Annotated in this window: 58 protein-coding genes (1 of these 58 cut by a window edge); 20 read left to right on the plus strand and 38 right to left on the minus strand. The window is 54.3% G+C overall.

Features of this window, described 5'->3' with window-relative positions; translation table 11 throughout:
• Positions 1-52: 52 nt before the first annotated feature.
• The 6 genes from MDG893_RS05345 to MDG893_RS05370 all read right to left on the minus strand — a co-directional run bounded on the left by MDG893_RS05345 (position 53) and on the right by MDG893_RS05370 (position 6,998).
• Entirely contained in the window at positions 53-1,006 is a 954-nt protein-coding gene (locus MDG893_RS05345; protein ID WP_007152711.1) for an adenosine deaminase, read from the minus strand.
• A gap of 41 nt (positions 1,007-1,047) precedes the next feature.
• Positions 1,048-1,503, minus strand: coding sequence for a CopD family protein (locus MDG893_RS05350; RefSeq protein ID WP_007152712.1), 456 nt, complete (start codon positions 1,501-1,503; stop codon positions 1,048-1,050).
• A 106-nt stretch (positions 1,504-1,609) separates the two neighbouring features.
• Positions 1,610-2,893 (minus strand): SO2930 family diheme c-type cytochrome, encoded by a 1,284-nt coding sequence (locus MDG893_RS05355; protein WP_007152713.1) that lies wholly within the window; start codon positions 2,891-2,893, stop codon positions 1,610-1,612.
• Between the two features lie 13 nt (positions 2,894-2,906).
• Entirely contained in the window at positions 2,907-4,493 is a 1,587-nt protein-coding gene (locus MDG893_RS05360; protein ID WP_007152714.1) for a parallel beta-helix domain-containing protein, read from the minus strand.
• 223 nt (positions 4,494-4,716) lie between these two features.
• Positions 4,717-5,769, minus strand: a complete 1,053-nt coding sequence (locus tag MDG893_RS05365; protein ID WP_007152715.1) for a helix-turn-helix domain-containing protein — start codon at positions 5,767-5,769, stop codon at positions 4,717-4,719.
• Positions 5,770-5,855: 86 nt separating this feature from the next.
• On the minus strand, positions 5,856-6,998 hold the full coding sequence (locus MDG893_RS05370) for an iron-containing alcohol dehydrogenase (RefSeq protein WP_040474320.1): 1,143 nt from the start codon (positions 6,996-6,998) through the stop codon (positions 5,856-5,858).
• Positions 6,999-7,221: 223 nt separating this feature from the next.
• Here MDG893_RS05370 and phnD point away from each other — a divergent pair, with 223 nt between their 5' ends.
• From phnD to MDG893_RS05400, 6 genes are read left to right on the plus strand one after another with little or no spacing between them, the layout of a single operon-like run.
• Positions 7,222-8,214: a phosphate/phosphite/phosphonate ABC transporter substrate-binding protein gene (gene phnD / locus MDG893_RS05375; RefSeq protein ID WP_007152717.1), complete on the plus strand. Its 993-nt coding sequence runs from the start codon at positions 7,222-7,224 to the stop codon at positions 8,212-8,214.
• Between the two features lie 52 nt (positions 8,215-8,266).
• Complete coding sequence (phnC, locus tag MDG893_RS05380) at positions 8,267-9,061, plus strand: phosphonate ABC transporter ATP-binding protein (RefSeq protein ID WP_040474321.1); 795 nt, start codon at positions 8,267-8,269, stop codon at positions 9,059-9,061.
• Positions 9,058-9,876 (plus strand): phosphonate ABC transporter, permease protein PhnE, encoded by an 819-nt coding sequence (gene phnE / locus MDG893_RS05385; protein WP_007152719.1) that lies wholly within the window; start codon positions 9,058-9,060, stop codon positions 9,874-9,876. Before phnC ends, phnE (MDG893_RS05385) begins: the two co-directional genes overlap by 4 nt.
• A complete protein-coding gene (phnE, locus tag MDG893_RS05390; RefSeq protein ID WP_007152720.1) occupies positions 9,870-10,679 on the plus strand; it encodes a phosphonate ABC transporter, permease protein PhnE in 810 nt (269 codons plus the stop codon). Before phnE (MDG893_RS05385) ends, phnE (MDG893_RS05390) begins: the two co-directional genes overlap by 7 nt.
• Positions 10,680-10,695: 16 nt before the next feature.
• The gene (locus MDG893_RS05395; protein ID WP_007152721.1) at positions 10,696-11,505 is read left to right on the plus strand and encodes an HAD-IIB family hydrolase; all 810 of its coding nucleotides are present in this window, start codon (positions 10,696-10,698) and stop codon (positions 11,503-11,505) included.
• 14 nt (positions 11,506-11,519) lie between these two features.
• Positions 11,520-12,302, plus strand: a complete 783-nt coding sequence (locus MDG893_RS05400) for a DeoR/GlpR family DNA-binding transcription regulator (protein WP_228301504.1) — start codon at positions 11,520-11,522, stop codon at positions 12,300-12,302.
• 43 nt (positions 12,303-12,345) lie between these two features.
• Here MDG893_RS05400 and MDG893_RS05405 read toward each other — a convergent pair whose 3' ends face one another.
• The gene (locus tag MDG893_RS05405) at positions 12,346-12,795 is read right to left on the minus strand and encodes a hypothetical protein (RefSeq protein WP_007152723.1); all 450 of its coding nucleotides are present in this window, start codon (positions 12,793-12,795) and stop codon (positions 12,346-12,348) included.
• A 178-nt stretch (positions 12,796-12,973) separates the two neighbouring features.
• Positions 12,974-13,756: a helix-turn-helix domain-containing protein gene (locus MDG893_RS05410; RefSeq protein WP_083797664.1), complete on the minus strand. Its 783-nt coding sequence runs from the start codon at positions 13,754-13,756 to the stop codon at positions 12,974-12,976.
• Positions 13,757-13,907: 151 nt separating this feature from the next.
• Here MDG893_RS05410 and MDG893_RS05415 point away from each other — a divergent pair, with 151 nt between their 5' ends.
• Positions 13,908-14,315 (plus strand): hypothetical protein, encoded by a 408-nt coding sequence (locus tag MDG893_RS05415; protein ID WP_007152725.1) that lies wholly within the window; start codon positions 13,908-13,910, stop codon positions 14,313-14,315.
• Positions 14,316-14,361: 46 nt separating this feature from the next.
• Here the strand turns inward: MDG893_RS05415 and MDG893_RS05420 are convergent, their stop codons facing one another.
• The 11 genes from MDG893_RS05420 to bufA2 form a co-directional block, all read right to left on the minus strand.
• Complete coding sequence (locus tag MDG893_RS05420; RefSeq protein WP_007152726.1) at positions 14,362-14,847, minus strand: hypothetical protein; 486 nt, start codon at positions 14,845-14,847, stop codon at positions 14,362-14,364.
• A gap of 8 nt (positions 14,848-14,855) precedes the next feature.
• On the minus strand, positions 14,856-15,236 hold the full coding sequence (locus tag MDG893_RS05425) for a DUF6152 family protein (RefSeq protein ID WP_007152727.1): 381 nt from the start codon (positions 15,234-15,236) through the stop codon (positions 14,856-14,858).
• 51 nt (positions 15,237-15,287) lie between these two features.
• On the minus strand, positions 15,288-16,220 hold the full coding sequence (locus tag MDG893_RS05430) for a DUF4124 domain-containing protein (protein ID WP_040474322.1): 933 nt from the start codon (positions 16,218-16,220) through the stop codon (positions 15,288-15,290).
• Positions 16,221-16,265: 45 nt separating this feature from the next.
• Positions 16,266-16,421, minus strand: coding sequence for a hypothetical protein (locus MDG893_RS21040; RefSeq protein WP_007152729.1), 156 nt, complete (start codon positions 16,419-16,421; stop codon positions 16,266-16,268).
• Between the two features lie 84 nt (positions 16,422-16,505).
• Positions 16,506-17,033: a DoxX family protein gene (locus tag MDG893_RS05435; protein WP_007152730.1), complete on the minus strand. Its 528-nt coding sequence runs from the start codon at positions 17,031-17,033 to the stop codon at positions 16,506-16,508.
• Positions 17,017-17,802: an HvfC/BufC N-terminal domain-containing protein gene (locus MDG893_RS05440; protein WP_007152731.1), complete on the minus strand. Its 786-nt coding sequence runs from the start codon at positions 17,800-17,802 to the stop codon at positions 17,017-17,019. The genes MDG893_RS05435 and MDG893_RS05440 overlap by 17 nt, the downstream gene beginning before the upstream one ends.
• Complete coding sequence (bufB, locus tag MDG893_RS05445) at positions 17,795-18,634, minus strand: MNIO family bufferin maturase (RefSeq protein WP_007152732.1); 840 nt, start codon at positions 18,632-18,634, stop codon at positions 17,795-17,797. The genes MDG893_RS05440 and bufB (MDG893_RS05445) overlap by 8 nt, the downstream gene beginning before the upstream one ends.
• Positions 18,635-18,636: 2 nt before the next feature.
• A complete protein-coding gene (locus MDG893_RS05450; protein ID WP_007152733.1) occupies positions 18,637-18,972 on the minus strand; it encodes a BufA1 family periplasmic bufferin-type metallophore in 336 nt (111 codons plus the stop codon).
• 58 nt (positions 18,973-19,030) lie between these two features.
• A complete protein-coding gene (locus MDG893_RS05455; protein WP_007152734.1) occupies positions 19,031-19,834 on the minus strand; it encodes an HvfC/BufC N-terminal domain-containing protein in 804 nt (267 codons plus the stop codon).
• A complete protein-coding gene (gene bufB, locus MDG893_RS05460; RefSeq protein WP_007152735.1) occupies positions 19,831-20,727 on the minus strand; it encodes an MNIO family bufferin maturase in 897 nt (298 codons plus the stop codon). The genes MDG893_RS05455 and bufB (MDG893_RS05460) overlap by 4 nt, the downstream gene beginning before the upstream one ends.
• Positions 20,728-20,801: 74 nt before the next feature.
• Positions 20,802-21,086, minus strand: coding sequence for a BufA2 family periplasmic bufferin-type metallophore (gene bufA2, locus MDG893_RS05465; protein WP_040474347.1), 285 nt, complete (start codon positions 21,084-21,086; stop codon positions 20,802-20,804).
• 313 nt (positions 21,087-21,399) lie between these two features.
• On the opposite strand from bufA2, the gene MDG893_RS05470 reads away from it, so the two are divergent.
• A complete protein-coding gene (locus MDG893_RS05470) occupies positions 21,400-22,977 on the plus strand; it encodes a hypothetical protein (RefSeq protein ID WP_007152737.1) in 1,578 nt (525 codons plus the stop codon).
• A gap of 80 nt (positions 22,978-23,057) precedes the next feature.
• Here the strand turns inward: MDG893_RS05470 and MDG893_RS05475 are convergent, their stop codons facing one another.
• Complete coding sequence (locus tag MDG893_RS05475; RefSeq protein WP_007152738.1) at positions 23,058-24,206, minus strand: mechanosensitive ion channel family protein; 1,149 nt, start codon at positions 24,204-24,206, stop codon at positions 23,058-23,060.
• Between the two features lie 221 nt (positions 24,207-24,427).
• Between MDG893_RS05475 and MDG893_RS05480 the strand changes: the two genes are divergently transcribed.
• From MDG893_RS05480 to MDG893_RS05495, 4 genes are all read left to right on the plus strand, one after another.
• Entirely contained in the window at positions 24,428-26,419 is a 1,992-nt protein-coding gene (locus MDG893_RS05480; RefSeq protein ID WP_007152739.1) for a hypothetical protein, read from the plus strand.
• Between the two features lie 206 nt (positions 26,420-26,625).
• Positions 26,626-27,498, plus strand: coding sequence for an SDR family NAD(P)-dependent oxidoreductase (locus MDG893_RS05485; protein ID WP_007152740.1), 873 nt, complete (start codon positions 26,626-26,628; stop codon positions 27,496-27,498).
• Positions 27,491-28,417, plus strand: coding sequence for a hypothetical protein (locus tag MDG893_RS05490; protein WP_007152741.1), 927 nt, complete (start codon positions 27,491-27,493; stop codon positions 28,415-28,417). The genes MDG893_RS05485 and MDG893_RS05490 overlap by 8 nt, the downstream gene beginning before the upstream one ends.
• Before the next feature lie 4 nt (positions 28,418-28,421).
• Positions 28,422-29,900, plus strand: coding sequence for a flavin-containing monooxygenase (locus tag MDG893_RS05495; RefSeq protein WP_007152742.1), 1,479 nt, complete (start codon positions 28,422-28,424; stop codon positions 29,898-29,900).
• 90 nt (positions 29,901-29,990) lie between these two features.
• On the opposite strand, the gene MDG893_RS05500 is transcribed toward MDG893_RS05495, so the two are convergent.
• Positions 29,991-30,470: an FKBP-type peptidyl-prolyl cis-trans isomerase gene (locus tag MDG893_RS05500; RefSeq protein ID WP_007152743.1), complete on the minus strand. Its 480-nt coding sequence runs from the start codon at positions 30,468-30,470 to the stop codon at positions 29,991-29,993.
• A 216-nt stretch (positions 30,471-30,686) separates the two neighbouring features.
• Between MDG893_RS05500 and MDG893_RS05505 the strand changes: the two genes are divergently transcribed.
• Entirely contained in the window at positions 30,687-33,098 is a 2,412-nt protein-coding gene (locus tag MDG893_RS05505) for a response regulator (protein ID WP_083797666.1), read from the plus strand.
• Positions 33,099-33,204: 106 nt separating this feature from the next.
• Here MDG893_RS05505 and radD read toward each other — a convergent pair whose 3' ends face one another.
• The 4 genes from radD to MDG893_RS05530 form a co-directional block, all read right to left on the minus strand.
• Positions 33,205-34,995: a DNA repair helicase RadD gene (gene radD, locus MDG893_RS05510; protein ID WP_007152745.1), complete on the minus strand. Its 1,791-nt coding sequence runs from the start codon at positions 34,993-34,995 to the stop codon at positions 33,205-33,207.
• 1 nt (position 34,996) lies between these two features.
• A complete protein-coding gene (locus MDG893_RS05515) occupies positions 34,997-35,413 on the minus strand; it encodes a helix-turn-helix domain-containing protein (protein WP_007152746.1) in 417 nt (138 codons plus the stop codon).
• A gap of 5 nt (positions 35,414-35,418) precedes the next feature.
• Positions 35,419-35,730: a type II toxin-antitoxin system HigB family toxin gene (locus MDG893_RS05520; protein ID WP_007152747.1), complete on the minus strand. Its 312-nt coding sequence runs from the start codon at positions 35,728-35,730 to the stop codon at positions 35,419-35,421.
• A gap of 369 nt (positions 35,731-36,099) precedes the next feature.
• Positions 36,100-36,552, minus strand: a complete 453-nt coding sequence (locus MDG893_RS05530) for a hypothetical protein (protein WP_157132775.1) — start codon at positions 36,550-36,552, stop codon at positions 36,100-36,102.
• A 246-nt stretch (positions 36,553-36,798) separates the two neighbouring features.
• Here MDG893_RS05530 and MDG893_RS05535 point away from each other — a divergent pair, with 246 nt between their 5' ends.
• Positions 36,799-37,359 carry a hypothetical protein gene (locus MDG893_RS05535; RefSeq protein WP_007152750.1) on the plus strand — a complete coding sequence of 187 codons (561 nt, stop codon included), beginning with the start codon at positions 36,799-36,801 and terminating at the stop codon, positions 37,357-37,359.
• A 32-nt stretch (positions 37,360-37,391) separates the two neighbouring features.
• On the opposite strand, the gene MDG893_RS05540 is transcribed toward MDG893_RS05535, so the two are convergent.
• Complete coding sequence (locus MDG893_RS05540; RefSeq protein WP_007152751.1) at positions 37,392-38,444, minus strand: nuclease-related domain-containing protein; 1,053 nt, start codon at positions 38,442-38,444, stop codon at positions 37,392-37,394.
• 486 nt (positions 38,445-38,930) lie between these two features.
• Here MDG893_RS05540 and MDG893_RS05545 point away from each other — a divergent pair, with 486 nt between their 5' ends.
• Positions 38,931-39,377 carry a DUF3010 family protein gene (locus MDG893_RS05545; protein WP_007152752.1) on the plus strand — a complete coding sequence of 149 codons (447 nt, stop codon included), beginning with the start codon at positions 38,931-38,933 and terminating at the stop codon, positions 39,375-39,377.
• A gap of 42 nt (positions 39,378-39,419) precedes the next feature.
• Here MDG893_RS05545 and MDG893_RS05550 read toward each other — a convergent pair whose 3' ends face one another.
• The 10 genes from MDG893_RS05550 to MDG893_RS05595 all read right to left on the minus strand — a co-directional run bounded on the left by MDG893_RS05550 (position 39,420) and on the right by MDG893_RS05595 (position 50,963).
• Positions 39,420-40,688: a dicarboxylate/amino acid:cation symporter gene (locus tag MDG893_RS05550; protein WP_007152753.1), complete on the minus strand. Its 1,269-nt coding sequence runs from the start codon at positions 40,686-40,688 to the stop codon at positions 39,420-39,422.
• Positions 40,689-40,979: 291 nt separating this feature from the next.
• On the minus strand, positions 40,980-41,603 hold the full coding sequence (locus MDG893_RS05555; RefSeq protein ID WP_007152754.1) for a hypothetical protein: 624 nt from the start codon (positions 41,601-41,603) through the stop codon (positions 40,980-40,982).
• Positions 41,604-41,665: 62 nt separating this feature from the next.
• Positions 41,666-42,052, minus strand: coding sequence for a hypothetical protein (locus MDG893_RS05560; RefSeq protein ID WP_040474324.1), 387 nt, complete (start codon positions 42,050-42,052; stop codon positions 41,666-41,668).
• Positions 42,042-43,544, minus strand: coding sequence for a type VI secretion system PAAR protein (locus tag MDG893_RS20640; protein WP_040474325.1), 1,503 nt, complete (start codon positions 43,542-43,544; stop codon positions 42,042-42,044). The genes MDG893_RS05560 and MDG893_RS20640 overlap by 11 nt, the downstream gene beginning before the upstream one ends.
• A 457-nt stretch (positions 43,545-44,001) precedes the next feature.
• Positions 44,002-45,489 (minus strand): hypothetical protein, encoded by a 1,488-nt coding sequence (locus MDG893_RS05570; protein WP_167319387.1) that lies wholly within the window; start codon positions 45,487-45,489, stop codon positions 44,002-44,004.
• Between the two features lie 802 nt (positions 45,490-46,291).
• Positions 46,292-47,077, minus strand: a complete 786-nt coding sequence (locus tag MDG893_RS05575; protein WP_157132769.1) for a hypothetical protein — start codon at positions 47,075-47,077, stop codon at positions 46,292-46,294.
• Between the two features lie 136 nt (positions 47,078-47,213).
• Positions 47,214-47,957 (minus strand): glutathione S-transferase, encoded by a 744-nt coding sequence (locus MDG893_RS05580; RefSeq protein ID WP_050776470.1) that lies wholly within the window; start codon positions 47,955-47,957, stop codon positions 47,214-47,216.
• 181 nt (positions 47,958-48,138) lie between these two features.
• Positions 48,139-49,116, minus strand: a complete 978-nt coding sequence (locus MDG893_RS05585) for a 5'-nucleotidase (RefSeq protein WP_007152759.1) — start codon at positions 49,114-49,116, stop codon at positions 48,139-48,141.
• Between the two features lie 75 nt (positions 49,117-49,191).
• Positions 49,192-49,647, minus strand: coding sequence for a metallophosphoesterase family protein (locus tag MDG893_RS05590; RefSeq protein ID WP_007152760.1), 456 nt, complete (start codon positions 49,645-49,647; stop codon positions 49,192-49,194).
• Positions 49,648-49,766: 119 nt separating this feature from the next.
• Positions 49,767-50,963 carry a tetratricopeptide repeat protein gene (locus MDG893_RS05595; RefSeq protein WP_007152761.1) on the minus strand — a complete coding sequence of 399 codons (1,197 nt, stop codon included), beginning with the start codon at positions 50,961-50,963 and terminating at the stop codon, positions 49,767-49,769.
• A gap of 530 nt (positions 50,964-51,493) precedes the next feature.
• Between MDG893_RS05595 and MDG893_RS05600 the strand changes: the two genes are divergently transcribed.
• Positions 51,494-51,997, plus strand: a complete 504-nt coding sequence (locus MDG893_RS05600; RefSeq protein ID WP_007152762.1) for a hypothetical protein — start codon at positions 51,494-51,496, stop codon at positions 51,995-51,997.
• A complete protein-coding gene (locus MDG893_RS05605; RefSeq protein WP_007152763.1) occupies positions 51,998-52,318 on the plus strand; it encodes a hypothetical protein in 321 nt (106 codons plus the stop codon).
• Between the two features lie 167 nt (positions 52,319-52,485).
• Here MDG893_RS05605 and MDG893_RS05610 read toward each other — a convergent pair whose 3' ends face one another.
• The gene (locus tag MDG893_RS05610) at positions 52,486-52,797 is read right to left on the minus strand and encodes a helix-turn-helix domain-containing protein (protein WP_007152764.1); all 312 of its coding nucleotides are present in this window, start codon (positions 52,795-52,797) and stop codon (positions 52,486-52,488) included.
• A 14-nt stretch (positions 52,798-52,811) separates the two neighbouring features.
• Positions 52,812-53,165, minus strand: a complete 354-nt coding sequence (locus MDG893_RS05615; protein ID WP_007152765.1) for a type II toxin-antitoxin system RelE/ParE family toxin — start codon at positions 53,163-53,165, stop codon at positions 52,812-52,814.
• Positions 53,166-53,346: 181 nt separating this feature from the next.
• On the opposite strand from MDG893_RS05615, the gene MDG893_RS05620 reads away from it, so the two are divergent.
• From MDG893_RS05620 to MDG893_RS05630, 3 genes are all read left to right on the plus strand, one after another.
• The gene (locus MDG893_RS05620; protein WP_040474327.1) at positions 53,347-54,699 is read left to right on the plus strand and encodes a hypothetical protein; all 1,353 of its coding nucleotides are present in this window, start codon (positions 53,347-53,349) and stop codon (positions 54,697-54,699) included.
• 319 nt (positions 54,700-55,018) lie between these two features.
• Positions 55,019-55,981, plus strand: coding sequence for an ImmA/IrrE family metallo-endopeptidase (locus tag MDG893_RS05625; RefSeq protein WP_007152767.1), 963 nt, complete (start codon positions 55,019-55,021; stop codon positions 55,979-55,981).
• 414 nt (positions 55,982-56,395) lie between these two features.
• Positions 56,396-57,306: the start of an NACHT domain-containing protein gene (locus MDG893_RS05630; RefSeq protein WP_007152768.1), read on the plus strand. The gene runs 1,837 nt beyond the window's last position; the window shows 911 of its 2,748 coding nt (coding positions 1-911); it begins with the start codon at positions 56,396-56,398; its stop codon lies off the right edge, out of view.

Consider the following 57,306-nt stretch of genomic DNA (forward strand, 5'->3'; position numbering starts at 1 on the left):
GACAGATTTTCGCATCTTGCCGAATATCGATACTGCCTTGTACAAGCAGCATCTACGGAGCTAGCCGAGCGTCCATACTGTTCTGCGCCAGCCGGCGGGCCTGCTCTTCGGTCATCCCCAGGCCATCACGCAGAGCCACGAAGTTTTCCAGCACATAACCGTCGAAATAGGACGGGTCGTCCGAGTTCACGGTAACCTTCAACCCCTGCTCCAACAGGTCCAGAATGTTGTGGTGGGTCATGTCCTGAAACACACGCAGCTTGATGTTCGACAACGGGCAAACCGTTAACGGGATCTGCTCATCCGCCAGTCGGTCCAACAATTTCGGGTCTTCCGCGGCACGGACCCCATGGTCAATACGGTTTACCTTGAGCAGATCCAGGGCCTGCCAGATGTACTCAGGCGGCCCCTCTTCACCGGCATGGGCAACCGCCAGGAAGCCCTCAGCCCTCGCTTTGGCGAACACCCGCTCAAACTTGCTGGGTGGATGGCCCTGTTCAGCACTGTCCAGCCCTACCGCAAAAAACTGATCACGAAATGGCATCGCCTGTTCAAGTGTCCGGAAGGCGTCATCTTCAGACAGGTGCCGCAGGAAACTGAGAATCAGCCCACCGGTAATGCCCAACTGCTCGCGCCCATCGCGCATGGCACCGCTGATGCCGTTGATGGCCACTTCAAAGGGAATGCCGCGCTCGGTATGGGTTTGCGGATCGTAGAAAGGTTCAACGTGGACAACGCCCTGCGCCTGACACTTCTGCAGATACGCCCAGGTGAGGTCGTAGAAATCCTGCTCCGTACGCAGCACATTGGCACCCTGGTAATACAGATCCAGGAATTGCTGCAGGTTATTGAAGGAATAGGCCTGCCGAAGCACGTCGACATCGCTCCACGGCAATTCAATGCCATTGCGCCGAGCCAGTGCAAACATCAGTTCAGGCTCAAGCGCCCCTTCCAGGTGTAGGTGTAACTCCGCTTTGGGGAGGGCTTTCAGCCAGGCTTCGTTCATAACAGTCTCCGGGATGAGGCGTTATCAGCTACCAGATCGGCCTAAAGATACCGACCACCGGCACCTATCACCACTGTGATCAGCCCGAGAATCAGGTTGATGCCTACCAGTTTGCGGATCTGCCCCACCCGGCGTCCACCTTCCTGTGGGTCCTGATCGGCAACAGCCTGCTTCAACCGCCGGAAGGGGGCAAAATAGACGTGAAAAAAGAGCAGCATCATCACAATCCCCAGCGCCTGCATCACATGGACATGCCAGCCGGCACCCGCCATGCCACCGAATACGCTGAAGACCATCCAGTAACCGGTCACCAGCAACAGTATGATCGCCACCCATACCCAGCGGAAAAACCGGGACAGGGTGTGACACCAAAGCGTACCCCGCTGCGATGCATCAATGACCTCCACCACTGCTGGCCGCATGGCCATATAGGCGAAAAACATACCGCCAACCCAAATCACGGCAGAGAGAACATGTAATGCGATAGCCAGACCCATAAAGCGACTCCCGGATAAGAAATGTGTGACGAGCATAAGCCTCACCCGCCACAAAACCAACTCTCTTGACCGGATTCCCGGCTAAACCCGCCAGGGTGGGACGCTATTACGGCATCGGCGAGCAACTGGCACTGGGCAATTGGTCAATCCAACTGCGAATCAGTTGAGCACCTTCCTGATGCGTTGTGCTACGGCCCAGCTCCGGCATCTTGTGTCGGCTGTCTGTCGTCTCGATACGGAACAGCAGGTAGGACTCATCCGCGTTGCCTGGAATCACGTCGTACGGATAGCCCTCTTTGCCGCCGGCCACCGGGTCCTTGCAGACTCCGAATTTACCCGGCGAGTCAGCGTAGACGCGGTTGTACTCCAACTGCACGCCGCTACTGCCTGCGGGGCCGGCATAGTCGGCCGGCAGGGTGAGGTCTGCCCGGTGGCAATGGGCGCAGTTGATGTCCAGGTAGGCCCTGGCCTTGTCGTTCAGTTCTGCGTCGCTCAGTGACGGGATGTGGGTTTCGTCATTGAACACCGGTGCCTGTTCCACACTGTTGAAATCCGCCGGTAACCCAGTGAGCAGTTCGCCTTCCGACCAGTATTGAAGCTGGTTGTAGACCGTGCCGTCCGGGTAGCTGAAATCCTTGTTCAGATAACGGGCCTTGGGGCCAATGGGCAGAAAAATCTGCTCACGCTGGTCATCCGGCCCCGCCAGGTCCGGCACAATGGAGTGGCAGGAGTTGCAGTCCGCAGCTTTGGGCACCGCATAATCAAAGGTGAGCGTCTGTCCCTGGTTGTTGATGGTGGTCAGGTCGGTCAGGCGTTTCCCCGCAATGGCGAGTGTCGCCTCGGACTCTGACGACCAGTAATACGGCAATGCCATCCAGCCATCGACCCGGTGGATCAACAGGCGGGTTTCGATCACCAGCTCCGCACCGTCAGGCATGGCGGTATTTTCCGGTAGGGCGAAAGTCTTGGTAATGACCGTCCCAACCGGAAAATCCAGCGCCTCTGATGGGTTGTAACCCACGGTCTTGCCTTCCGGCACAAACACAAAACGGTACTTACTGGTGTAATCAGAGAACAACGCCGTGGAGAGATCATAAGGCACCCCGCCCCGGGTCGGCCCGGCCGTTGGATCACTGGCATCGGTAAACAGATTGTAGTCGGAGAGCTTCGGGCACACCTCCGTCATCAAGGCGTCCCAGTTCACCCCATTCGTGGTTGCACTGCAGCTGCCCTCTGCTCCTGTCGGCGCACCAGCACCGGCATTCAGTGCGCTGCCAGTCGGGTTGGAGCCACTATCGTCCGACGAATCACCACCTCCTCCGCCGCCACACGCAGCCATAAGAAAAGACGTCACCACACCCGCCGCAATCGTTTTATTACTGTGTTTCATTGGAGACTCTCCCTTACAGCGCGCAGGCCGCTTCGGCCAGATCATCCCCGGTGCAGCCGTAGATGTTGTTGCGGAAGTTCACCACCGCTGGCGCCAGTCGCGGCTGGACGCAGTTCAAGTAGGTGTTGTTGACCATTTGATCGATTAACAGGTGGGGCAGAGGATTGCCATCGCCATCAACCATGGTTACGTCGGCAGGATCATCCGGATAGACCAGTCCGGTATTCACTTCGTCATAGTCTGGCGCCGGGTTGCCATTGATGTTGCTGTTGGCACAAATCTGGTCGCCTGCGCCGTAAGGGTCGTAGTTCACCCCATCGGCCTGCGCCTCGGCGCCAACCAGGGCATTGAAGCCAGCCAACTCTCCGGCATTCGACAGCAGTTCACCGATTCCGTCATACAGAATCGCAGGAAAGGTTTGCGGCGCCCCCTTGCTGTTCATGTTCGAGGAGTAACCATCAATAACCGGCTGAAGTAGCGCACCTCGCGGGTTATCGCCGTTCCGGGCAATGGTGTTGTTATGCAGGTAGACGTTCTTCAGTGTCGGGCTCCAACCATTGCCCATGGTGGCGCCGTAGTTGGCCGGGTAACTGGCAAGGTCATCATCAACCAGCAGATAGCTGGTGATCGCGACCGCCGTGGTGTCATTGTCCGTTATCTGGTTGTTGTACATTTCCACGTCACTGGTGGCCAGCACCAGGACGCCGGTTCCCGGTGGCACCGTGCCAACCACGCCAGCGCCTACGTTATCGGCGTTGTTGTTGTAGGCCTGGTTGTTAAAAACACGAACATTGCCGCCGTAGGCCTTATCCAGCCCTGGCAAGTCGAACACCAGGATGCCGCCAGAGTTTGCGAGCGCGATGTTGTTGTACACATCCGCCATGGTGGAGTTTTCAATCTCAATGCCGGCCACGTTCTGTTTGGCGGTATTGTTCCGAACCACAATGTTTTCGGACTGCCCCACGTAGATGCCCGCATCCGCCGACCCGAAGGCGTAGTTGTTCTCCAGCAGCACGTTCTGGCTTTTCAGCGGGTACAGCCCGTAGGCGCCGTTGGCCGACTCCAACTCGCCTTCCCAGACCGTGGCGGTATAAGTCATATGGATGCCGTTGACGTTGGTGGCCTTGATGCCGTTCTTCGGCGCCTCGTACACACCGAAGTCCCGCACCGTAATACCGTTCCCGCCCTGGAAGCGGAACGCGTCGTCGCCATTGGACGTGCTGAAATCCAGCGCAGTTTCGTTGATGCCGTAGCCGGTGAGGGTCAGCCCACTGGCACTGTTGATGACAATGCTCTCGGTCACCACAAACCGCCCTTTTGGCAGAACCACCAGGGCATCCTCCGGCAAATCGAACAACGCCACGGACAGTGCCTCGGTAATGTCGTCACCGTCTGCAGCATCCGGCGCTACAAGGATGGCGTCTTCAGGAATGGAAAAACCAGACGTGGTCATTGCAAGTTGGGCAACGACATCGGCGGACTGTCCATCGGCTCCGGCCTTGCCGTCTTCTCCATCGTCCCCATCACAACCGGCGAGTAGGAACCCACTTGAAATGGCAGTCACCAACAATAGTTTCTTGAACGTTCTGGCCTGGCGCATCGTAACCTCTGCTTGATCGTGTTGTTGTTATTCAGGCGTTCCCAAAAAGAACGCGGTGTCCCGAACGACACTAAGCAGGATGCGACACGTTGGCGAGAACAACCGATGTGCAGAAAGCCTCACGCCCTGTGCAAATTCTGCAACGGCCCGCGCACCAGGGGTTTGAGAGGAGAAAAGAAGGGCACTGTGCAAAACCTGCAATTCCGGAAATTGCAGGTTTTGATCAGCTGATGTCAGCCCCGAGGCACTGCTGACGGTACTCTGTTGGGGTGGCGTTCTGGATATCCCGAAACGCCCGGTTGAATGAGCTCAGGGTACGGTAGCCAACGTCCAGAGAGATGTTCAGCACGGGTGTGCCCGGTTCGTTCCGCAAACGTTCAGCGGCGTCGGCTACCCGGAGCTGGTTGATGTAGTCATTGAAGTTTCGATAACCCAAAGCCTGGTTAATCACCTTGCGCAAACGATATTCAGGAATCTCAGTGACTTCCGACAGCTTTTTGAGAGTCAGCTTCTCTGTTCGATAGAAGCCGGCATCCATGGTTCGGCAAAGCACTGAGGCGTCCTGCTCCTGTTGTGCAAAGTGTGCCTCGTTAGCCTCCTGGGGCTCTGTCTCTGGAGTTGGTCTGGGCTGTGGCTGTGGCGAACCGGCAGGCCGATCGCTGCCCACCAGATCCATGATTCCCTCCCGCGCCGTAACCAGGCAGATCAGGGTTGCGAAAGCCGCCAGCCCCGTGATGATCCCGCGGATGTACTCATGATAAAGCCCGAAGTTCAGGCTGACCGTCGCCACGCCTACGGCGCTGCCGACAATCAACAAAAAGGCCAGACGGGCCTTCCTGCGGGCTTCCACCAGATCGTTTCGCCAGTACCGAATCACAAAACTGAGGCCATGCAGCAGCACCACGTACTCGAAGAACTGGCCCAGCCGCCATCCGAAGAACACCGCCGGAGTCCACGCGTCACCGGGCTCTACGAAGGGCCGCGCCAACGCTGGCGCCAGAAAGCTGTATAGCGCCATCGCGCCCCACACTGACTTCAAACGCGGGCGCGGCGCAAAAATCAGCTTACACAGTAGCCAGAACAAGGCGGGCAACGCGGTTTGCAGGTCGGAAGTGATCCAGCGCCATTCGGCTGGAATCAAAGGATCGACCAGGAACGCCACAGACCCAACAATCACCAGCAGGAACAACTGGCCAACCAGCAAATGCCGGAAGTCTCGCAACGTAATCACAAACAGGGGCAACAGGCAGCCAAGCCCGAAGCCGGTTAGCAACATCACTGTTTTTACCTTCTTGTTGTTATCTTAACGCTTGATAACGGATGTTAGCCGAAGTGTTGAACGTTTTGATAGCAACTCACTTTTCAAAACGACTCGCGCATGATGTTTTCAATGGTTGGCCTTGGCAACACAACGGGGTTGGCCTTCATGGAAGAAGAGCTTGCAGCCGACTGTGAGGCGGCAATAATGTGCTCTTCCGTCACTCCAATGGATGCCAGCCCGGGCAAGCCACTTTGACAGATCCATTCACGAAAACGTGGTAGCGCCTGATCCGCGGACGCCTCAAATATGTCTGCAATCCAGCCAACTACCCGATCAATACGAGCCTTATGCTCCGCCTCAACCACGCTATCGCGGTTGGCGGCTATACCTGCCGGCAACAAGGCACCACAGAGGGCACCATGGGGCGCACCAGATAATCCTCCCAACGGACCGGCAATGCCATGAACGACACCCAGTCCCGAGTTTGCAAGTGCAAGCCCACCAAACAGACTCACTTGAGCCATGGCGTCACGCGCCTCTTCAGACTCACCATCCATCAGTTGTTTTAACGCGGCCAGGCCTTTTGGGATCGCCTCTTTGCACAACATGTCGGTGAACAGATTGGAGCGTGACGAGAGATACGGCTCGATGACCTGGGTAATGGCATCCAGCCCTGAGTGCAAGGTAACACCCCGGGGACAATGGTCGGTCAGCGCAGGATCTATCAGGGCAAGGTCAGGGAGCAACTGGTTATCCCGCAGACTCACCTTGCGCTGAGCTTCCGGAATATCAATGACCGCGTTTCGGGTCGCCTCTGCCCCCGTTCCCGAGGTGGTTGGAATCAGGATCAAGGGCAGGCGCTGGGTGGATAACGGCAGCCCCTCTCCGACCACCTCCAGGTGGCTCATCAACTCGGTCTGGCTGGACAGCATCGCAGCCAGTACCTTCGCTGAATCCATGACAGAACCACCACCAATGCCGATGACCAGATCGACACCCAATGCTTTGCCTTGCCGAATGGCAGCATTCAGTGTCTGTAAATCTGGTTCCTTATGCACAGACATCGTTTGGACAATATCAACGGCATTCAGTGACTCGAATACCCTGGCAAGTCGATCAGGATGGCGGCCATGAACGATCAGTACTCGCTTGCCCAACCTTGTCACCCGGTCGCTCAGTTGGGCTATCTGTCCTCTCCCGAAGACAATGTCGGTCGGAGTTACCAGGCTAAAAGTGTCGGGCATAGAGAAGATCGTCCTCGATATGGATGATGTTCAATTGAACACTAATTACGGTGTCGATCCAAGTGTTCCGATGCCTCTCACCTTGTCTAATGCTCATTTACTGTTATGCTGAATGTTCAATTGAACATCTGATAATAACAAGCTGAGTGAGCTGGTCCTTCCCGGATGTTCAATGCGAGGCAGAGAAACCTCAGGCATGGACCGCTCCACATGGAGAAAAAGAATGAACCTGTCTAAGAAAGTGTTTCCCGGTATTCTCCCGTCGGTGACTCTGGCGGCATCCGCCTTGCTGGTCGGCTTCAGCGGTCAGGCATTTGCGGATTGCGAACGAGGCTCGCTAGACGCCAAGTACTGCGACGAAAACGGCGATATGGTTGCTGACCTGCCAGCGGACAAATCAGAGTGGGTGAATCCCGACACTCTGATCTTTGCCTACACGCCGGTTGAAGACCCCGCCATCTATTCCGACATCTGGCAGCCCTTCATCGATCATCTGTCTGAAGTGACAGGCAAGGATGTTCGCTTCTTCGCCGTGCAATCCAACGCCGCGCAAGTGGAAGCCATGCGCAGCGGCCGTTTGCATGTGGCGGGCTTTTCTACCGGCCCAACGCCTTTCGCGGTTAATCTCGCCGGTGCGGTGCCCTTCGCCTTGATGGGCTCAGACTCCGGGCAGTTCGGCTACTCGCTTCAGGTCTACACCCACGTCGATTCCGACATCCATGAAATAACCGACCTGAAAGGTAAGCGCGTCGCACACACCTCCCCTACCTCGAACTCCGGTAACCAGGCCCCCCGTGCCCTGTTCCCGGAAATGGGCGTGGTACCAGGTGACGACTATGAAATCACCTTCTCCGGCAGCCATGACCAGTCCATGCTCGGCGTAGTGGCCAAGGATTACGACGCGGCCCCTGTGGCCTCGGAAGTGGTTGAGCGTATGGCCGCGCGTGGGCTTTATGACGAGGAAGATGTGCGTCTGGTGTGGGAGTCCGACCGGTTCCCGACAACCTCCTATAACCACGCCCACAACCTGCATCCCGAGCTGGTCGAGAAAATTCGTGAAGCCTTTTACAGCTTCAAGTTTTCCGGCACCGAGCTGGGCGAAGAGTTTGAGGGCGTCGAGACCTTCATCCCCATCAACTACAAGGACAACTGGCGCGTAATTCGCACCATCCAGGCGTCCAACGGCGTTCAGTACACGCCCGACAATCTGAAATAAGAGCAACAGGCGCTTCCGGCCAATGGCCGGAAGCTCTGGCCGGAGTGAATTCATGTTAGAAATTACCAACCTGGTAAAGCGATACGGGCACAATGAGCCGGTGCTAAAAGGCCTGGATCTTGAGGTTGACGGCAGCAGCGTCGTTTCCATCGTCGGCGCTTCGGGCGCGGGGAAAAGCACACTGCTGCGCTGCATCAACCGGCTGGTTGAGCCCACATCGGGTTCGATCAAGTTGAATGGCCACCAACTGGTCAATCTTCGCGGCAGCGAATTGCGACATTCCCGCCGGCGTATCGGCATGGTTTTTCAGGGGTTTAACCTGATTGATCGCTTGACGGTCATGGAAAACGTGCTGTCCGGACGCTTGGGCTATGTGTCACTGTTCCAGGCCCTGACCCGCCGCTTCCCTCAATCGGATATCGATCGCGCCTTCCACCTGATGGAGCGCGTGGGTATCGCCCACTACGCCAATAATCGAGCCGACCAGTTGTCCGGGGGTGAACGGCAACGGGTAGCCGTAGTGCGGGCACTGATGCAGGAGCCGGAGATTCTGCTGGCGGATGAGCCAACCGCGTCGCTGGACCCCAAAACCTCTCAGCAGATCATGAGCCTGCTCCAAACCCTGGCCAGCGAAATGTCGCTGCCGGTGCTGATCAACATCCACAACGTCACTCAGGCGCGAATGTACACGGATCGTATTGTGGGTATGCGGCACGGTCAGATGATTTTTGACGGTTCGCCCAAGGACTTCAACCAGGATGCGCTGGATGCCATTTACGGCGGCATTGAGTCCCCGGACGAGGATGCGGCTGAGGCCGGCGCCCAAACCCAGGAGGCGACCGTATGACCACCAGCAGAACTGCAACCGACATGACGTCGGGCAGGGTCTGGAAGAAGCCCCCGTTCATAGCCAACCCCTGGCTCCGCTATGGCTTGATCGCCGTTACCCTGACTTATCTCTACTGGGCTTTCTCCACGCTACCCTTTGATTGGGCGCGAATTTCCGAGGGCCTGCCCCGAGCCGCCAAAATATTCGGTGGAGCCTTTCCTCCCAGCTTTGAGCGTGCCGGACTCTTGTGGACCGGCTTCAAGGAAAGCTTCCAGATTGCATTCCTGGCAACCCTGCTTGGGGTGTTTCTGTCGATACCTATTGCGGTGATGGCTGCCAAAAACGTGGCTCCGAAGCCAGTCTATCTGCTGGGGCGCGCCATCATCATTATCTCCCGCAGCTTCCACCCGGTCATCGTGGCCATCCTGTTTGTGGCGGCCGTCGGGTTTGGCCCCATGGCAGGCATCCTGACCCTGACACTCTATTCCATCGGGTTCGTGGCCAAACTGTTGGCCGAAGAAATCGAAGAAATCGACTGGGGCCAGGTGGAAGCCATGCGCTCCGTCGGCGCAGGATATCTGAAGATGCTGATCTACGGCGTGTTTCCGCAGATCATGCCACGCCAGATTGGGCTATCCATGTACCAGCTCGACAGCAACCTGCGCGCTTCCGCGGTGGTTGGCATTGTCGGAGCAGGCGGTATTGGCGGCACACTGATGAATGCGTTCGGACGTTACGATTACGACTTCGCCTTTGCCATTCTGCTGATGATTATTGGCATCATTCTGGTCAGCGAAGGCATAAGCGGATGGGTGAGGAAAAAAGTATGGTAGATCACGCTGCGAAACTGACTGACCGTGTTTGGTCCCGCTACGACCGGAAAGAACAGTGGACCCGCTATGGGATCTACCTGGTAACCCTGATTGCGATTGTCTGGGCGGTGCGTGACATCGACATTTTCTGGCCCTGGGTGTGGGACGCCCCCAACCAGATCCAGAACCTGGGTGCACGCATGTGGCCACCGGAGTTCAGCACCTGGAATGCCATCTTCGCGGCCATGCTGGAAACCGTACACATTGCCACCCTGTCTACCATGCTCACGATATTCATTGCCCTGCCGGTGTCCTATATCGCGGCGCAGAACACCACACCGAACAAGGCCACCCTGTGGCTCGGTCGGTTTATTCTTGTGTCCAGCCGCTCAGTAAACACCATCATCTGGGCCCTGCTGTTCGTCGCCATTTTCGGCCCTGGGGTACTTGCGGGCATTCTGGCGGTTATGTTCCGGTCAATCGGTTTCATTGGTAAACTGATGGGCGAGGCTATCGAGGAGATCGATCGCCGCCCCGTCGAAGCTATGCAGGCAACCGGCGCCAGCAAAATGAAAGTAGTGCTGTACGCGATCGTGCCGCAGGTAATGCCAGCCTTTTTTGCCATCATCATCCTGCGCTGGGATATCAACATCCGTGAATCCACCGTGCTTGGTTTGGTGGGCGCCGGTGGCATCGGAGTGCTGCTGCAAGGGTCTATCGACCTGTTTGCCTGGCAGACGGTGGCCACGATTCTGCTCGCTATTGTGGTGTTGGTAATTCTGGGCGAAGCACTAACCAGCGCCTTGCGCAAGAAAGTTATCTGACGCGGAAACCCAGTCCATGACAAACAGCTTTAACTTTGGCCAAGCGGACGTATTGTTTACCGACGTGGACGATACCCTGACCACCGATGGTCAATTGCTGCCAGAAACCTATCTTGCCCTTTGTCGGCTGGCAGCGGCTGGTATTCGCGTGATTCCGGTGACCGGTGGTTGCGCCGGCTGGTGCGACCAGATCATCAGAACGTGGCCGGTCACTGCAGTAATTGGTGAAGGCGGCGCCTTCTACGCCGAGCGGACCGCCCCCCAGACGGTCCGCTGGCACTACTGGAACGACGCAGCCGGCCATAAGCGTGACCAAGAGGCCATACTGACTGCAGTCGCCGCACTGGATCTGGACTTCGAACCACAACTCGCCAGCGACCAGGCCTTCCGCTATGTCGATGTAGCGGTCGACTACAACCAGCAGCAGTCTTTAAGCTCAGAGCAAGTAGCGGTTCTTCATAATGCTCTGGTTGGCCGGGGCTTCAACGTTCGGCAAAGCTCGATCCACCTCAACATCTGGCTCGGCGACTTTGACAAGTCCACGATGGCCGTGCGTGTAGGGCAGGAAGTGCTGGGACTGGATCTGCAGGCGTTGCAACAGCGCGCAGTTTTCATTGGTGACGCACCCAATGACGAAAGCATGTTTCGATGTTTTCCACTAAGTGTTGGCGTGGCAAACATTCGCAAGCATCTGCCCGGGATGACCCATCGGCCGGCCGCCGTTGTCAGCCAGCGTTCCGGGCTGGGCTTCGCGGAAATGGCCGAAAACTGGCTGAGGCAACGGACCGAATCCGACCTGCCGCAGGCCGAAACACATCCTGTGTGATCAAGCCAGGGGTAATGGACCGAGTATCTAATCTGATGGGCGCCAAAGATCGGCAAAAAAGCATTCTGGATTGGGTGAACGAGCAGAAGCATGTCGAGGTTGAAGACATTGCCCAACGCTTTGGAGTCACCACCCAAACCATTCGCCGAGACATCAACAAACTGTGCGAACAGGGTGTGCTACGTCGCCGTTATGGCGGCGTCAGCCTACCGGCCAGTGCCACGATTTCTCCCGTTGAAAACGCGCGGATCCATCATCATGCCACCAAGCAGCAGATGGCTCAGCGGGTTGCAATGGATATTCCTGAAGGCGCCACCGTCAGCCTGGGAGTCGGCAGCACCATCGAACTGGTGGCGAAAGCGCTGATTCATCACCAGTCACTGCGCATCCTGACCAACAACCTTAGTGTGGCCTCTGCGCTTTCCGGCAATTCCGGCATCGAAGTCATCGTTTCCGGTGGGCAATACCGGCACAATCACCATGATGTGGTCGGGCCGGAAGTGACCGGATTTTTCAGCTCCTTCATCACCGACTTTGGCATCATCAGCACCGGTAGCATGGACCCACAGCATGGCCTGATGGATTTTGATATCCGCGAGGCCGAAGTCAGCCGGGCCATCATTTCCAACACCCGGTCACGCTTGCTGGTGGCCAACCATAGCAAATGGACCCAAAGCTCTCATTGTAAAGTCGCCTCATTCAAGTATGTGGATCGCTTCTACACCGACTTCATTAGTGCCGGAAAACAGATAGGCCTGCCTGCGTCGCTTGAAATCATCGAATGCGTTGGAGCTTAACGAGTCCGAACGTTCGCAAGGCGGTGCAGTGAATATCTCCTACTTAACCCTGCCAGATTCCCAGCATTGCGCCTGCACCCAGAACGAGCGCCCCGCCGACTTCCCCGACGATCAGCAACAGCATGAAGAACCCGGTCACCCAGGACGGCAACTGCCGCTTACCCAGGCGGTGGGGCCGGCGCAATTGGTTGTCTGTATCCTGAAGCAGGCCGTGAATCACATAGGTACCAATTGCAAAGGCGAAAAACACCAGTGCAGCCACGGCGGCAGTCGTGTTAACCCAATCAGCCAGCACACTATGAGCGCTGAACGCCGCCAGCAGCAGCGCCGCAAAGCTGTAGAGCAGCGAACTGCGGTGAGCGATATCCACATATACCGGCGAGGTAGCGTCCTCACTCCGCGCCATATGCCGGTATTTCCAAATGCCGGTAAGCAGGCCTGTCATAAAAAACAGGAAAGCCGCTGAAAGGCAGATTTTTTCAGCCAGAGACATACCGTCGCTCCGTGGTTATTATTAACAGGCTGAATTATGCCACTGGAAAGACGGTGCGGTAGGATAAAACAGGAAACACGTACCTTTCGGCCTTTGATGACCAGTTGATTCCCCATGACACGATCCAAACGCATCTACCTCGCCGGCCCGGAAGTCTTTTCCCCGGCAGCAGCCCGCTTCAGCTTTGCCAGAAAGCCTTGCTACGCTCATCCATTGGGAAAAAATGCTCGATCCGCAAGTTCTGTGCGGTGACATCCAGGGGCGTGCCTATCGTTGCAATGGTCGAAAAGATTCTAAGCTGCTGATCTCCCAGGTTCAGGGTAAAAGGAATCGCCGGGTAGTCGAGATGTTCCACCAAGCGGCTTTTCCAGTTCTGTGGAACGCCGGGCAGAGTCAAGGCATGCTCCAGCAATCGGTTGGGTTGGTCCCGGAAGGGGCCGGCTAGATGCTCATGGTAGACCCGCTGCAGCATGTGGCATGCGATGTTTTCCCAATCTCCCACAAAGGGTTTCATGCCCTCGTTGTCCAACAGCGATAGGAGAAAGTTCGGCCTTGCGGGAAAGTGAGCGCCCAGTTCCACCATTCTTACCATCATCGCCTGCATGGCCGTGTTAGCCATCACCAGATAGTACTCGTGATCAAAGACAACCGCCGGGTACGGCAGGTGCGCCTGCAAGAGGTGATCAAGCGCTTCTTTGATCATCGCCATGCCTGGCGCGTTCAAATCCTGATCGCTGTATACCTGGCTGTAACCCGCCGCAGACAGCAGGCGGTTGGTCGCCGCCAGATCCGTCTGAAGCATCTGCGCCAAATGCAGAACCATGCCCTTACTGGGCTGGCTTCGGCCCGTTTCCAGAAAGCTGATGTGCTTCGCCGATACTTCGCATTCCAGGGCGAAATCCATCTGGCTCAACCGTTTACCCTGCCGCATTTCTCTAAAAAGCGTACCGAAGGCGCTCATGGTAGTTCCTGTGAATATTCGAGTGTTCAGCGATTATCTTCCTCAAGGGTGTGCTGCACCATTACCTCACAGGTAATTGTGCCCATCACCGCCCAGGTAGATGCTTTGTAGCGTAGTCCAACACATTGTGAAACCCGATTGAGGTGATCCTATGAAAAACTTCGTCCGTCAATTCAGCGTAAAACAGATCGTCCTGAGCGATGTTTTCCTCTCCACGCCACTGGCATTGGCACTGATCCTGGCCGCAGAGCCGATCGCCCAGTTAGCGGGAGGGCCAGGCGCAACCTTCTATCTGGTGGTGGGCATAGTGATGTTGCTCTGGTGCGTGGATATGGCTGCTATGGCCATGAACGCACGGTGGCTGGAGAAATACTTCAACCTGATGATGGTTGTGGATGTCAGCTGGGCCCTGCTGTCTTTCGCCCTGATGCTGTGGTTTGCGGAGAGCCTGCAGGCGTTGGGCTGGGTGCTGTTCGCAGTGAACATTCTTGTTCCACTGGACATGGCGTGGATGAAACGGGTTGCTGGCAGTAAACCTCTTGAACCTGCATTCAGCTAGCCTTCGAAACACCGGGTAGCGGCAACTCCTGTCGCTACCCGCCTGCTCAGAAGTAGCCCAATAGCCTGCCAAGAGTCAGCGCACTCATCCAGAACACCAGAGACATCAAGGCACCTGCCCTCAAGGGCAAAGGCATGGAAGCACCCATTGGGAGGCTCCGTATATCCCGGCGCTTTAACACCCGAGCAAGTAGCAACGCGTTCGACACTCCCAAAAGGACAACCACCATCTTGACCCGGAACAACATCGACCCGGCGTAGTCCACCGCCGCTGTGGCGAATAGAAGCGAACCACAGACCACCGCTAACCCCAAACCAAACGCGGAGGTGACTCGAAGCACATCGACAAACACCATCACGGGGTAATGGCGCCAGAACCCCATCAAACGCAAATCCAGCGGCACAATTCCACCAATCAGCAGGGCAACACCAAGAATATGCCCGGCGTTGATCAGCGGGTATGCGAGGGTGGAATTGCGCAGCGCCGATACAAAGGCCAGGTTTTCAACAAAGACCAGCGCCGGCTCAATCATTCCCAGACTCAGGAATCACGACCGGGATACAAGTCGTAGTTCGTCCCATCGATGACAATCCGCTCGGCCTTGACCAACCGTTCGCCCTCTTTGGCGGAACGGTGACCGTGCACGGTCATTTCCCGGCCGACGCTCAAAATCTCTTTACTGAGCCCGACACGGTCGTTACGCCAGGGTTGGCCGACTTCCACAACCCATGCCTCGCCATCAACGTCTATCGTGACCTCGCCATGGGGATTACCAAGGCGCATTGACTGGATGGTACCGGTGATTTCAAATTCCTCGTCCGTGGCCCAGGCCCAACCGTGATGAGCATGAGCGGCAGAGGCAGCGAGAACAGCAACAAGAAACGCAAAACCGAGCAGGTGGGTAAAACGAACGTGAGGCATAGTGAGTCCTCTCATTGCGGGTTTTCAAAGATGAAGAGCAACGACCGACGGTTAAAACCGGATGATGTCGTTACCCTGTTCGTGCAGCCAACGCCGCCAGTCCAAATCCAACATACTGACTCCGCCGATGTAATTATCATCCACCAGGTAGTATGCGAGAGTGCGGTCACCCCGGTTGAAGTTGTGCATCAGCCGCACCACGAAGTTGCGGCGGGTCGGTTTGGAGAGCAGGAAACTCAGGAATTGACCGGATTGAGCCCTCAAACTCCCATGCCCCGACAGCTCTGAATGGCGCCACTTATAACTGGATAATTTCAGAAACTGTGAAATGCCCGTTAAACGGCCCTGTTCACGGGCCTGAGCAACCACCCAACTGTTTTCCTGATGACGTTCAAAGTACAGGCCCGATTCATCACGTTCCAGCATTTCCATCTGCTCGGCAAGCCCCTCATTCAACCAGAGCGGCGCATAAGGAACGATGGTATCGACAACCGCGTGGCTCACCTCATGCTTGATCGTTTCAAAGGTGCGGCTTCTGTTTTCCTGCACATAGACGACTATCAGGTGTTCGGAAGGTATATACAGGCCGTATGAAGCAACCGCCAGACCTTTATTCCTGCGAACAAGGTAATTCCGGTATTCAGCCTTATCCTTGAACATCAATATATTGACCGGAACCGTCCTGTACATATCAAAGGACATCACACGGTCAAAGAACTCGTAGACGTTGTTCACACCATCAACAATCTGCTGATTTTCCTCTTCACTCAGCTCCACATCGACGGCTTTAATCTTGATATCAAAACGCGACCATTTCGACGCGCCAGGCTTCACGTTGACAACTTCCTGCTCAACGCGATGGTCTTCCCGATCGCTGAAATGAATCTTCCCGTCTTCATCCACCCATTTATAAATCTTTGCATGACCAGAGACTGCAAAGATCATAGAGAGTAGAAAAACAAGGACTGGGTTTACGACTTTCATTAACGCTTTAATCCCTGCGCTTCAGAACCAGATCTGCCCCGGTGACTATTTCACGCTAATCTGCTTCGGGCCCGCTGAGGTTTCTTGGCCACTCTTACCCTTACCTACGTACTCAACGGCCCCACCAGCCTTTAAAAAAGCTGCCGTCTGCTCTTCAATGGTGGCAGAGGTTAATGTCACTTTCTCGGGCTTCTTGCTCATGGTGTTCTCCACGTTAACTGTTGGCTTATCCAACAACTAAACACCCATGATATATGAAATAGGAAAAAAGTGTTTGGATGCACTTCAGCGCCGGTAACGTGCCGCGATGAAGTGGTCCATTGAACACCAACCCGGCCCGTAAGCCATCAGATAAAGCAGCACCGCCGCCCATACCCCGTGCGTTGGCCAGGCACCGGGATAGACGAATATCTGGATGGTCAGTGTCATCACCAGCAGGGCCAGCGCCGAGAAACGCGTGGCCAGCCCCAACAAGAGCAGAACCGGAAACAGATGCTCGGCGAACGCCGCCATCAAGGCCGCCAGCTCGGGGGCGATCAACGGCAGACTGTACTCCTCCTTGAACAGAAAGAGCGCGCTGTCCGACAACCGTGGTACCCCCAGGCTGAACTCACCGGAGACAATGTCGATGGCCAGCCCTTCAATTTTGGTCTGGCCTGATTTCCAGAACACGCCGGCAATCGAAAAGCGGGCGATCATAGCGATCAGGGTGTCCGGAATGCGTCCGAAAAGAGTGTTTGCCTGCTTGATCAGGCCTGGCAGGACACCCGTGCCGGTTGAGGTTTGAGCAGCGGTTTCAGTCGAGTTGTCCATGTTCATCTCCGGGGTAAAGGGAGGTAATGATCTGCCAGCGCAGCAAAAGGGTCAGCGCTGCAACAAGATCAAAACCGGGCTCGCATGCCTTGGCGTCCTGTTCAGCCTGCGACAACGTTTCCTTCTGTATCAGTCGATCCATAAAAACGCCGGTGGCCTCTGCGATATCGATGCACTGGACTTCCAGCCCGGAACGCAGCACCAATACGGTTTCTGGTTGCAGAGGGTCAACACGGGCCAGTCCAGGGTCTGCCTGCTGGTGCGCGGCCCACAACGAAAACACGGCGAACCGTGATTGCAGCACTGCCACCGAGGGATGGATATCCATGCGAAGCCCGGGTAGCCGAGGGGGAGCAGACAGCACTCCGGTTATGTCCTCCGTGCCAAGCGGCTCAACATCGGCAGAATGGAATGCGTCGAGTCGTAGTCTTTCGAGTCGGGCCACGTCGGCCAGATAGGGTACTGATGATGCCGGGCTAAAGGTGTCGATAAAGGCCGGAAATTCGCGCCCGTAGAAGGTCAGGATTTGCGAACGCGGTGGTTGCGCCACCACAAACACCCTGGCCATGGCGCGGAAGAAGGCTTCGCCAACCAGTTGTTGGCACACAGGAAACGTGGCAGCGAGTGCATCAATCAGTGATACCACGATGTTGTTGCGATACACCGCAAAGCGCTGGTTCGGATCGGAACCGTTCCACGCCCGTAACCCGTCCGGGCAGGGTTGCGCCGGATCAAGCAATGCGCTGGCGAATACTGTCTGCTCACTCACGTTGGCCTCCTGCTTCAACAAGGTACGAGTCGGCGAGATTGACCTCGGCCAGCAAAACGTCAAATGGCGGAATGTCGTTATCGCGTTCGATCAGCGTGGCAGTCGGCCCCATTTGCTCAAGTACTTCGGTATAGAGTGCCCACACGTCTTGCGCAACGGGTGCGCTATGGCTGTCTATAAGCAGCGGGTCGCCGTTGGCATCGGCCTGGGAGGCAAAACCACCAAGGTGAATCTGCTCCGCCCGGTCAAGCGGTAATGCACGGATATAAGCCCCGGGCTCGCGGTGATGGTTGATGCACGAAACATAGGCGTTGTTGACGTCGAGCAGCAGGCCACAGCCCGTGCGGCGTATTACTTCGCTGATGAAGTCGGTCTCCGACAGGGTCGAGGTCGAGAACTCCAGATAGGTCGCCGGGTTCTCCAGCAACATGCGGCAACCCAGATGCGTCTGCACCTGATCGATGTGGTCACACACACGGTTCAGGGTGGTGGCCGTGTATGGCAGCGGCAACAGATCATTGAGAAAGAAGTCACCATGACTGGACCAGGCCAGGTGCTCAGAAAAAACCTGCGGCGCATAACGGTCAATCAGCACCGCCAGCGCATCAAGATGTGTTTTGTCCAGGGGAGCGTCGGCTCCGATCGAGAGCCCTACCCCATGCAATGACAACGGGTAGTGCTCACGAATTTTCCCCAGATAATGATGCATAGGGCCACCCGGAACCATGTAGTTCTCGGCATGAACCTCAAAGAAACCAATGTCTGGGCCCGATTCCAGAATGTTCCGAAAGTGCTCTGGTTTCAGGCCCAAGCCTGCCCGTGAGGGCAGCATTGCTACTTCTCCTCGAAGGCTTCGAGTTGTCCGAAGCCTGTGGGTGAAGTCGGGGATGCGGTCTCCTCGCAAGTGCCTTTCGGAACCAGCGTCCAGGCATTCCCTTGATAATCGATAGTGGACGTGCCCGCACAGGTAGTGCCCGGCCCGGCGGCGCAGTCGTTCTTACCGGCGAGCGAAACTCCATAGCACTTTTCCATGCCCTCCGCGTGGGCAACATCCGGAACGGCAGCGATGGAGATCGCAGAACCCAGGGCGAGTGCCATGGCAGCAGCGGTCATGGTGCGGGAGGTGTTGGTTTCGGTGATCTCGGACTGTGAGATTTTGGATTTGGACATGTCAGACTCCTGAATTTTACGGTCGGCCAAAGCACGCCGATAAGGGTTACGGTGTCACTCAAACAGGCCCCGGCTTGACCTCCGACAACAGCCCATCCGACAGCCAACGCGCCAGCCAGGTGCCAATCGACGCGTCAATACTGGTATTCGGATAGCCTTCTGCGAGTTGCTCACACACTTGTGCAAAACCAAGCCCCTCAAGCAGGCCCTTAAGTGCGGCATACTCATCCGACTCAAGTGTGCGAAAGTAGCTTCGCTGGTCGCTGCGCCAGAACAGGTGCCCTACCGGCTCGTTCAGCTTTTCGGCGACGGGCGGCGTCTGTTTCTGATCCAGCGCATGCCAGATTTCCAGTGCGTTCCACTCGAACTGAGCGAGCGAAACGGACGGGTGGAAGACGAATCCCAGCGATGCCCACTGCGCCTCGCCGACATTTGCCAATTGCTCACCGGTGAGAATGGCGGCATTCGGTGCATCGAAGGCGCTGTGGAGCCTCCAGTCCATGGTTGCCAGCTCGGCGATTTCCGGATCGGAAGACAAAGCTTGCTGCAAAAAGCGTGGGAAGTTGCGGCCATGGTCGCCCAGATTCGGCGAATGCGATGGATTCGTCTCGGTGTAGCGAGTGCAAATTGCGTCGAATGCGTCGTCACCGAGATAGGCCCAGGTCTGCTCAAAAGCAGACTGGAGCGCCTCGTTCATCCGCGAGCGATAGCCAGAATGATAGATATGCAGGCGCCGCTTACTCTGGTCAGAAGCACCGCCCGTCAGCTCGGAAAGAATGTCGTCCGAAACACCATCGCCCAAAACATAGTTTTGCAGTCCCGCTTGCAGATCGGCTAACGAACGAGGGGCGTAATCAGTCATGCGAATGCCTCCTCGCGATCCCATACAGGGGTGTGACGAGCCGCCACGGCCCTCACCCGGTCGAGTTCCACGATCAGGTCCTCCAGCGGCGGAATTGAATCGTCACGCTCGATCATCGTGCTGACCGGCCCGAAGCGACGGCATGCATAGGCGTAGAGATCAAACACTTCGTCGGGCACCGGCGCATCGTGGGTATCGATGATGACGTCGCCCAGGTTTGAGTGCCCGGCCACATGAATCTGCTGGATGCGGTGCGCTGGCACGCCGTCGATGAAGTCACGCGGGTCGAAGCCGTGGTTCATACCGCTTACGTAGATGTTGTTTACATCAAGTAGCAGCAAGCAGTCGGCTTCCTCCGCAAGGGCGGTCAGAAACGCCCATTCGCTCATCTCTGAACTGGCGTAATCGATATAGCTTGAAACGTTTTCCAGCACCAGACGGCGCCCAAGCGTTTCCTGCACCTCGCGAACGCGCGCGGCAACGTGTCGCAAGGCTTCTTCGGTATAAGGTAAGGGAAAAAGATCGTGCAGGTTCGTGCCGTGCACACCGGTCCAACATAAGTGATCAGAAACCCACATCGGTTGGATACGGTCCGCAAGCGCTTTCAGGCGCTGCAGATAGCCATGGTCTAAGGGAGATACAGAACCAATCGACATCGACACACCATGCATCGCGATTGGGTAGTCGGCGCGAATCCTGTCGAGCATCGCAAGTGGTTTTCCGCCCTGGACCATGTAATTTTCGGAGATGACCTCGAGCCAATCCACCGCCTGCGGCTGGGCAAGAAAGCTGTTGTAATGACGCGGGCGCAAACCCAGCCCAAAACCCTGGAACGGCTCACGGAGACTGTTCTTCAGCCCATTCGGTTTGGCTTTGGCAGAGTGATTCATCATCCGTTAAATCTCCCGTTGAAAACCCGGGGCGCGCCGGAACGCGCCTCCGGACAAACACATTTGATCTGGCCTACTCAGCCCAGATCGCCAATCACACCACCTTCCGACAGGCATTCGCTTGCTGACATCCCCTTGAAGCCTTGGGCCTTGCACGCGTTCTGTCCTTTACAGGCATTTTCGGTGGTTTTGCAGTCGGCCGTTCCCTTACAGGAGTTCACCCCGTAGCAATGCACTTTATCGCTGCCAGAGACCGCCGCACCGCTGGAGCCGGCAGGTGGTTCAGCGGCATAGGCCAATCCTGAAGTCGCGAAGGCGGCGGCGAGAGCTGCAATGCGGGCACCGTTTAGCATCGTGTTCATATCTGTTTCCTTTTCATCTATGAGTTCGGAGCGGCAGGTAACCATTCAGCATGTGTTTCCCGCCTGAATAAATAGTGCGCTGCATGGGCCGACCAGATCATCACGGAATGATCACGAGAGTGTCACCATTGTCATAACATGGTCTCAGGTAAGCGAAATCACGAGGATCAGGCCGATCAGGGCCTCGACTGGCAACAATTGGGATCTTGTATTAGTTTGAAAGATGTCAGGGGTATCAATCCTTAATACCCTCAAGCTCCGCCCTACTCCGGTCTTCCAAAGTTGAACTCCAACCAGGAAAAAGGATTTCCAAATGTGCCATTCACGCCCTGCCTCACTGCTCATCGTTCTGTCATTTCTCTTATCGATCTCTGCCTGTGGTGGTGGAGGCGGCGGAGGTAGTGACGGAAGCGCTTCGTACACCATCGGCGGCACCGTAACCGGGGCTGTCAACTCCGGACTGGCGTTGGAAAACAACGGGGGTGACACCCTGGAGGTTGGAGGAGTCGACTTTGAATTTGCCACGAAACTGGCCGATGGCAGCAGTTATGACGTGACCCTGGCGGCGCTACCCGAACACCAGCTCTGCTCAATGGAAAATGCGAGCGGCACGGTTGCCGGTACCGATGTGAATGACGTCAGTGTGCTGTGTCGTTCCTGGCGCTCAGCAGCGTTGATCGAAACCGGCACCGGAGAGGCAGCCTCACCTCAGATCGCCTTCAACAATGACGGCAATGCCATCGCCGTATGGGTTCAATTCGACGGTACGCAGGACAATATCTGGGCGAGCATCTATTCGCCAGGCGGCGGCTGGAGCGCTGCTGTGGTGATCGGAGACGAGAACGGAGATGCCCGGGCTCCGCAGATTGCCATTGACGACGACGGCAATGCCATTGTCGTCTGGACCCAGCAAAGTACGTACTACAATGCCTGGATCAGACGTTATTCCCCAGACAGTGGCTGGAGCTCGGAGGGTCTGATCGAATTCAATGGCGGAGACGCATCCGATCCGCAAATCGCCATGAACAATGCCGGTAACGCCATCATCGTGTGGGTACAGAACGAAGCTCCACCCACCTCACCCAATCCACTCAACCTCTGGGCCAACACCTATACGCCAGGGGTTGGCTCGGGAACGGCGGAGCTGGTCGAAGCCGATGCAGGGTCTGCACAGGATCCACAAATCGCCTTTGACAGCGCTGGCAACGCCATCGCTGTCTGGGAGCAGTACAACGGCAGTACGTGGTATGACATCCGAGCAAGCGTCTGGGCGCCGGGCAGCGGCTGGGCCATGCCGGAAGACATTGAAACCATCGATGACGGAAACTCATTTGACCCGCAGATCGTTATTGACGGCGACAACAACGCGACCGTCGTATGGACCAGCAGTGATGGCACCAGGTTCAATATATGGGCCAATAACTGGTCGCAGGCCGCCGGCTGGGGCTCGGAAGACCTCATCGAAACCGACAACGCAGGAGACGCGTTCGATCCGCAAATTGCGGTCGACAGCATGGGCAATGTGATTGCCGTATGGCGCCAGCGCCTCAGTGTTGGCACAGGGTACAGTACCGTGGCCAATACCTACTCGCCAAACGATGGCTGGAGTTCGGCGGAGCTCATCGAGGACCCCAGCAACGGAAGTGCCGGCAATCAGCAGATCGCATTCGATAACGAGGGCAACGCCATCGCAGTGTGGAGGAACTCCAACATCTGGGCGAACACCTGGTCGCCCATCAGCGGCTGGGACGCGGCGACCCTGATAGAAAACGACAATGCGGGGATTGCAGTCGAACCGCAGATTGCATTTGATGGGACCAGCAACGCTATCGCGGTATGGGCTGAAAGCGATGGCACGCGAGACAATATCCGGGCCAACCGGTTTGAATGATACCCCCTTTCGAAAACCATATAACAATCATCTGCCGGCGAGACGCCCAACGGGCGCCTCGCCCGGTTTTCGGATAAGGGTTATCCGTTAGCTTCCCTCTTGCTGTAGAGGGGCTCCAGAACTGGCTTGAGCCCTTTTGCATCATCTATAAACAGTTGCAAATGAGGGAAAGGAATCTCAATGCCGGCGGCATCCAGCGCCTCTTTCATCTGTTCCAGAACATCAGCCATGATTCTGGGCTGCACATCCAGATTATCGGGAGTAATCCACACCTTGGCTTCAAGGTTCACTGAAGAATCGCCCAGGCTTTTAAGCAGAACACGGGGCTCCATACCAGCACCCTGTAAAACTTCAGGGTGCGTCAGCAGAACCGGCATCAGAACATCCCTCGCGGCCTTCGCGGATTCTTTGTAAGCAATGCCCACCGGGATATTCAGGCGGGTGACCCCTTCTGCGCTGTAATTGATGATGTCGGATGACGCCACACTGTCGTTTGGAATCATCGCGAAGATATTATCCCGGGTGCGCAGCCAGGTGGTGCGCAAGGCAATCTTGACCACTTTGCCGTCTTGCCCGTTGATGGTCACCCAATCACCAATGCGGAACGGCCTCTCAATCAGCAGGGTGATACCGGCAATGAAATTGGAGAGGGTTGATTGCGCCGCAAAGCCAACGGCGATACCGACGATCCCCAACCCCGCCACAATCGAAACCACATCGAAACCGAACTGGGCGAGCACCGTCACCACAGCCAGCGCTGAGACGACCACCGAAAACAGGTTCTCGACCAGCTGACGAATCGAAGGATCCATTTTGTAGCGCACCATGCTGTCCTTGATCAGGCGTGCCAGAACCAGCCAGGCCACATAGAAACCGAGGGCCATAAAGCCCGCCCTCGCCATCGCCTTGAGAACCTCAGGAGACGTCCCGAACTGTGCAAGAATGAAGACCAGCGCCCCTAACCCGGCCAGATAGCGCAGAGTGCTTCGCACTTGGAGGAACAGAGGTGTTTTGGCCCGCTGCTTGCCCAAGACCAGCCGGATAGCACCTGTCACCACCAGATAGATCCCGAAAAACACCCCAAGATAGATTACAGAGACCAACAACTGGCCAAGCATCTGTACGACAAGCGCGCCCCAGTCCAAATCCTCACCTGACACGGCCAGGAAGGCATCGCCAATATTTCGCTGGAGCTGTTCAACCAGCTCGGTACCAAAGGATTCAGCCATCAGGTGTCTGCTCTTCTTTTGTTGTGGGGGTGGGCGTCACTTTATCGGATCTCTTGCTCATAATGATATGTAGGTTAACGTCAGCCTGTTTACCAATCATCAGCCATTGATCCTATCCGAAATGGTGGACCAACAGGTTCCTGGCTTCAGCCAACCGGTGGGCACGGATGTTTTCGACAGTCCAGGTTGACACAGTCCGAGGTTGGCTCAAGGATGGTTGTATGGCCAGACAAAAAAAAGCAACCGAAAACCAGAACAGCCGCGCGCCAACGGAACTTGTAAATGCATTTGACGATGCCGTTAGCCGCCTTGCTGCAATCAACGCGATCGAGGGCGTTTCGCCCGTATTCGAAGTCATTGATGCGGCGAGGCCCCTGGTGCTCAGCCCCGAAGGGCTGGACGCAATCTACGAACGCGTTCCGGCCATTGAATCCGCCGGGTTCTTTGGTGGCAGCGATTGGGACTACCCCCAGACACTGGTGCCTTCCCTGGCTGCGCGTACGGTCCGCCACGGGGAGCCCACCGCAACACTGGTCGAATGCCTGAGTCAGGTTCGCCTGTTGGCGGTCACCAAAGGCGACTACGTCCACGCTTCTATCTCGGCGGAACATGCCCATAATTTCCTCGCCCAGGTGATGGCGATGAACCTGGACCTGGTGGTCAGTGATGACCTGCAGGAGAGCGACCGGCTGCGGCCCGATCAGCTCGGCCATGCCGTGCAGAACCTGTATCACTACCTGCTCCAGCATCTGGGATATGAAAACCTGCTGGAGCACCTGGTGGCCGAAGTCTGGCGTATTCTGGAGCAGCGCCCGGTGCAGGTTGAGGGCGTCAAGCACATGGTGACCCAGATTGCCGTCTGCCTGGAAAAACCCGACGCCCTGGGCGGAGAAGTCGGCGATGACGCCCTGCAACTGATCAACGCCGTATTCAGCCCCACTGAAGGTTGCCGTGAAGACCCCGGTTTTGAAGTCTATTCCGAACGACTGGCGGACATGGACGATGCCGCCCTGATGCAGGAAGCCATCGCCTTTGCCCAGGCCATGCACAATACCGGCCTGGTGTCGGCCTACATGCCGGTGTTCATACGCTACCTGCGCGGGCGCTGGAACGCCCTGATCCCCACAGCCCTCGGGTTGAGCTACACCGGTGCCGATGCATTCCACTGCTACCCTGCACTGATTCACCGCCTGATCGACGACGCCGTGTTTCCGGAAACCAGTCAATGCACTTACGGCCTGGCCATGATGCTGGAGCGGGGCATTCTTTACTCGCCACCGGTAGCACCATCCCTGTGGCGCCAGATACGCATGACGCTTTGTGACGCCGCGGCCGAGAAGATCACAACCGTTTTCGGCAGCAGCCGTTCCCCCGAATGCTTTTTGCTGGCCGACGTACTGAACGTGCTGGGGCGGCCGCTGGGCGTGGGTCAGGGCAATTACCCGACCTGCCAGTCCACCCGCGCCCTGTCCATGTGGGCGTACAACATGCCGGCAGAATTGCTGCGCATCCTTGCCTGGGCAGCGCGGGACGATGAGATCGTTATGCGCTTCGAAGGCAACAGCATTTCTTCAAAGGAGCTTGGCGCCGGACTGGCAACCGAACCGCCCGTGGATGTCGATGCCGTATCCCTGCTGACCGTGCCGCATCTGGACCGTATCTATTTTGAAATGGGGCGGCGCAGTATTGGCCGCGGAGAGGATCCCCATAAATGGGTCAATGCAGAGTTTCACGGCGACCACGTCGGCCACGGATTTCGCATCGCCGTGGACGTTTTCACCGGCGGCCTGAAAGACTTCGAAGGGTTTGTCCGGGATTTCTACGCCGCCTATCACCCGTTCTATAACGGCAACATTCCCGTGATCAATCCACAGCCGGCCGGTATCGCGGTGACCGACAGCGCCACGCGCTTTCTCGGCTGGCACGCCATCACCATCCAACGGCTCGCCATGGACCCCGACAAGACCATGCGCGTCTACTTTTTCAACCCCAACAACGACAGCGGCCAGAACTGGGGCCAGGGCGTCATCACCTCCACCCATGGCCACGGTGAACTCTTCGGCGAAGCCTCCTTACCCGTGGCCGAGTTCGTCTCCCGACTGTACGTGTTCCACTATGACCCGATAGAAAAAGGCGAGCCGGGCGACATCCCTGCCGATGAAGTCAACCGGGCCATGGACCTGGCCCGTGGCAGTTGGGCTTCGGGGCGGTAGACAACGCAATGTGCTGACCTTTCAAGAACCGCATCAGGCGCCAGCCTACGCTTTCCCGAGGCTCTGGACCACGCTCTCCAACGCCGGCCAGGTTCGCAATCTGGTAACAGTCCGCAAGTAAATCGTCCTCTCTCGAATCACATACGGCCCAAAAAGCTCGGCCGTCTCGTGCGACCCTGTTTGAAACTTGATAAGCGGAATCGGCAATGTTTCAAAAGCAAAGACTCACCCATCAGTCACGGGCTGTCATCACAGGCTCTGGAAGCGGCATCGGCAAAGCCCTCGCATTGGAGCTGGCCCGTCGCAAGGGGCTCATCGTCTGTTCGGACATCAGCCTGCAAGCGGCTGAGCAGACCGCCCGGGAGGTTCGGGCAGAAGGCGGCGAGGCCTGGGCTGTCGCCTGCGACGTTAGCGATCTGGCGCAGGTTGAGGCACTGGCCCAGCAAGCTCAGGAGCTACTGCCGCAACCCCTGAACCTGGTGATCAACAACGCCGGCATCGGTATCGGCGGCCAGAAGATCGGCGACGTCCCAATCGCGGATTGGGCCTGGACCATCAACATCAACCTGTGGGGCGTTATCCACGGCTGCCACGTGTTCACGCCGCTTTTGAAGGGCCAGCCAGCCGCCGGCATTATCAATGTTGCCTCCACTGCGGCCTTCTCCGCGGCACCGTTGATGGGGCCCTACAACGCCACCAAAGCGGCCGCCCTGGCGATTTCGGAAACATTGGCCGCGGAGCTCTCCGAAACCAACGTTCAGGTCACCGCGCTCTGCCCCACCCTGGTGAAAACCAACATTGCCGCCAATGGCCGGATCACTGGCGATTCCGGTGCCCTGTTCAACCGGTTGATGGACCGTTTCGGAATGTCAGCCGAACAGGTGGCCAGAATCACCCTCAATGGCCTGGACCGGGGCCAGCTGTATGTGATGCCGCAACTGGACGCAAAACTGATCTGGCGCCTGAAACGACTGCTGCCAAGCGGCTACGCCGTCGGCACAGGCTTGCTGAACCGTTTTGTCAGTAGGACCGGGAGCGTAACCGAAGAAGAGACAACGAGAGGTAGACTCCATGGCTAAAATCGACCTGGACAAGATGTTGGAGAAGATCAAGAGCTCCCAGTGGTCACTGTCCGACGTGGATTGGGACGCACCGGGAGCCGAGCTGATAACCGCCGAACAGTGGCCCAAACTGAAAGCCTTCATGGCCGACCTGATGTGGATCGAACATGTAGGTGCCCGCGCTTTCGCAGCCATGGCCAAGAAAGCACCGGATGACACGCTGCGGGAAATTTACACCTATTTCCACGCCGAAGAACAGCGCCACGCCAACGCCGAAATGGCGCTGATGAAACGCTGGGGCATGCTGGAAGAAAACGAGCTGCCCGAGCCCAACAACAACCTGCGCCTGGTGATCGAGTGGCTGGACCGCTTTGCCGACGACCAGCCCGTGTACGTGCTGGGCACCGTGGTCCCCATGCTGGAGATTGCGCTTGATGGTGCCCTCTGCAAGTTCCTGCTGGAAACCGTGGACGACCCCGTCTGCCATCAGGCCTTTGAGCTGATCAACAACGACGAGTCCCGGCACCTTGGCGTTGGCTTCACGGTGATGGAAATGCAAGGCCATGGAAAAACCTACAGGGAACTGGCGCGTATGGTGGCCCAGCTGATGGACCCCCGGCTGATCCTCGGTATCGCCTCCTACTTTCCGTTGCTGAACAAGATGCGCGACAACATCATCGAAATGGGCCTGCCGGAAGAGAAACTGTACGCAGCCATGCAGAAATTCGAAAAGATTGGTGGCCGCTCAGAAGACGGCCGGCGCAACCCCTGGTTCCAGATCATCAAATACCACGGGCGTTTCGTGGTGGATCGGGGTAACCGGTTCTACCACAAGCCGATCGACGCCCTGGTCAAAGTGACCGACGCCATCCCCCGGCGAGCCTTCCCCGCTGTACCCAGCTGGGTGCGCGAAATCACCTACCAGACGACGGCCTGACACCATGACTGACGTACAGACGACACCTGTGGTTACCACCCTGATCATCGGGGCCGGCTTTGCCGGACTCGGCTCCGCCATCCGCCTGCAGCAGGAAGGCATCGATGACATGGTCATACTGGAACGGGACAAGCAGGTAGGCGGAACCTGGCGGGATAACCAATACCCCGGTGCCGCCTGCGACATCCCCTCAAACCTGTATTCCTATTCGTTTGCGCCAAACCCGGATTGGTCCCGAAGCTTCTCCGGTGCTCGCGAGATCCTGGGCTACATCCACCATCTGGTGAACCAGTTTGACCTGGCCCGATACATTCGCTTTGGCACCAACGTCACCGGCCTGAACTGGGATCAGGACAGGGGCGTATGGGAGGCCACCACCGAGGGCGGAGAAACCTACTACGCAAAAACCGTGGTGATGGCCCAGGGGCCGTTATCGAACCCGGGCTTTCCGAATATTGCAGGCATCGAAGACTTTCAGGGCAAAAAAATCCACAGTGCCCAGTGGGACCACAACTACAACCTGGAAGGCAAGCGTGTCGGGGTAATCGGTACCGGAGCCAGCGCCATCCAGATCGTGCCAAGCATCGTGGGCAAGGTCGACAAGCTGACCGTGTTCCAGCGGACACCACCCTGGGTGATGCCACGGCCAGATTTCGAAACGCCGGACTGGCAGAAGCTGGCGTTTCGAAAACTGCCCCTGAGCCAGAACGCATTGCGCAAGGCGCTCTACCTCGCCCACGAATCCATGGCTCTTGGGGTGATCTGGAACTCACCCCTCACTCGCCTGGCAGAGCGGCTGGGCAAGTGGCACCTGCGCAATCAAGTGAAGGATCGCTGGCTTCGCCGCCAGCTAACCCCGAACTACCGCCTGGGCTGCAAACGGGTATTGGTATCCAGCGACTATTACCCGGCCCTACAGCAACCCAATTGCAAGTTGATCACCTGGCCCATTGCCCGGATCGATGAAAACGGAGTGCGCACGGTTGAGGGCATCGAGCACCAGTTCGACTGCCTGATTTTTGCCACCGGTTTCAACGTAAGCAACGCCGGCACACCGTTTCCGATTACCGGTGTGGATGGCCGGCAATTGAACGACGAGTGGAAAAGGGGCGCATCGGCCTATAAAAGCATCAATGTTGCCGGCTACCCCAACCTTTTCCTGACGTTCGGCCCCAACTCCGGCCCCGGGCATAACTCCGCTCTGGTGTATATGGAGTCGCAGATTAACTATATTGTTAAAGCCGTGCGCACCATCACCAGCCTTGACCTGAAAGGATTGGACGTGCGCCAGAGCGCACAGGAAAGTCACAATCGTGCGATACAGAAACGGTTGTCACGAACCAACTGGAACACCGGCTGCAAAAGCTGGTATCTCACCGAGGATGGGTTTAACGCGACGATGTATCCGGGATTTGCCACACAGTATGCGCTGCAAATGAAAGAAGTTGTTCTGAAAGATTATCGGCTTCTGCCGCATAGCTGAAGAGTCTTTCAATATCTCCAGGGCTTCGGGGCGCATTTTGCTGTGGGTATCTGCGATCACACCAATTTGCATCTACGCCCCCTTTTATCTTCAGTGATGCCCACCCGGCCCATGCGCGTGGCCGTGCGCTATCTCTTCCGCATCGGCGGCACGTACTTCGATCACTTCGATATCGAAGGTCAGGGTTTTACCGGCCATCGGGTGGTTGGTGTCGACATCGGCAAATTTGAGGCCGACCTTAGCGACGACCACATGGCGCGGGCCCTGCTCCGTTTGCACCTGGGCGATCATGCCCCGCTTCCAGCGTTTGGCCCCCATCAGATGCTTGACCGGCACGCGCTGAACGGCATCGGCCTTGCGCGGACCGTAGGCTTTTTCCGGAGTGACGGTAACGCTGAACGTATCGCCAGCCTCGCGACCTTCCAGAGCTTCTTCCAGGCCCTGGATAACACCGCCGTGGCCATGCAGGTAGGCATTCGGCTTGCCACCACGGGAATTCTCAACTTCGTTGCCCTGTTCATCACGGACACTGTAGTGAAACAGGACCACCTGATTCTTTTCGATTGGCATAGGATAGGTTCTCTTCGACGGTTCAAAGTACGCCATTATACCCAGTGGCGGCACTGACTTCAGTGAAGGCAAATCAGACCTGCCTCGGTTCACTTCCATCTGATAACAGGTCGCGGAACTTTTTTCAGCAAGCTATGATCAGGTAACAACACTCTCCGTTAATTCGAAATCTGACCCACACTCTGATTTTCCTCCAACAGCAGATGAGGTTCATGAATGGTAGGCGCCAACTTGGGAGTAAAGTATCAGGAGCTCAGACAGCAGTATGCTCAAAACCTTCCAAGCCGCGCAAAGGAACTGAGAGCTTCCTGGAGCCATTTGCAACATGTCAATTGGGACAAGAAAACACTGTTGCTCATGGATCGGTGCGCCCACAAGCTGTCGGGCAGCGGAACTACGTTCCAGTTTTCTGCCATCAGCGAAAGTGCACAGGTCCTCGAGAGCCAGTTGCAGCACGTGCTGAATAAACCGGTAGCAACTCCCATAGAACGTGACCAGATTGAAGCCTCGCTCCAGGCTCTGGAGCGGGCCATTGACCAGGCTATCAATACCGCCACCCAGAACGAAACGGCCCCGGCGGCTGTGACTGTCATAAACCATCACCGAATCGCCGTCATCGAGGACGATCGCAACCAGGCGGTTTTTCTGCAGGGTTGGTTGGAACAACGGGGCTTTGATGTTGACACGTTCGACACGCCAAACGCCTTTAGCCAACAAACAAACGACTACTACCACTTGATTCTTCTGGACATCAGCTTCCCCGACGGCGCTTTGGAGGGAATAACGCTTCTTGACCGCCTCAAGCACCAGGTGGATGCCTGTAGCCCGGTGATCATGATGTCAGCCCGAAATGACATCGTCGCACGTATGCGGGCTATGCGGGCCGGCGCGGATGGCTACATCACCAAACCCCTGGATATGGACGCGCTGGAGAAGCGGATCGATCAGCTACTCAGCACCAGTGTCAGGCAAAGGGTACTTTGGGTGGATGACGACAGCGACCTGCTCGCCTACTATCAAGACTTACTGTTCAATCAAGGTTACGAAGTAGAAGGCCTTTCCCAGCCCGCGAGAATTCTCGAGCGCATCGAACAGTTCCAACCTGACGCCATCGTGCTGGACCACGAAATGCCGGGCGTTCAAGGTCTGGAACTTGCCCGCGCGCTGCGCCAGGACCCAAGATATCTCACCATCCCCATCCTGTTTGTGTCAGCGTCGCAGGCAGTAGCCGACCACCTTGAGACGAACAGCATGGCGGGCAATGAGTTCTTCCAGAAACCACTCGACAATCAACGATTCTTGGCGGCGCTGCATCATCACCTGGCACAGGCTCAACGCATCTCGGCGCGCATCAACCTGGTCAGTCAACGCAAAGAACGTCAGGGCTTGCAGAACCATGACTTTTTTCTGACCGAACTGGCCTCCTCCCTCGCTTATCTTGAGGCCTCGCCTAACAACCAGGCGCGGTTTCTGGTCCAGGTGGAAATCGACCGCGAGGAGTACCTGCGCGCACAGCATGGCGCACGCGCACTGGCCAGTTTAACTGCCCGCATGGAGCACCACTTCGCGGACCAATTGGGTGCCAGGGATTCCGGCTGTCGCCTGGGCGGCGGCAGCTTCCTGTTTCAAATAACCGCGCCTGTAGCCGAGGACGCAAGTGCCTATCTGGACCAGTTTCACCAACGCCTGAACAGCCCGGCATGGTCCCTGGGTGAACCGCCGAATTCCGTTACCGTCAGTATGGGCGTATTGCCTCTTACAGAAGCGGTGAATGAAGACAAGGCCCTGATGGAAGTCGAGCAGGCTTGTTGTGAGGCCATGCAGGCGGACAACGCTCGGGTGGTCTGGCGGCGGGCGCCGGAGCGTTCCGATCATAGCAAACTGGATGATCGCATTCGGGAACTGCTAGATGCCCAGGCCTTCAAACTGCACTACCAGCCGATCGTGAATATGAACTCCGGAGATACTGTCTTTGAAGCCCTGGTACGGCTAGTGGATGAAGACGATGCCTTGTATCTGCCCGGCCAGTTCTTGCCACAGCTGACAGAGGGAAATCATGGCACCTTGCATGATCTCGATCGTTGGGTCGTGGAGCACGCGCTTGAGGGACTCTCAGAGCTTTCGGGAAAAGCCGCAGCGGGTTACTCCGTGGCGATCAAACTCGCGTCCCCCATGGCGGATGTAGCCAGAATGATGCCCTTTCTCAGCAGCGGTATGCGCAACGCGAGCATCAAAGGCAAACGCCGCATTTACCTCGCATTGTCCAGCCCAACCGTGATCAAAGACGTCGCAAAGGCCAAGCAGGTATTAAACGTGCTGCACGGCATGAACTGTGGTCTTATCATCGAGCACGTTGAGACCGGCCCGGCATCGATTGAACTGCTGAAAGAGTTGCCGACCGTGGAATTCGTGAAGCTGGCTCCAAAGTATGGCGCCAGCGCCGAGCAGACGGCTGAACTGGAAAACATGCTTCGCCAGCTTACCGGGGTCTTCGGGTCGAGCCAGCCAATCGTAGCCACCCGGGTCGAAGACGCCAAGGCTCTGACGTGGTTCTGGGACCGTGGCATCCGCCATTTTCAGGGGCACTTCATCCAGGCGCCGGAAGTGGCCATGACCTTCGAGCTCTGAGCATCACGACCTCGTGCGCGCAACCAGGCGCTAACGCCCCCCGGTTCGGCAGCGTGCACTTCAGTCAATTCGATATAGAAGGTCAGGGCTTTACGGACCATCGGTTTTACACCTCATTCGCCTTACGATAGCTACCCCGATAATCAAAAATCCGCTCCTGCACCTGCCAATAATGCTTCTGCTTGCGGGCAACAACAAAATCCGGCGCTGGCAACAAGGCCTGGCTCTCAAGTACTTCCTCCGCCTTGCTGAATGTTTTCGGCGCTCGGCCGTTCGCGAAACGCCGCCCGAACAGCTTGTTGAAAACGGTGCGCTGGCCAGGCTTGCTGAAATCAAACGACTCCCTGAGTTCCTCCCCGTCCTCGCCGTGATAGGTCACTCTCAGCTTGTTTCCATCAACACTGAGTGCAATTCCAGCGCAACGGATCACCATGGCATCCTTGAGCTTCAGCGCATCTCTCAGCTGATCATCCGGGTCGATAATGGCTTTCTGGCATCGGTGACAGTTGCGGGCGGCAATATCGTTCTCGCCACCGCAGTGGGGACACTCCTTGAAGCGAAAACGGTAATCACACTGTTCAAGGCGACCTTTCTGCGAAGCAGGCTCGTCTCCGTCCACAGGCTCCAGAAGCCCCTGACAACGGCGCCCGTAGTGCTCGATCACACGGCCTTCACTGTCTGTTTTGCCCCAGAAGATATTGGCAAAGCCACAGCCCGGGCAGAATACCTGCACCGGCTCACTGTCCGGGTTCGGTTTCGGTTCGCCCACCTCCGGATGATGCAGATTCACGTGGTTGCCCGCGTAATCAATCACCAGGCAATCCTGCTTGCCCTCGTCAAGGCGAAGACCACGGCCCACGATCTGCTGATACAGGCTGACCGACTGGGTAGGCCGAAGAATGGCAATAACGTCCACATGGGGCGCATCAAAGCCCGTGGTGAGCACGGATACGTTCACCAAGTACTTCAACTGCCGCTGTTTGAATCGTTGAATCAGCATGTCCCGATCTTTCTGATCGGTCGCGCCAGTTACCAAAGCGGTCTCATATTCAGGAAGATAACCGGTGATCTCCCTAGCATGCTCCACCGTGGCCGCAAAGATCATCACTCCCTGGCGCTCAGCGGCCAGTTCCATCACCTGCTCAATGATCGCGCGGGTCACACGCTTGTGTTTGCTCAGCAGCTGGTTGACGTCCTTCTCGGCATACTCGCCAAAGCGGTCCCGAGCCAGCGCGGAGAAATCGTATTGCGCCACTGCCGCATTCACCAACTCGGGCCGGGTGAGATACCCCCGATTGATCATATAGCTCAACGGCAGTTCGTAAATGCAGTGCTGAAAGGGCTTGTCCTGCTCGTCAACAGAGCCGCGAACAAAGCCCCGGTAGTGATAGCGATAGATCCAACCCATGGCCAGACGGTAGGGCGTAGCGGTCAGCCCAAGCACTTTGAGGGCGTCATTCTGTTGCCGTAACAACTCGATGATCCGTTGATACTGACTGGTTTCATCACCACTGACCCGATGGCACTCATCGATGATGACCAACGAGTATTCGTCCCGGAACTGATCCAGATTCGCCGATACCGACTGCACACTGGCAAAGGTCACCTGATGCCGGTTTTCCTTGCGTTTCAGCCCGGCGGAGAAGACGCCGCCCTCCAACCCATAGCTCTGATACTTGGCGTGATTCTGCTCCACAAGCTCTTTGATGTGGGTCAGCACCAGAATTTTGCGCTTAGCAAGACGGGCCAGCTCGGCAATGACCAGGCTTTTGCCGGCGCCGGTTGGCAGCACGATGACGGCAGACTCATCGGATCTGCGGAAATGATTCAGCGTGGCGTCGACGGCTTCCCGTTGGTACGGGCGGAGTTTGAAAGGGGCTCTTGAATATGCAGGCATCCTAGAAAAACAGTACCGGAGACACCCCAAACCGCTTGCCTAGGGCCTCCATGTGTTTGCGGGTCAGCTTCTTTCCTTCAGCACCATTGAGAATTTTGCTCACATTGCCTTTTGAACCCAACTCCGGCAAATCAGCAACCCCAAGACCGTGCTGAACCATCATGGTTTTCAGCACAGCAATCCCCCTGTCCGTTTCAGCAACAGCGGCATTAAAGTCGGAAAACTCTGTAGCCTGGTCCTCCCAGCGCTCAATGCTGACAGCCAGAATTTCAATGAGAAGCCTGTTGGCGTCATAGTCGTCCACCAACTGATCCATCAGCTCCAACGCTCGCTCATAGTCGTCCTGAGTTTCAATATGGGCCACAAAAGGCACCTGAGATAGCGCTTCTCTGATCTCAACAAAAGCAGGCGATAACATAAGCCTCACTCCTTATTGCGACGGTATTTGTCAGTAAGCCGGTCGTATTCGGCGTGGCTGCAAATGTGTTTTACGTACATGCGATTATCACGAAATTCAATGAAGGCAATCAGCCGAAGATTGTTACCGCCGATGTCGATAACCCACCATTTGTCCCGGTATTTAAAATTGTCCAGGGACGGAAACACCTTGCGCAGCTGCTCAGGTGTTTCAAACCGTCCATTTCGCAACGTGGTGTAGGTATTCACCAGAGCCTCCCGATCATTGGGAAACTGCTTGCCAGCATCGTTAAACGGTTTTCTTGAAATAATGTGCACAAACGTTCCTTGTTTCCTTTTTTGAAACCATACCACGAAGTTTCAAAAAAGGAAACTATCGATCTGATTCGCAGACTTGGCGTTGTTCCGGATTCTACCTTGCTGTCCTTGCGGGAGATCTACAAATAGGCTGGAGCCGTCACGCCCTACCCATCAAAAGCCATAACGACAAGCCGGCAACCACAGAAAGAAGCACCGCCACATGAACAGCCAGGTTCTTCCGGGCCGTTGGAGCGGGCTTTCTGGCGAAACGAAAATAGTCGTCACCAAACAGCCCAACGCCGCAGCCCTCACAGTAGTTTTTTGAGTAGGAAAGCCTCAGTTCGGATGGGTCAAATTTTTTCCGACAGCTGTAGCAACTCGGCTTGATCATTCCGGCCCCCGGGCAGAGCGGTGTTCGGTCAACAATCGGCAACTCCCCACCGCCTGCGCCTGAAGATACTCACAAAACGCCGTCACATCGGGATTCGTGAACTCACTGGAAATGAACTCACCCGGAATCAGCCCTTCATCCCATCGAGACGTCACCAAAGTATGGGGATACGCCACATCGTCGCCGGGATAAATCTGCACCACCGCTTGGGTCTGGTGAATATAAAGATCACGAAGTTCTTTGGCACACCTAAGCGTACTCAGGTCATGCCTGGCATCACACTCATAGTCCTTCCCGATGAAGAACTCACTGGCAACGGAAAACAGCGTGTTTTCATCCAGAGCAGTCGACGGCGCCGGATGAATGGTTCTGGCGACATCGCCGGCCATGTTGGTACAACCGGCGATTAACGACAGCAATGGAATCACCAACACCTGAAACTTATTCACAACAGCGTCTGACCACTTAATCTTTTCGATTGGCATAACGTTTTCTGCAACGGTTGGAGGTAGGCCATTATAGCCAGCAGCGGCGCTGACTCCAGAAGCCGGCGATCGGAACACCTCGGCTCAACCTGGTGAACAGGAGAGTATGCCGCCCTCTCCAGAGAGAGCCAGGTCTATCGCGGCCATCCACCTTATGCAACAATGATATAACAATATTCTATTTAGATAACATTGTAAGGAAACAGAACGATGAAAAGGATTTTGGCGTGCACCTTTATTTCGGCATTAATGGTCGGTTGCGGAGGCGGCGGAAGTGGGAGCGATCTGGAAAAAACCAACGAAAATACCACTCCCGGTTCAGGTTCGTCTGACGGGAACGACGATAGCGACCCCGTGACGCCACCCGATCAAGTCACGGTACTCGAGGGCACCTGGAAGAAACCATGCGGGCACGTGGAGGGCGAAGCACACTACGATATCGTGACGGTCTCTTTCACCCGCAGCGCATTTGCCACAAGTATCGAGAACTACATCGATAGCGCTTGCACCACCCCGTTACCGGAAGCTCCAAATCCTACCTCATCAGGCAACTTCACACTCGGTGAAGACGTTTTACTGAGTTCCGGCCTCACCGCTACCGAACTCACGTCGCATGTGACTCAGTTCAATGGCGCCGACTTCGAGATCGACGAGTACAATGTCGTTTACATCAACAACAATATTCTCTACACAGGAGAAGGCACAACCAGTTCGCCAGACCAGCGGCCAACCAGTCTCGATTATGATCGTCCATTCTATCGACTGAACTAGGTTACTTGCCCAGGGGCGCTACCCTTTCAGATTCAATGCTCTTCCCCTCGCAAAACCTTATACCGAGCACACGCCTTGTCCCTGTCTCTTAGAAGGCGCGGATCCGAGCTACCAATAGCAGCCGCAATCAGGGAGTTACATTCCTGCCGCGCCAAAAGAAACTCGGAGGAAGATTGATGAACACGCTGAATAACAGCACTTGACGAAGGCTCAGGCTCCACCGTCCGTGAATCGGTTTTGGGCTCGCTTTCAGGTCTGTGACGAGTGGGCTGCGGTGCGCTTTCAACCCTGTGCTCAGGCACCCTTTTTGTGTCTATTGCCATCTCCTGCGAAGCAAAATTCCAATAGGCGTTCATTCCGATCGCGCCGACGCCCAACATCAAGGCTGGAAAAACCAAGAACTTGAGGCGTCCCCTACTCGGCCGACGAGGCGCTTCAGCGTAGCGCTCGGCAACCAAATTTCTCACATGGTGAGCATGGGCCCGGTCGGTGGCGAAAGATGCCTTGAGGCGACCAGCTGCCACCTTCTCCCGAACCTCCGCCACCTGCTCCAGGCTAAGCAAAGGATCAATCTTCGACTTGATATAACGAACATACCCCAGCCCCTGAGTCACGTTTTCCGGCATGGGTGTTTTGAACGTGCTGTCCCCCACAAACACCACCACCGAGTGCACCTGATGGTCGTTTAACCCGAGCAATGCCTGGAGCGTTTTTACGTGCTTATAGTTCTGGTGCAGCGGGTTCTGGAACTTGTGATTGGAGCGGAAAATCTTCTGGGTCCAGAAGCGCTGATGAGGGCCACCAAATATCCAGCCCTTCATGTTTTTTGTCTCGACAACGAAGACCCCGAATTCCGACACCAGAACATGGTCAATCTGCGTGGTGCCGTCCTCTGTGGGGAGGGTAACGTTCTTGATGAGATGGTAGCGGGATTTATCCAGTAACCACCGTGCGGAGAAGTTGACCAGAAACTCGCCAAACTTACCTTTGAACCAGGGCGACTTGATTACACCCAGCATGATTGCAAGGGGCAACAGGTACCAGAGTAGAGTGATAAGGAGCTGGTAGACCGGGCTCAAATCCATTTCTCAAACATCCTTGCTTCGTTTCCTAAATCCATCCGACGTGAAACATAAATCAGTCTTCGTTTCGGCGCCTTAGGATTTTTGTAACTACTCGCCAAGGAAACATCGGCCACTGTGGCCGAGCAACAAAAACGTGCTTTGAGAGTTCGGAGCTGAAAAGGCCGACAGAAACTGCCGGCCGAGAGAATTCCAGGTACTTAGCGCGCAAGAATCTGAACTATGCGTTTACGCTGCAACCGTCGATCTCTTCGTCGATAATCAGATTCCCCTCTACACGGAACCCTATCCGGCCAACCAGGAACGCCTGCTGCAGACTGGTTATGACAAGGTCAGTCAGACCAACGGCACAAGCTTATGTTTTTACTGCAAAAATGAAATAGCGAAATGTAGTCAATTGTAAAAGTTTGCCAAGAACCACATCGGACAAGTGCATGCTGGTAAAGTCATTCGTGGCTGATCACAACTGGAGCACAGAGGACAATGGCTATGATTGTTTGCGGAGTTGAACTGACGGGCAGCGATGCGGTGGTGTGTTTGCTGAATATGGACAGAGGGCAGTTCAACCTGCCGGAGTGCAAGGTGCGCAAACTGTCACTGCCGAAAAATCATAGCCGTGAAGACCTGAAGCGTTTTCAGGCGGCCTTTGCGGAGTTAATGGCCGAGTACGGGGTCACCCGCGTCGCGATCAAGGAGCGGATGCCGAAAGGTAAGTTTGCCGGCGGTGCCATCAGCTTCAAATTGGAAGCGGCCATTCAACTGATCACCGATACTGAGTTAACCGTGACCTTGCTGCCCCCGGCAATGATCAAATCTACCCTGGCATCCAACCCGCTGCCGATTGCGTTTGCCGATACGGGGTTGAAGGTGTTTCAGGAAACAGCCTTTATCACCGCCTATGTCGCTCAGATGACCAGCATGAAAGGGGCCGCATGAACGTGAGTCAGCCGATGCTCGGCTCCCACTGACACGCTGCCCCTAGGACAGCTGTTCCTGCGGCACCGCCTGGCTTGAGCCTGCCTCTGCCGCCTCATATTTATCCTCGGAACGGGCAATCACTGAAGTGCACACCAGATCCCCGGTGACATTCATCGCCGTGGCCCCCATACCCACAAGGGCATCGATGGACACCAGCAGCGCTACGGTTTCAATGGGCAGGCCCACCTGGGCAAACACCGTAGCAATCATCACGATACCCGCACCCGGCACACCGGCCGTACCGATGGAGGCCAGAGTGCCGATCAGAACGATTTCCAGCATGGTGACAAAGTCCAGGGGCACCCCGATCACATTGGCGGCAAAGGCTGCAGAAATCGCAATGCGGATGCCGGCTCCATCCATATTGATGGTGGCCCCCAGCGGCAAGCTGAAGCCATAGATACTCTGGGGAACACCCAAACGCCGCGCTGCGTTCAGAGTCAGGGGCAGCGTTCCGGAACTGCTCTGGGTGGCAAAGGCCGTGGCAACCGGAGCCCGTGCCTCACGAACAAAGTCCATCAGGTTAACGCCATTGAGGCGCATAAGAACCCCGTAGACCACCAGCTGTACCGCCAGGGCAATGTACAACACCATCACCATATCCCCGAGGGCCAGTATCGTGTTCATGCCCTGCTCACCTGCCGTGCTGGCCACAATCGCAAACACACCAATCGGAACATACTGGAGCACCCCGGCCATCACTTTCATAGTGACCTCGTTCAGGCCGGAAACCACGCCATACACCCGCTCTGCGACTTCGCTGTGAACCTTTGACTCACGCAGCTTCAACAGGGCAATGCCAAAAACAATCGCGGTGAAGATAATCCCCAGCAGGTTCGGCTCGGCAAAGGCCTCAACCATGTTGGTGGGAACAATATTCAGAAGTACCTGGACGAAGCCCGGATTCTCCGGCACGTCGACACTTTCCGAAGACGTCAATTCCAGGCCACTGCCAGGTGCGAAAGCGGAAGCTACACCCAGCCCCACCGTGATCGCCAGGGCCGAGGTCAGCACATAGAAGCCCAACATTTTCCGGCCCACACGCCCCATACTGCCAAGATTGGCCTGATTGATTCCCACCATCAGGGTTAACAGGACAATCGGCACAACCAGGAACTTCAGCAACCGAAGCAGCAATTCCCCCAGAGGGTCCAGCCATTCAGCCACCGTGGGCCCGCCCACCAATCCAACAACCAGACCAAGAACAAGCGCAATACCAATGCGCAGCACCAACGACGTATTCAGATAGGCATCAAGTACAGCTTTCATGGAGGCTCCCGTTATACCCTGGCCCGTCAGTGAGCAGGCGTTCAAAAACGTAAGGTCAGGGATTCTGGTCAGTACCGGCTCACGGGTAAACCGGTATTGCCACGTACTTTACTCACAGAAGTTGTGGATAAGTTTGTTGGAAACCTAGGGTTAAATACTCATAAGCCTTGTGCCACAAGGCCTCGGGGAATCTGGTGCAATTATGGGCTATACGTGAGTGGTATATGGATATGAAGGATCCGTCTCAGCAGGGGGGGGCTGTTCCGGCTTTCCAATCAAGCGAGGCTTTTTCTACCAGGCTTCAAGCTCTCTCCCGACGTCTCGATAAAACTCTTGATTCCGCGATTCCAGAAACTCAGCGAATTCAAAAGCATCAAAGCCGTGGAAATCCTTTTCCGGACTATCAATCGGCAATCGCGGATCCGCCCCAAGCTTAAGCAGTGCGCGGAGATAGTCAGTATCGGCGTACAGTAATGCCTCATGCACCGGTGCGGACCCTTTGTAATAGCCGTTGACAGGCTCGCCCCTTGCCGCAAAATGTCGAAGCAATTCGTAACCACGGCGCCTCATGATAGAGCCTCTCTCGTGCCTATCCAACGATGCACCCACGAAATTAATCAGCGGTTGCGAGCAGCCACCAATCACGCTTGTCACTTTACCGCATCGTTCATACGGCCAGTCGGAATGCGTCAGAAGCCAATAGGCCGCTGCAGGCCGGATCGCCATACTGTCTGAATCGAACGGACTCCAGGGCATTTCCTCAGGATCAAGAAGCGCAATGATGGTTAGGCCCCAAGCATCGGAACCAAAAGCCCAGGTGCGATAGATCATCGGAAATAACGCCAAGAAAACGGCCAGCACCACGCCGCCAATAGTGAATGCCTTTTTGTGGATCAGAAAATATTTGATAAGCACTTTGCTCCTCCGTGAGCTGTGAGAGATAGGTTTTTACTCCCTTGATATTCCGAAGCTTTCCTTTATAAAAGCAGTCCAACTATCAAAAGAACGACAAAGCACCCGTATAGCAGCAACGGCGGCAGCAACGCCCATAAAGTCAAACGAACAGGCAACCGAGTCGATACATCACCAATCTGCGCAGCAGACCGGTTCAGCCGGTTTGATGGCATAGACCGAAGCACAAGAAACGTAAACACGTAGCTGCTTCTCATCAATCTGCCCAAAGGATCATTACCCCAGATCTTTCTCTGTTCCTGTGTGGAGTTGCCTGGGCGTGAGATTTTCTCCTCAATTGAGGCCACTCTCGAAAATGCAAAGGTAAGAATCACAAATAGGGAGACCAAACCTAAACCAATAGCACCAGCACCGACGAATGCCACAATGACCTGAAAAGTGTCATTCATCATTCGTCACCTCGTAGATAACTTCACCGATACCTTCTCCTGTATTCCCCCCAACTGATCCTCCTGCGAAACCGCCAACGCCAGCCATAATTATCCCGCATGAAACTCCACCCAACCCTCCTGTTCCAAGGCCGATCACCCCGCATACAAATGGTCCAGCGAGAGCTCCCGCACTTCCACCGACTGCAGCCCCAGACAGACGCCCTCCTTCAGTATATTTCACACGCCTGCACTCACGGGCCCGTCCGTTCGTGCACGCCGCATGAATCTTCATTCCCGACGCAGTAACGTCTAGCCCGACTGAAAGATAGCCAACACTCTTTGCGTACTTGGCACCTGAAGAAAGTCTCTCATAATTCGTCGCATACCCTGGAATCTCACCGACACCGGCAGCCTTCCAGTTATGCACGATACTCTTCGAAGACATCCCCAGTGCCCGCTTCAGCTTCGTATCATCATCCAGCGACATCCCCTTGCGTGCCAAACTACCCAGAGAAAACTCCAGCTTCTTGAAAAGCGCCCGCCGCTTCTCGAAAAACTCTGGATGGTTGAGATGGCCATGCTTGCGGTAACTCTCCTGATGAAGTCGTTCAATGTCCTTTAATGCGGTCTCAATGCTACCAATTTGCTTACCGACCATGACCGCCCCAGCCCCAAGCCCCGCAGACCCTGTCGAGGTGATAGCCTCCAGCAGATCGTAATACTTTACGATGAACTGCGCCTCATCCCGATCCAGCGCCCGCACCTGGGCATTTACCTGCACAGCCACGTCCATCAAATCAGCTTCTTCCCGGGTGCACTCCATGCCCTCTGGATCACCCAATACAATCATCTCACCGGGTAACACCTGGCCTCCAAGGCCCGGATTCAAACGGTCAAAGCTGTCAGGCTTTGCAGAAGCGTCACCGTAGAGCGCAGCCAACAGAGTGGTCTTGCTCATCGGGCTCTGAACCACGTGAAAGCCCGGCTCCACAGTCGTCTCCTGCGCTTGGTCCTTTGAACCCTGATTAGACACACCAGACACAACCGGGCCACCAGCAACCATACTGCTATCGCCACTGGCTAACCCGTTTGAGTTTGCGGTCTGTGGGGGCGATAAAGAGCCTGTAGCTCCACCATCAGAACTACGAGCAAAAGAGGCCCCTGCCAGTGAAGCTTGCTTTGATGGCGCCGGTGAAATACCTGAAAACTGGGCGGGCGTGTACGTATCACCAATAACAACGCTGCCACTACCGATGGTAACGCCACCGCAGGAGATCGCCCCACCCGTCACGGCAGCAGGAATACCATTGATCAGAACAGTTGCAGAGCCGGCAGCTATAGCTCGGGGATGAGGTGGATGCTTGGGTTTGGAGTGTGGCGCAAGGGGATCACCAACGCGGGCAACAGGTTTGCCATCGATCAACACATCGGGGGAACCAGAAGTCACCGGGGTTGGCGGGAACCCGGAGTGATCAGTACCCACGTCACCTAATAAAACAACTTTCTTGCTCATTCCTTTGCTCCTTCTGTCCTTGAGGGAGATTTATCCATGTTTTCGTGGGGTCGCCTTCACTGGCTCATGCCGCAGTCATGCTAACCAGAATTCCGACAATAGCCAAGTTTCCCTCAAGCTGCCCAAAAGATCCGTTATCCTCGTTGTTCTGCAATATTCAGGTCATCCATGGAGGTGCCACCCCAGGGATTTCGGCTGGCGCTGGGAGAGAAAATGGATTAACGAGTCGGCCTCCAGGTAATGCCACACGGGAAAGTGTTATCGCCGCAGTGATTGAGATCCACTTCCCGGGGCGCCTGGAAGAACACGTCAGCCTATGAGGCTATGTTGGCTGACACAGAGTTTTGAACACCTTCCGGCTGATAGGCAGGTGAGTAGCTAGATCTTGCCGGATAGAGGAACTTCTCCTCCAATCTTCTACCGATTTATATCGGCACACTGTTTGTCTTTAACTATCCTATACCAGCAATAACAGCGACAATTTCTCTGCAACCTTAATGACCGGCTCAGCGATATCACCAACAGCTTTGGCCGCATCAACTATTCCTTGTATGCTTACCTCATACCATCTTTTGTCTGGTTCTTCGCTGGCCACCTCTGAACTTAAGGCCTGAACATTTTTGCCCAATTTCTTCAGTTGGACAGGATCAATCTGGTTTGAAATTCTTTCTATTTCTTTGGTTAATTCATCGACTAGAGAAATAACCTCATCCGAAGCAGAAGAGCTTGAAATATTATTGTTGACCGTATTCTTTACATCACTCATGTAGTCGGCAACATTTACAATGTTTCCTGTCCCGCTAACATTTACCTGTCTTTCAATCATGGAGCCCCCGCTTTCAATGTTGATAACTTTAACCGATCTGGTAGATCGACGTTGCTGCTGAAAAGATTCAATTTTCTTCCATACTTGCAGTCGACCGCCTTCATATCTGCGAATCAGCTGCTCTCTGATTGCCGGTCGGATAACACTACTGGTGGCGTCGAAAGCGGCGGCCATTCCAGATTGTTTTATTCCTGCCCAGCTTTCGCGATTTATTATTTTCGTTCTTTCATTGAAATAGTCATCTATCATATCAACTATTTCTTCAGTGGGAGGATTCAATAACCTTCTTCGATGGATCTGTTTCAAAACCAAATCCAGGACTTCTCTTTCGGCATGCAGCCTTGACAGGCAAATACGCAGGCTACGAAGCTGATCAGAATTGGCACTGCCTTTTTGAAGTATCCATGTAGGCACAGCGCCAAAAGAGGTTTCAAATCGGAAAAACAGCGCATTGGCGCCATTGATCCAGTCTTTTCTGATCAGCGTGAGGCCCTGTTTTTCACTGGAGAATAGATCATCGGCTATCTCATGCGGCTCCAACTCTATCAATATCATAGGGTCGCCAGCTTCGACCAGCTTGTAACCTTCAACCACATTCTCTTCGTGTCGGTTCATTGAGGCATGAGCATAGAGGTGCGCCAGATTTTTCCCCTGGGATATAATCGTCGAGGTTTTCGGTACGCCTCTTCTATCCAGGACATTCGTTGGAAGCTCTGAAACGCACCTGAGGATAGTAAGGACATCTTCGATGGATAGCTTGGTCAGTTTATCTTGCTTTCTATTATGCGCGATTCCTGTTTCCATCCTGACGACAGCGCGTCCATCACAGAAAAGTCTCCTGTATGCACAGATCGGGTGAAATATCTGTTCTGATGTATTGACCGTACAAATCTCAAGTTTATTAAATCTCAGACCGCGCGATGCCTTAACAAACTTAATTTCATCAGGCCATGCTTCATCCGGTTCCCTCCGGCGCTCGGTGGCCTTGCCGAAATAATTTACGAACTGGGGATAGTACGATGTTTGTGGCTCAGGCCAGTCCGGCAGGGAAAGTCGAAGAGTGGGGATTGATCCGAACGGCCGTACATCAGCTATAGGGAACTGAAAAGATACGAGCAACCGAATTTCCTCCATTAAAAATGGAACCCCCGCAGGATAAACCGTTGGGGGTGCTAGGTACGAAGCCTATGGTCACTCTAAAAGAGCGCCCGCTCCGCACACACTGCCACTTAGCGCAGTAATAGCGTTAGCTACTCTCCGTGTGGCACTCGAGCTTGGCCTCAGTCAGGCAATCGAATGTTGCTGCGAGACAAGCTATTTAGAAAATAACAACACTGTATAGGCAAAGCAAGACTACGTGGTTTGTGGTTTGTATTTTATCCGATAAGCTTACAAGTACTCGTTTCTGTCACTTATGATATGCACAGGTGGCATGCAGTGTTGAACAGATTTCCCGGCGGAACCTCGCTCCCTATCTGATTTTCATTGCAAATATTAGGCTTCCTTTTCGCACATTATTCTTTTTCTGGCTATTGGGAACAGAATACGATTATCTGCGGAATACACTCACTCATAAAAACCGTAAAAATAATTCTGTCCCGGTTTTGGTCCTTGGCACGGCCTATACTACCGGGCAGTTTCGTAACCTGAAATGCGAAGGGGCCAGCGGGATCAGCTTTGAGGTTTTTGGGGACTGTACTTGGGAAATCATGGTGTTACCGAAAAAACGGCTATGCCTGCTCTTTGTTTCCAGCCCGAATGGTGTTTCCTGGCATAAGGGGTGGTTTCATGTCCTGGAACTTAATGCCAAGAAATAGATCCGTCCCGGTTTTCCCAGGCGAGGAAGACGTGGAGCAAGGTATAGCAAGATATTTCACAGGTGACGAGTTCGCTTCTTACCTCTCCGGCCGCGCAAAGCGGATCAAAACAGCTTCCTCTGGTTATTCTCAATGTTCGCCTTCTCGACAAAAGTAAATTCGTAGCTTTCCTCTCCAAGCTCAACGGTAAACGTGTAAAACGATTCCGGCCGTTGATCAAACGTCGTCATAGCCGATTGAAACCGCCCCATGAAAGTCTGGCCAGGAAAAACAGTAGTTGTCTGGAGATAGCCTTCGAGAGAATTGAGATTCTGCTGCAGGTCGGATCTGATGTTTGCGATACCTGATTGCGCACTGCTCTGGATTTGAGCTTGAGCCGCAGCGCTAGCTGCGGGATCCCGTGAATAGGTAGTTGAAGAGCCGTAGTAATTTACAGTGCCTCCAGGCCCGTAAGCGGTGCCAGAACCATAAGACGAAGTCGTGGTCGGTTGGGATGCGCTCAAACTTTGAGCCAGCGCACCCAACGCTATAGCCGTGCGACGGGACTGCGCCTGCTTAATATACTGCTGCTCCAGCTCCGCGTAGGATCTAAGTAAGATTTGACGTTCGTCCTGTTGGAGCGTGATGTCATTGATGCTGACGGTCAGAGGCTCATCCGACCTATTTTCAAGGTACAGAACTGCCGTAACCTCTTCCCATGGTTGCTTGGCTTCATGCACTGCAAGCTCAACTAGGTGTTCCGCATCCTTTTGGCTTTGAACGATCCATCCACTCGCGTAGTAGGACTGGGAACCGCCATCATCAACCGCAGCAAGCTCAGTCTGAACACTTTGACTCGCACAACCAGATAGAAAGGCGCCAAGAAAGAACATACCCGCGCACTTTTTCATAGCCACCCTCACAACCAATACTCTTGTCGATCAGATTAGAACATGTATTTCCGGAGTGCATGTTTCGACAACAGGAATGAACAATGAGCGCGCTCCTGTTTGCTGGGGACGTGGTTGCTGGCCTTAGACTAAGCTATTATTTTGATGCATTCACTTCACTAGAACACTTCAAGGTTATTGTAGTTGTTCGTGGAAATACCACCAACTCATCACCTTCCTGCCACGGCTGGCATTTAACCATTACCTGCAGGAACACTGGATGTTCCAGCCACCCCCTCAGCCATCGCTGTAAATTCGGATAGGGCAGACTGTAAAACACCTCCCGATCCACATGGGCGAACTGGCGCACAAAGGGCATGATGCCAATATCAGCGATGCTGATGTTGGCCCCCAGGAGAAACCGGTTCTTGGCCAATAGGCTTTCTAACGCCTGCAAAAACACCTCACCCTTTTTCCGGTAATCCAACTGGGAGAGTTCTGGGTGCCGATCCGCGTATTTATAGCGATCCAGCCAGTGTTTAAATTCGTTATCGTTACGGTCGATCAGGGCATTAGCGCTTACTAAATCAGTGTTCAACAAACCCTGCGGATCACTCTGCTGCAACGCCCATTCGACGATCTCCCGGCTTTCCTCAATAACGAACCTCTCGGAGCTATCACCTCCCGCCAACTCCAGAACAGGAACCGTGCCTTTGGGACTGACCGCCAGCATCTGCGCCGGCTTGTTTTTTAGCACGATCTCCCGAAGCTCCACCGTCAGCCCGGCAAACAAGATCCCGAGCCGAGCGCGCATAGCGTAAGGGCAACGACGAAAGGAATATAAACGAGGCGGTGGCACGGTAATGGCGTAGCTCCTGGCTGAATTAACGAAGCCGCTCATTGTAGCGAAATCTCTAGGGATCTGCGGGAGCGTCATTTCCCTGTTCAACAAACTGCCGATAAGCCTCCAGCCTTGCCTGGTGACTACCTGCCAAAGGGAAAATAGATCGGTCCCGGTTTTCATATGATCCGTTGCACGTAGCCTTAACTGAGAAAGCGGGACCGATCTATTTTCCCCGGGTCTACTTTTCCGTTTTCCAGCTTTTCCTAGAATCCCTCAAAGGCGACCCAGATCTATAAGGCACCTTCCCTGCAGGCGTATATCTGGCAGCCGGCTCCAGATGCACATCCTGATCATCGAAGAAGATGTGCGCCTTGAACGCCTTGATGATCTTCGATTTATCCAGCCCGCCCAGGAAAAAAATCTCATCCACATACACCCCCCAATGCCGCAGGGTTTTGATTACCCGCATCTCAGCCGGGCTGTTTCTTGCGGTGATGATGGCCACACGAACGGGTGAAAAGTCGACCTTGTGAGGAAGCCGGTCCTGCAAACGTGACAACTTCCGAAGCAGCGTTGCATAAGGCCCGTCGCTCAGGGGATTGTCCTGTTCTCTATCCTCAGACGAATGAAACCCTTTCAGGCCCTCGGCCTTGTACACGATTTCACTCTCGTCACTGAACAGCACCGCATCGCCATCGAAGGCGATTCGTACCTGGCCATCGGGAATGGCTTCCATATTGGCGGGTGGCTCCTTCACCAGAGCCACAGCGCAGCTGTCGCTATCAATCACCCGCTGCGCATCTTTGGTATTGGTGGTCAGGAACAGATCCACATCGTAAGCGTCCAGATAGTCCACTACGGACTCACCACCGGTGAACGCAGATCGTGTGATATCCAGGCCGTACTCGCGAATGTTATGAAACACCCGCACCCCGGTTTCGGGACTGTTGCGGGACATCACCACAACTTCCACCAGTGGGGCCTTGTCGCCGGACTGAAATTGGTTCAGAGAGAGAAGGGCCTTCACCAGGTAGAACCCTGTGCCAGGCTTTAGCCCATCGGACTCACGGGCCGCCATGTATTCACGGTACTCTTCGATAGCCTCTTCACGATTGGATTCAAACTTGCTGCGAAATACGAAATCCGCCTCGCTCAAGTCGAACAATGCCGTTGCTGTGATGCCAACCACCAGGGTATCCGATAAATCGTAGGCCATGGGCAGTCCTTACAGGTGCTATCAGCTGTGCGCTATCTTTGGTGACAGTAAATCTGTCATGGTTTCCCCACCCGATCAAACCGGCAACTCGATAATCTCACCAACCACACCGTCTTCACTCACATGCAGGCGCCCCACCGTTATCGGAAGTATAAAACGCCGGGGACCGGCGCCACCTGGATTGAAGTAAAGCACATCGCCAATCCACTCATTACGGGGTTTGTGGGAATGGCCGGCGATGACCACGCGGTAACGGCCCTGCGGATCGATTTGGAGGGCTTTGACATCGTGGAGCATGTGGAAGGCGTGGCCGAGGAATTCCATATCCTGGACATCGGAAAGCGTGGCTGCGCGACCTGCTTTGTCGATATTGCCACGGATCGCTACCACCGGCGCGATCGCCTCCAACGCATCCAGAACCTCATCCCGTCCCACATCCCCGGCATGGAGGATCAGATCCGAGCCCTTCAACACCTCAAGAGCCTCGGGGCGGATCTTACTGTGGGTATCTGCGATTACACCGATTTCCATGCGTCCGCCCCTTACCACGTCTCTGTCTTCCGCGCTTTCCTCAGCTGGTATGCATTCTCTAGGCAAATACATCCGTCCCGGTTTTCCGCAGAATGGGGGATGACAAATCCAAAGTCTGTTCAGTTATTCGATACATACAGCTCGACGTCCCGGCGAAGTTTCTCCGATACTGGCTCCGATGTAGGTTTAAATATGTTGTGAGCATACTCCTTACCATTAAACTCAAATGTATTGGCTGATACCCCTCCGTTCGCATTTACAATATTTTCGACATATTCTGAATAATGCTGGGGATTACATTCGGAAACGTCAACTGAGTAGGCACGAAGCAATGATTCGTACATGTCGTTTTTTGATTGAAAATTTCTTATAGCCGAGCCATCTGTCGGATGCCCTAAAATGCGCCAGTCAAGCACATCGGAACCATCCTGCATTGGCAAAATATTTTCTTCAGCGGTAGCGGCAAGCTTTACCAAAGCACCGGCTACTGTTGCAGCACCCTTTTTGGACCGTATGCAATGGAGGTAAAAGGACGGGGTTATTATGTCCTGTGTAGGGTCGCCGAATCGATTCGGGCTTTCAGTGCGCAATCGAAATGGCACTTCACGCAGAACGATAGACAAACGACCTTGTTCGGCCTGATCCAGATAATAGCGTAACTCATCATTCAAGAAGTCCAGGCAATGCTTGCATGCCAGAGAGTAGTTAATGACGACCATCGGAGCAGAAGGGTTTTTGGAGACTAGCGTCTGATAATTTATAACGCCATTTTCTTTCTCCCATAAAGCTTGCGCTCCTTCGACCCCTCTACTGGCTGCGCCTCGCAACCACTTCAATGCTTGCTCTTTGTCTTTATCAGTGCCAAGTCCACGGTTGTAGGCGTAGTACATATCTAACATCGCCGGCCCATAATTATTGAGTGCTGCCTGGGCAATCATCAGAAATGACGCCGTCTGATCTTTTTCTACTCCTATGCCAAGTCGATACAACGCAGCGAGTTCACGCTGCCAATAGGGATCTTCAGTATCAGCCAGATTTGAAATCCAAAAGGCCATGCCAACTCGGCTGACAACATCTGTTTGATAAGACTCCTTGTAGATCTCAACGAGCTTAACCATCGCAGGCTTGAATGCCTTTTCACCTGATTTTTTTAACAACTCCAAGCCACGCTGGGTATTCTTTTCAACACCCAGGCCGTAATAATTCAGCAACCCGAGATAGTAATTTGCTTTAGCCCCTGGTTCGTCCTCTAAGGAGAGTAGGCGAAAGGCTTCAGAATAGTTCTTCTCACCTATCGCTTTTTCCGCTTCATCCATACCAGCATATGAGGAACTGCTGCATACGTAGGATAGAATAAAAATTATGAAGCAAGTGACTTTATGTATTCTATTAGCACGGTGTTGAGTATCAAAACGGCCACATTTCATTATTCTTTCCCTAAATTAAATATCAATCCGGTTGATGTAACTATCTTAGATCATTTTCGAGGCAGCAGTTCGGTAAGTAATATGCCAAGCTATTCTGGCTGTATTCTAAGAAACATTCCAGCCTCCGCACAGAGTGAGAGTTAAAACGAGCCTGTAAAAAACAATCACCCTAGCCTGTCTTGGCATCAGCTTCTCCTTGCTTTTAAAGCACAGAATCCGTTCTATGCAGTGGAAGCCGATGTTAACCAAACCAGAGAGACTGTTGGTAGTGACTCGAGTTGGCTTTCAGACACTGAAAAAGCAGGGAAAATAAATCTGTCCCGACTTCCCGATCAGAACACCTGCCCAGGTTTTCGACAGGTTGCGCTCAAAAGGGAGTGCCCGTATATTCCTGCCAAGTCACTGAGAAGGAACCCGACATGAAAAGGATCTTCATCGTTCCCCTGCTCGCCTTGTGCCTGTTCGCTACAGGCTGCATGGCCGGCAACCTCGTCTTGTCACAAGACCTCGCATTGGATTATCCCGAACCTGAACTGATCTCCCATACCAGTACCACTCTCATCTTCAAATACAAGGACTGGGCGATGTCTCACGAAATAGTCGATGCCGAGGCTTTCTACCCTGGCGTCGACCTGTCCGGTAATGCTGAACAATTCATTCGTGCGTTGTTCATTGAAGATGTTCGGCCATCGCTATCTTCCGAACTTCGGGATATGGCGGTCAAGCAACGGGAAGCCTTCGATATACCCCACCATACAGTTTACAAAGATTCTCTCGGCTCATTCGACATACTGGGAGGTTATAGCGAGACCCACGGTCTTGGGCATATCTACATTTTTGACCGAGTGGCTATTCATCACATTGTCGTCAAAGGAAAAGACGCGCGCTACAAAGAGGTGGCGAAAAGCATCAGGGAGAGATAAATGGATATATACAATCGAGAGCACCTGAAAGAGTTTCTGGTGGCCCTTTTCGGTACGCAGGCCAATAGCAGGCACCCGAATGAAGAACTGTTCAACCTCACGTACAAACTCGTTGCCGAATCTGGCGAGTGCAGTGAGGCGATGCGCTACATTCCCGAGCCACTGGCACCAGGAAAAGCACCTTTCAAATGGCTGAAGAAAGAAGTGCGGTCGAAATTCCTGAAAACACTCCAGGAAAATAAAGAGCAATACGTCATATGTTTGCGTGGAGCCGCGTACAACATGGCGTTGGAGTTCAAAATGGCAGCGCAAGGCGTGTAGCGTTTTCACTGTCCCATTTTTACATCGTTTATACGGAAAGCAGCCCCATATGGGACTGTTTTCAGAACTACCTTGCCGGGATTTCACTAGTGCTGCGGGTGTTTAACAGTCAATAACATTCGCGCAAATAGATCTGTCCCGGTTTTCCCGCAAATTCCCCACCTCACTCAAGCCGCGCGAGGAGAGCCGTTATCCTCATCGGCCTGCAAAGTCCAGGTCATCCCCAAAGCGCGCCCCGCTTTAACAAGCGTTGTGATGGTTACACCGGTATCCTTCTCATCAAGAAGGCGGTTAACCACCGTTCGGCTGGTATGCATTTTCCGGGCAAGCTGGGATTTATTTACGCCGGTGTGCCCCATAGCCTGCTGAATCTGCCAGACAATTACCCGCTTCAGCGCCTCGGCTTCTGCTTGCTCAAGTGTGCCATCAGACTCAAGCAGATCATCAAGAGAGCTGCCAACGTGCTTATGCTGTGTCATTTCATTGCTCCCATTCAAACAAGATCTCTCTTTCGATCCCTTGCCTTCGCCAACTCTTGATCCGGTGTTTTCTGAGTCTTTTTGATAAAGCCGCTCAGCAACACCATATCGCCGCGAAACATCGTGAATATGACTCGTGCAATCCGACTGTTAGAGAGATCGCTGCGAACCTCCCACAAGTCTGAATTGGCTTTACCCGAGAAGCCCCTCACCAAGGGCATTCCCAGTGGCCAGCCATATTCCAGCGTTTTCAGGTCCGTCCCAATCACGGAACGATCATCCTTATCCAGTTTCAGCAACCACTCTTTGACCGGCTCTCGACCACTGGCTGTTCTGTAAAATACGACGTTAACCGTTTTCCTTGTCATACAACCCCTTCCTTGGCGAAAGCCAAGCGTACCTAAATAAGTACTACTCTGCCAGCCTTATACTGATCCATCATCTTTTTCACCGTTTTACAATTGAACGCCCAACAAACAGGCATAACCCTGAATAACTGCTAGTCTTAGTTAGGAAACTAAAACAAATAGAAGCATGGAGCGCCCAGCGATGCCCCGTCCCGACTTCCTCACTGGCGGAGAGCCAGCACGCCTAATCCCCGTAACGCCAGACAGCGCCAGGGAACAGAAATCCGTCTCCGTAATCTTGTCCGGTCTGCGCTCCGTTCTTGAACTGCGACAGTCCCTGCTGAAATCTGTGGGAGTGCGCGTTGGCACCAACGCCACCCTTGAGGCATTGATAGAGCCGGTATTCCAGAACGAGGACAAGAAAGCGGTCAAAAATAAAGACCGACCAGACGGCCTCCTGATTCTTCGCACTGGCAGGCGTGAATGGCGTGCGTTAATAGAAGCCAAGGTCGGCAACGACACCATTGGCGAGGAACAGGTATCGCGCTACCTCCAGCAAGCAAAGAATCATAAATTGGATGCCGTAATCACCATCACCAACCAGTTCGCCGCGCTGCCGACTCACCACCCGGTAAAGCTCCCGAAAAACGCCACCAAATCCGTAGCGCTCTACCACTGGTCGTGGGCATTCATCCGCACCCAGTGCCAGCTACTGCTCAAAAACGACGGCGTTGAAGATGAGGACCAGGTATTCATCCTCAGCGAAATACTGCGCTACCTTGAAAGCGACCGCTCCGGCATCAGCCATTTCGACCAGATGAATGCCGAGTGGAAAGACGTCGTCAACAAAGTGAAAAGCAACGCCACGCTGGCCAAAACCAGTGATGAGGTACAGAACACCATCGCCGCCTGGCACCAGGAACAACGGGACCTTTGCCTGATCATGTCCCGGCTGACCGGCAGCGACGTTTCCCTGAAACTGAAAAACGACCACCGCCTGGACCCTGCCAAGCGCCTGAAGGACGATGCCGATGCATTCTGCAAAACACCGGCACTGAACTGCGCACTCCAAATCATCAACGCAGCGGCGGACCTAGAAGTAACCGCAGACCTTCAGCGGCGAATGATTTACTGCTCCATGCGCCTGACGGCACCGAAGGACAAACAGAGCACCAAAGCCAGAGTGAACTGGCTTCTGCGACAACTGAAGAAGACAGAACCCGCCGGATTCTTCATCCGCGCCACCAGGCCCGGCAAAGCAGAAACAACCTACCAGGCACTGAAAGACCTGCGGGATTCGCCGGAATTGTTGGAATCAGATACCTCCAACACTGCCGCTACAACGCTGGAAGTGGTTTACGAGGTGGATCTTGCCGGGAAATTCAGTGGGCGGAAGGTGTTTGTGGAGGAGTTGGAGAAGGCTGTGCCGCATTTTTATCAGGCGGCTGGGCAGTTGTTGAAGGCTTGGACACCTCCGCCTCCTAAGATCACTAGAACTGAAAGTGAGCCGAAAACTCATGAAGAAGTGACATTAGAAAAGACAGATCTGTCCTAGTTTACCGAAAGAGGGATCCACCACTACATCTAGTGTATTGACGAATCACACACAAACACCTGATTGAGCGCTATTTTTACCCTATGCAACTGTTCTACCATTGATTTCTACTTTATGTAGCGAGTAATCAATAGCTCTCTTCTTATTCAAAGACCACTATATCCTGTTATACTGAAAAAACTGATTAATTAATCACCAGAAAGCCCTGATGGAGAACATCCAGCGGCATTGCGGTATCGCGAAGACTCGTCCTCTGTGAAAGATCGCCTTCGCTTAAATTCAGGGAGTCAACGAGACTTCAGAAGCTGAGGAACATCGAATGTCTAAAGCTCGTTCAGTAATGCTTTCCATGAGTCGCGAGGCCTATCGGAACCAGTACGCCCACATTGAAGAGCTGGAGCAAGGCTACGAGAAGGAAGAGAAAAAACTCCATCGCTCAAGTCGGGCTTCTGCTTCAGCCCCGAACCCAGGAGTGTTCCACAACCCTTACCTCTTCGTGGATAACGAGGAATCGCAAATCGAGTTCGATCCCAAAGCTCAGTCTGAGGGGATGAATGCGGGCTTGGCAGTTACCCCCCTACCCTATAAAACCGCAAAGAAACAAACCTACTCCGACAAAGATATTCAGAAAATCGTGACGACTTTGCATCGCCACATTTGGGTAAAACGCAAGGCCATTTGGGGCAGTACGGTGCCGAAAGACCCCGTTGAAATGCTTGATCCAAAGGTCGTAGCCAGTCTTCTCGGGTTCAGCTATCACGAAGAGTCAGGCATAGGAATTCACCAGACCAGTGATGGTGATGCAAATGTTGCCGGCCTTATAGACGATAGTGCAAAAGCGATTTATATCTCCTCTCAGTTCAAATCCAAAATGAGGCGTTTTACAGCAGCCCACGAGATCGGTCACGCCGCCCTGCATGACCTGCAGGGCACAATGCATCGTGATCGACCAGAGGACTTCCAACGCCCTCGACGAGAACAGAAAGAAAGAGAGGCCGATAGATTTGCAACCTATTTCTTGATGCCGGAAAACCTTGTTGTGGTGCGTTTTCTTGAAATTTTCCACACTCGCCCGTTTGAGATCACCTCGGAGACAGCATTTGCTCTAGGATTCAAGAATGCAAACGAACTTGCCAGAAAATATAGAACTCGTCGGGAACTCGCCCGACTACTTGCCTCAACTGAACATTTTAATTTTGAACACTTTGTGTCTTTGGCAAACCAGTTTCATGTTTCAACGGAAGCAATGGCAATCAGGATTGAGGAGCTTGGCTTAGTGTGAGGGGGTCAAGGTCAGTAACCGACACTACTAGTGAGCAGGCGGATTAGATACCGCGGGAAGATCGACCGAAGTGTGGAGCGTTGGTAGCGACTCAACTTAACTCTAGGCCATCAGAGAAAGCGGGAAAATAAATCTGTCCCAGTTTTTTAGTTCCCTTTTTTGTAATTTACCATGGGTGCGGCCCCAGAGCCTTTATAAGGCAGATAGCAAACATTCTGCTATAGTTTTAGGGGTTGGGTAGGATGGAAAGATCTAAGGGCCTTTTAAGCGTAGTCTTTGCTTCATGCGTAAGTCAAAATATCGCTCTAGGTGAACACGAGATTCTTAAACATATAAAACTCTCTAGATATCGAAAAAAGCACCTAGGTAACCAGCAAAAAAACACGAAACTAATATATAGGTGCCACCAAAGTGATGGATGCTATACTTGAGATCATGGAACTGATTTTCAACAATGAATTAGCTGGACCTTTGTTAGCCATTTTAAGCTCCTCGACGGCTGCATTGATTATTTTCCCGAGTTTTTATAAGAAATATCACTCAAAATATAGACTACTTGACTCAATTGCTTATGCTTATATCATTATAATAAAGAGCTTGCCATCCAGAGGGTCCGCTCAGGAATTAAAAAGAAATATATCCAACCTAAGCCCGATAAAAATAAGCATAGATCATAACAAAATTGACGAAAGCCAAGCGGAAAAACTAAATAGCCTTAATTTTCCAGAGAAAATTTATGTAAGACCAGATGTAAAAAAAACATCTCCTTACGACCTAGACTCTGAGCATCATATGATGTCATTGAGAGAAGACATTGATATCGTGGAAGACCACGAAGCTTCGATTGACCCCCTGCTATCTTTATTAGAAAAATCTTCGAAGAAAATAGTATTCCTTAGAGGTGCTGCTGGCTTTGGAAAATCGAACTTATGTGCCTATGTGGCGAACTATTTCTCAAATGAAGCGAGCGAAGTATTTGAAACAATATATTCTATTGATGCAACTGACATTGATAATAGTATTACAGAAATTGGCAACGGAAGTCTGATTGATTTCCTTATTTTCAACAACAAAGAATACCGCCTACCAATAACGATCGAACGCTGCTTAGAATACAAAGCCAGTCGCAGAAGAGTAAATAGAAAGTTAATATCTTGGAATAAGATATACAAAACAACTAGCGCTAGATGTCTATTAGTTATTGACGGACTGGACGAACTAAAAGATCTAAATCGAAGAAACATGATTTTGGACTTTACGAATCAACACGTTCCATTAAGCAGATGGAGGGTACTGATAACCGGCCGGCCTTCTAGTTTTAGGGA

Origin of the sequence: Marinobacter algicola DG893 (assembly GCF_000170835.1) — a bacterium.
Classification (GTDB): domain Bacteria; phylum Pseudomonadota; class Gammaproteobacteria; order Pseudomonadales; family Oleiphilaceae; genus Marinobacter; species Marinobacter algicola.

Bases quoted from the DNA above. Each gene is read 5' to 3' on its own strand.
- MDG893_RS05345 (WP_007152711.1), bottom strand. From the start codon at position 1,006: ATGAACGAAGCCTGGCTGAAAGCCCTCCCCAAAGCGGAGTTACACCTA.
- MDG893_RS05350 (WP_007152712.1), bottom strand. From the start codon at position 1,503: ATGGGTCTGGCTATCGCATTACATGTTCTCTCTGCCGTGATTTGGGTT.
- MDG893_RS05355 (WP_007152713.1), bottom strand. From the start codon at position 2,893: ATGAAACACAGTAATAAAACGATTGCGGCGGGTGTGGTGACGTCTTTT.
- MDG893_RS05360 (WP_007152714.1), bottom strand. From the start codon at position 4,493: ATGCGCCAGGCCAGAACGTTCAAGAAACTATTGTTGGTGACTGCCATT.
- MDG893_RS05365 (WP_007152715.1), bottom strand. From the start codon at position 5,769: ATGTTGCTAACCGGCTTCGGGCTTGGCTGCCTGTTGCCCCTGTTTGTG.
- MDG893_RS05370 (WP_040474320.1), bottom strand. From the start codon at position 6,998: ATGCCCGACACTTTTAGCCTGGTAACTCCGACCGACATTGTCTTCGGG.
- phnD (WP_007152717.1), top strand. From the start codon at position 7,222: ATGAACCTGTCTAAGAAAGTGTTTCCCGGTATTCTCCCGTCGGTGACT.
- phnC (WP_040474321.1), top strand. From the start codon at position 8,267: ATGTTAGAAATTACCAACCTGGTAAAGCGATACGGGCACAATGAGCCG.
- phnE (WP_007152719.1), top strand. From the start codon at position 9,058: ATGACCACCAGCAGAACTGCAACCGACATGACGTCGGGCAGGGTCTGG.
- phnE (WP_007152720.1), top strand. From the start codon at position 9,870: ATGGTAGATCACGCTGCGAAACTGACTGACCGTGTTTGGTCCCGCTAC.
- MDG893_RS05395 (WP_007152721.1), top strand. From the start codon at position 10,696: ATGACAAACAGCTTTAACTTTGGCCAAGCGGACGTATTGTTTACCGAC.
- MDG893_RS05400 (WP_228301504.1), top strand. From the start codon at position 11,520: ATGGACCGAGTATCTAATCTGATGGGCGCCAAAGATCGGCAAAAAAGC.
- MDG893_RS05405 (WP_007152723.1), bottom strand. From the start codon at position 12,795: ATGTCTCTGGCTGAAAAAATCTGCCTTTCAGCGGCTTTCCTGTTTTTT.
- MDG893_RS05410 (WP_083797664.1), bottom strand. From the start codon at position 13,756: ATGAGCGCCTTCGGTACGCTTTTTAGAGAAATGCGGCAGGGTAAACGG.
- MDG893_RS05415 (WP_007152725.1), top strand. From the start codon at position 13,908: ATGAAAAACTTCGTCCGTCAATTCAGCGTAAAACAGATCGTCCTGAGC.
- MDG893_RS05420 (WP_007152726.1), bottom strand. From the start codon at position 14,847: ATGATTGAGCCGGCGCTGGTCTTTGTTGAAAACCTGGCCTTTGTATCG.
- MDG893_RS05425 (WP_007152727.1), bottom strand. From the start codon at position 15,236: ATGCCTCACGTTCGTTTTACCCACCTGCTCGGTTTTGCGTTTCTTGTT.
- MDG893_RS05430 (WP_040474322.1), bottom strand. From the start codon at position 16,220: ATGAAAGTCGTAAACCCAGTCCTTGTTTTTCTACTCTCTATGATCTTT.
- MDG893_RS21040 (WP_007152729.1), bottom strand. From the start codon at position 16,421: ATGAGCAAGAAGCCCGAGAAAGTGACATTAACCTCTGCCACCATTGAA.
- MDG893_RS05435 (WP_007152730.1), bottom strand. From the start codon at position 17,033: ATGGACAACTCGACTGAAACCGCTGCTCAAACCTCAACCGGCACGGGT.
- bufB (WP_007152732.1), bottom strand. From the start codon at position 18,634: ATGCTGCCCTCACGGGCAGGCTTGGGCCTGAAACCAGAGCACTTTCGG.
- MDG893_RS05450 (WP_007152733.1), bottom strand. From the start codon at position 18,972: ATGTCCAAATCCAAAATCTCACAGTCCGAGATCACCGAAACCAACACC.
- MDG893_RS05455 (WP_007152734.1), bottom strand. From the start codon at position 19,834: ATGACTGATTACGCCCCTCGTTCGTTAGCCGATCTGCAAGCGGGACTG.
- bufB (WP_007152735.1), bottom strand. From the start codon at position 20,727: ATGATGAATCACTCTGCCAAAGCCAAACCGAATGGGCTGAAGAACAGT.
- bufA2 (WP_040474347.1), bottom strand. From the start codon at position 21,086: ATGAACACGATGCTAAACGGTGCCCGCATTGCAGCTCTCGCCGCCGCC.
- MDG893_RS05470 (WP_007152737.1), top strand. From the start codon at position 21,400: ATGTGCCATTCACGCCCTGCCTCACTGCTCATCGTTCTGTCATTTCTC.
- MDG893_RS05475 (WP_007152738.1), bottom strand. From the start codon at position 24,206: ATGGCTGAATCCTTTGGTACCGAGCTGGTTGAACAGCTCCAGCGAAAT.
- MDG893_RS05480 (WP_007152739.1), top strand. From the start codon at position 24,428: ATGGCCAGACAAAAAAAAGCAACCGAAAACCAGAACAGCCGCGCGCCA.
- MDG893_RS05485 (WP_007152740.1), top strand. From the start codon at position 26,626: ATGTTTCAAAAGCAAAGACTCACCCATCAGTCACGGGCTGTCATCACA.
- MDG893_RS05490 (WP_007152741.1), top strand. From the start codon at position 27,491: ATGGCTAAAATCGACCTGGACAAGATGTTGGAGAAGATCAAGAGCTCC.
- MDG893_RS05495 (WP_007152742.1), top strand. From the start codon at position 28,422: ATGACTGACGTACAGACGACACCTGTGGTTACCACCCTGATCATCGGG.
- MDG893_RS05500 (WP_007152743.1), bottom strand. From the start codon at position 30,470: ATGCCAATCGAAAAGAATCAGGTGGTCCTGTTTCACTACAGTGTCCGT.
- MDG893_RS05505 (WP_083797666.1), top strand. From the start codon at position 30,687: ATGGTAGGCGCCAACTTGGGAGTAAAGTATCAGGAGCTCAGACAGCAG.
- radD (WP_007152745.1), bottom strand. From the start codon at position 34,995: ATGCCTGCATATTCAAGAGCCCCTTTCAAACTCCGCCCGTACCAACGG.
- MDG893_RS05515 (WP_007152746.1), bottom strand. From the start codon at position 35,413: ATGTTATCGCCTGCTTTTGTTGAGATCAGAGAAGCGCTATCTCAGGTG.
- MDG893_RS05535 (WP_007152750.1), top strand. From the start codon at position 36,799: ATGAAAAGGATTTTGGCGTGCACCTTTATTTCGGCATTAATGGTCGGT.
- MDG893_RS05540 (WP_007152751.1), bottom strand. From the start codon at position 38,444: ATGGATTTGAGCCCGGTCTACCAGCTCCTTATCACTCTACTCTGGTAC.
- MDG893_RS05545 (WP_007152752.1), top strand. From the start codon at position 38,931: ATGATTGTTTGCGGAGTTGAACTGACGGGCAGCGATGCGGTGGTGTGT.
- MDG893_RS05550 (WP_007152753.1), bottom strand. From the start codon at position 40,688: ATGAAAGCTGTACTTGATGCCTATCTGAATACGTCGTTGGTGCTGCGC.
- MDG893_RS05560 (WP_040474324.1), bottom strand. From the start codon at position 42,052: ATGATGAATGACACTTTTCAGGTCATTGTGGCATTCGTCGGTGCTGGT.
- MDG893_RS20640 (WP_040474325.1), bottom strand. From the start codon at position 43,544: ATGAGCAAGAAAGTTGTTTTATTAGGTGACGTGGGTACTGATCACTCC.
- MDG893_RS05575 (WP_157132769.1), bottom strand. From the start codon at position 47,077: ATGAAAAAGTGCGCGGGTATGTTCTTTCTTGGCGCCTTTCTATCTGGT.
- MDG893_RS05580 (WP_050776470.1), bottom strand. From the start codon at position 47,957: ATGAGCGGCTTCGTTAATTCAGCCAGGAGCTACGCCATTACCGTGCCA.
- MDG893_RS05585 (WP_007152759.1), bottom strand. From the start codon at position 49,116: ATGGCCTACGATTTATCGGATACCCTGGTGGTTGGCATCACAGCAACG.
- MDG893_RS05590 (WP_007152760.1), bottom strand. From the start codon at position 49,647: ATGGAAATCGGTGTAATCGCAGATACCCACAGTAAGATCCGCCCCGAG.
- MDG893_RS05595 (WP_007152761.1), bottom strand. From the start codon at position 50,963: ATGGATGAAGCGGAAAAAGCGATAGGTGAGAAGAACTATTCTGAAGCC.
- MDG893_RS05600 (WP_007152762.1), top strand. From the start codon at position 51,494: ATGAAAAGGATCTTCATCGTTCCCCTGCTCGCCTTGTGCCTGTTCGCT.
- MDG893_RS05605 (WP_007152763.1), top strand. From the start codon at position 51,998: ATGGATATATACAATCGAGAGCACCTGAAAGAGTTTCTGGTGGCCCTT.
- MDG893_RS05610 (WP_007152764.1), bottom strand. From the start codon at position 52,797: ATGACACAGCATAAGCACGTTGGCAGCTCTCTTGATGATCTGCTTGAG.
- MDG893_RS05615 (WP_007152765.1), bottom strand. From the start codon at position 53,165: ATGACAAGGAAAACGGTTAACGTCGTATTTTACAGAACAGCCAGTGGT.
- MDG893_RS05620 (WP_040474327.1), top strand. From the start codon at position 53,347: ATGCCCCGTCCCGACTTCCTCACTGGCGGAGAGCCAGCACGCCTAATC.
- MDG893_RS05625 (WP_007152767.1), top strand. From the start codon at position 55,019: ATGTCTAAAGCTCGTTCAGTAATGCTTTCCATGAGTCGCGAGGCCTAT.